Source organism: Bacillus sp. CCNWLW194 (assembly GCF_037120585.1).
Classification (GTDB): Bacteria; Bacillota; Bacilli; order Bacillales; family Bacillaceae_G; genus Bacillus_A; species Bacillus_A basilensis.
In genome coordinates this window covers 173,015-230,685 of sequence record NZ_JBBBBL010000007.1, presented here as the reverse complement: position 1 = coordinate 230,685, position 57,671 = coordinate 173,015, and the positions used below count along the sequence as shown (strand labels likewise).

The 57,671-nt window shown below is 35.1% G+C and carries 62 protein-coding genes, 1 riboswitch and 1 other annotated feature (2 of these 64 running past the window's edge); of the genes, 37 read left to right on the top strand and 25 right to left on the bottom strand.

Translation table 11 applies throughout. The features are described from left to right. The 6 genes from tkt to V7S50_RS17875 all read left to right on the top strand — a co-directional run. A protein-coding gene (gene tkt / locus V7S50_RS17900; protein WP_242254670.1) for a transketolase crosses the window boundary here: on the top strand, positions 1-1,153 show its 3' portion. It extends 842 nt beyond the left edge of the window; the window shows 1,153 of its 1,995 coding nt (coding positions 843-1,995); the start codon falls outside the window, past its left edge; it ends in the stop codon at positions 1,151-1,153. Positions 1,154-1,265: 112 nt separating this feature from the next. Continuing rightward, entirely contained in the window at positions 1,266-2,159 is an 894-nt protein-coding gene (gene gnd, locus V7S50_RS17895) for a phosphogluconate dehydrogenase (NAD(+)-dependent, decarboxylating) (RefSeq protein WP_001195919.1), read from the top strand. Positions 2,160-2,210: 51 nt separating this feature from the next. Further along, positions 2,211-2,879 carry a fructose-6-phosphate aldolase gene (fsa, locus tag V7S50_RS17890; RefSeq protein ID WP_242254667.1) on the top strand — a complete coding sequence of 223 codons (669 nt, stop codon included), beginning with the start codon at positions 2,211-2,213 and terminating at the stop codon, positions 2,877-2,879. Between the two features lie 404 nt (positions 2,880-3,283). After that, the gene (gene gntP, locus V7S50_RS17885) at positions 3,284-4,609 is read left to right on the top strand and encodes a gluconate permease GntP (protein ID WP_242254666.1); all 1,326 of its coding nucleotides are present in this window, start codon (positions 3,284-3,286) and stop codon (positions 4,607-4,609) included. 64 nt (positions 4,610-4,673) lie between these two features. Further along, positions 4,674-6,215 carry a gluconokinase gene (gene gntK, locus V7S50_RS17880; RefSeq protein ID WP_242254664.1) on the top strand — a complete coding sequence of 514 codons (1,542 nt, stop codon included), beginning with the start codon at positions 4,674-4,676 and terminating at the stop codon, positions 6,213-6,215. A 127-nt stretch (positions 6,216-6,342) separates the two neighbouring features. After that, the gene (locus tag V7S50_RS17875; protein ID WP_242254724.1) at positions 6,343-7,404 is read left to right on the top strand and encodes a lactonase family protein; all 1,062 of its coding nucleotides are present in this window, start codon (positions 6,343-6,345) and stop codon (positions 7,402-7,404) included. A gap of 182 nt (positions 7,405-7,586) precedes the next feature. Here the strand turns inward: V7S50_RS17875 and V7S50_RS17870 are convergent, their stop codons facing one another. Next, positions 7,587-7,763: a DUF1272 domain-containing protein gene (locus V7S50_RS17870; protein WP_001207874.1), complete on the bottom strand. Its 177-nt coding sequence runs from the start codon at positions 7,761-7,763 to the stop codon at positions 7,587-7,589. A gap of 195 nt (positions 7,764-7,958) precedes the next feature. Here V7S50_RS17870 and V7S50_RS17865 point away from each other — a divergent pair, with 195 nt between their 5' ends. Continuing rightward, positions 7,959-8,780, top strand: a complete 822-nt coding sequence (locus V7S50_RS17865; RefSeq protein WP_242254662.1) for a pentapeptide repeat-containing protein — start codon at positions 7,959-7,961, stop codon at positions 8,778-8,780. A gap of 56 nt (positions 8,781-8,836) precedes the next feature. Here V7S50_RS17865 and V7S50_RS17860 read toward each other — a convergent pair whose 3' ends face one another. Then, positions 8,837-9,721, bottom strand: coding sequence for a DMT family transporter (locus tag V7S50_RS17860; RefSeq protein WP_242254661.1), 885 nt, complete (start codon positions 9,719-9,721; stop codon positions 8,837-8,839). Between the two features lie 348 nt (positions 9,722-10,069). Between V7S50_RS17860 and V7S50_RS17855 the strand changes: the two genes are divergently transcribed. After that, positions 10,070-10,855 carry a glycosyltransferase family 2 protein gene (locus V7S50_RS17855; RefSeq protein ID WP_242254722.1) on the top strand — a complete coding sequence of 262 codons (786 nt, stop codon included), beginning with the start codon at positions 10,070-10,072 and terminating at the stop codon, positions 10,853-10,855. Here the strand turns inward: V7S50_RS17855 and V7S50_RS17850 are convergent. The 5 genes from V7S50_RS17850 to V7S50_RS17830 form a co-directional block, all read right to left on the bottom strand. Then, entirely contained in the window at positions 10,824-11,747 is a 924-nt protein-coding gene (locus V7S50_RS17850; RefSeq protein ID WP_242254659.1) for an NAD-dependent epimerase/dehydratase family protein, read from the bottom strand. The two genes, V7S50_RS17855 and V7S50_RS17850, sit on opposite strands and share 32 nt — an antisense overlap. After that, positions 11,744-12,967 (bottom strand): class I SAM-dependent methyltransferase, encoded by a 1,224-nt coding sequence (locus tag V7S50_RS17845; RefSeq protein WP_242254656.1) that lies wholly within the window; start codon positions 12,965-12,967, stop codon positions 11,744-11,746. Before V7S50_RS17845 ends, V7S50_RS17850 begins: the two co-directional genes overlap by 4 nt. 12 nt (positions 12,968-12,979) lie before the next feature. Continuing rightward, entirely contained in the window at positions 12,980-14,035 is a 1,056-nt protein-coding gene (gene rfbG / locus V7S50_RS17840; RefSeq protein ID WP_242254654.1) for a CDP-glucose 4,6-dehydratase, read from the bottom strand. 1 nt (position 14,036) lies between these two features. Beyond that, the gene (gene rfbF / locus V7S50_RS17835; protein ID WP_242254652.1) at positions 14,037-14,804 is read right to left on the bottom strand and encodes a glucose-1-phosphate cytidylyltransferase; all 768 of its coding nucleotides are present in this window, start codon (positions 14,802-14,804) and stop codon (positions 14,037-14,039) included. A gap of 113 nt (positions 14,805-14,917) precedes the next feature. Beyond that, positions 14,918-15,691, bottom strand: a complete 774-nt coding sequence (locus V7S50_RS17830) for a glycosyltransferase family 2 protein (protein ID WP_242254651.1) — start codon at positions 15,689-15,691, stop codon at positions 14,918-14,920. A gap of 262 nt (positions 15,692-15,953) precedes the next feature. Between V7S50_RS17830 and V7S50_RS17825 the strand changes: the two genes are divergently transcribed. The 4 genes from V7S50_RS17825 to V7S50_RS17810 all read left to right on the top strand — a co-directional run bounded on the left by V7S50_RS17825 (position 15,954) and on the right by V7S50_RS17810 (position 19,024). Continuing rightward, complete coding sequence (locus V7S50_RS17825; protein WP_000285638.1) at positions 15,954-16,361, top strand: MerR family transcriptional regulator; 408 nt, start codon at positions 15,954-15,956, stop codon at positions 16,359-16,361. A 121-nt stretch (positions 16,362-16,482) separates the two neighbouring features. After that, positions 16,483-17,811 carry a hemolysin family protein gene (locus tag V7S50_RS17820; RefSeq protein ID WP_000402258.1) on the top strand — a complete coding sequence of 443 codons (1,329 nt, stop codon included), beginning with the start codon at positions 16,483-16,485 and terminating at the stop codon, positions 17,809-17,811. A 52-nt stretch (positions 17,812-17,863) separates the two neighbouring features. Continuing rightward, positions 17,864-18,277: an ATP synthase subunit I gene (locus V7S50_RS17815; RefSeq protein ID WP_242254647.1), complete on the top strand. Its 414-nt coding sequence runs from the start codon at positions 17,864-17,866 to the stop codon at positions 18,275-18,277. 198 nt (positions 18,278-18,475) lie between these two features. After that, the gene (locus V7S50_RS17810; protein WP_000938438.1) at positions 18,476-19,024 is read left to right on the top strand and encodes a DUF2179 domain-containing protein; all 549 of its coding nucleotides are present in this window, start codon (positions 18,476-18,478) and stop codon (positions 19,022-19,024) included. Positions 19,025-19,145: 121 nt separating this feature from the next. On the opposite strand, the gene V7S50_RS17805 is transcribed toward V7S50_RS17810, so the two are convergent. Both V7S50_RS17805 and V7S50_RS17800 read right to left on the bottom strand, forming a co-directional pair. After that, positions 19,146-19,385, bottom strand: a complete 240-nt coding sequence (locus V7S50_RS17805) for a DUF3923 family protein (protein WP_063221880.1) — start codon at positions 19,383-19,385, stop codon at positions 19,146-19,148. An 80-nt stretch (positions 19,386-19,465) separates the two neighbouring features. Then, a complete protein-coding gene (locus tag V7S50_RS17800; protein ID WP_242254645.1) occupies positions 19,466-19,843 on the bottom strand; it encodes a hypothetical protein in 378 nt (125 codons plus the stop codon). A gap of 298 nt (positions 19,844-20,141) precedes the next feature. Here V7S50_RS17800 and V7S50_RS17795 point away from each other — a divergent pair, with 298 nt between their 5' ends. Then, a complete protein-coding gene (locus V7S50_RS17795; RefSeq protein WP_242254643.1) occupies positions 20,142-21,056 on the top strand; it encodes a tetratricopeptide repeat protein in 915 nt (304 codons plus the stop codon). 40 nt (positions 21,057-21,096) lie between these two features. Here the strand turns inward: V7S50_RS17795 and V7S50_RS17790 are convergent, their stop codons facing one another. After that, complete coding sequence (locus V7S50_RS17790; protein WP_242254641.1) at positions 21,097-22,290, bottom strand: MDR family MFS transporter; 1,194 nt, start codon at positions 22,288-22,290, stop codon at positions 21,097-21,099. A gap of 112 nt (positions 22,291-22,402) precedes the next feature. Between V7S50_RS17790 and V7S50_RS17785 the strand changes: the two genes are divergently transcribed. Then, a complete protein-coding gene (locus V7S50_RS17785) occupies positions 22,403-22,945 on the top strand; it encodes a CGNR zinc finger domain-containing protein (protein WP_242254639.1) in 543 nt (180 codons plus the stop codon). A 41-nt stretch (positions 22,946-22,986) separates the two neighbouring features. After that, entirely contained in the window at positions 22,987-23,742 is a 756-nt protein-coding gene (locus tag V7S50_RS17780) for a class I SAM-dependent methyltransferase (RefSeq protein ID WP_242254637.1), read from the top strand. Between the two features lie 55 nt (positions 23,743-23,797). Here the strand turns inward: V7S50_RS17780 and V7S50_RS17775 are convergent, their stop codons facing one another. Together V7S50_RS17775 and V7S50_RS17770 are read right to left on the bottom strand one after the other, a co-directional pair. Beyond that, a complete protein-coding gene (locus V7S50_RS17775) occupies positions 23,798-23,941 on the bottom strand; it encodes a hypothetical protein (RefSeq protein WP_000945244.1) in 144 nt (47 codons plus the stop codon). A gap of 97 nt (positions 23,942-24,038) precedes the next feature. After that, a riboswitch (cyclic di-AMP (ydaO/yuaA leader) is annotated at positions 24,039-24,180 on the bottom strand. Between the two features lie 43 nt (positions 24,181-24,223). After that, positions 24,224-24,679, bottom strand: coding sequence for a GNAT family N-acetyltransferase (locus V7S50_RS17770; RefSeq protein ID WP_063220898.1), 456 nt, complete (start codon positions 24,677-24,679; stop codon positions 24,224-24,226). Positions 24,680-24,910: 231 nt separating this feature from the next. On the opposite strand from V7S50_RS17770, the gene V7S50_RS17765 reads away from it, so the two are divergent. Both V7S50_RS17765 and V7S50_RS17760 read left to right on the top strand, forming a co-directional pair. After that, complete coding sequence (locus V7S50_RS17765; protein ID WP_242254635.1) at positions 24,911-25,159, top strand: GlsB/YeaQ/YmgE family stress response membrane protein; 249 nt, start codon at positions 24,911-24,913, stop codon at positions 25,157-25,159. Positions 25,160-25,220: 61 nt separating this feature from the next. After that, complete coding sequence (locus V7S50_RS17760; protein WP_063220900.1) at positions 25,221-26,342, top strand: AI-2E family transporter; 1,122 nt, start codon at positions 25,221-25,223, stop codon at positions 26,340-26,342. A 28-nt stretch (positions 26,343-26,370) separates the two neighbouring features. On the opposite strand, the gene V7S50_RS17755 is transcribed toward V7S50_RS17760, so the two are convergent. Next, positions 26,371-27,528 (bottom strand): 1-deoxy-D-xylulose-5-phosphate reductoisomerase, encoded by a 1,158-nt coding sequence (locus V7S50_RS17755; protein ID WP_063220901.1) that lies wholly within the window; start codon positions 27,526-27,528, stop codon positions 26,371-26,373. A 137-nt stretch (positions 27,529-27,665) separates the two neighbouring features. Continuing rightward, positions 27,666-27,873: a binding site (T-box leader), on the top strand. A 44-nt stretch (positions 27,874-27,917) separates the two neighbouring features. Here V7S50_RS17755 and V7S50_RS17750 point away from each other — a divergent pair. From V7S50_RS17750 to V7S50_RS17725, 6 genes are all read left to right on the top strand, one after another. After that, complete coding sequence (locus V7S50_RS17750; RefSeq protein ID WP_242254633.1) at positions 27,918-28,916, top strand: tryptophan--tRNA ligase; 999 nt, start codon at positions 27,918-27,920, stop codon at positions 28,914-28,916. Positions 28,917-29,138: 222 nt separating this feature from the next. Then, the gene (locus V7S50_RS17745; protein ID WP_242254631.1) at positions 29,139-29,702 is read left to right on the top strand and encodes a maltose acetyltransferase domain-containing protein; all 564 of its coding nucleotides are present in this window, start codon (positions 29,139-29,141) and stop codon (positions 29,700-29,702) included. Between the two features lie 68 nt (positions 29,703-29,770). Then, positions 29,771-30,964: an MFS transporter gene (locus tag V7S50_RS17740; protein WP_242254629.1), complete on the top strand. Its 1,194-nt coding sequence runs from the start codon at positions 29,771-29,773 to the stop codon at positions 30,962-30,964. A 122-nt stretch (positions 30,965-31,086) separates the two neighbouring features. Next, positions 31,087-32,127 carry an ROK family transcriptional regulator gene (locus V7S50_RS17735; protein WP_242254627.1) on the top strand — a complete coding sequence of 347 codons (1,041 nt, stop codon included), beginning with the start codon at positions 31,087-31,089 and terminating at the stop codon, positions 32,125-32,127. A gap of 61 nt (positions 32,128-32,188) precedes the next feature. Then, positions 32,189-32,569, top strand: a complete 381-nt coding sequence (locus V7S50_RS17730) for a VOC family protein (RefSeq protein ID WP_242254625.1) — start codon at positions 32,189-32,191, stop codon at positions 32,567-32,569. Between the two features lie 98 nt (positions 32,570-32,667). Next, a complete protein-coding gene (locus V7S50_RS17725) occupies positions 32,668-32,922 on the top strand; it encodes a YbeF family protein (RefSeq protein ID WP_242254623.1) in 255 nt (84 codons plus the stop codon). 109 nt (positions 32,923-33,031) lie between these two features. On the opposite strand, the gene V7S50_RS17720 is transcribed toward V7S50_RS17725, so the two are convergent. Together V7S50_RS17720 and V7S50_RS17715 are read right to left on the bottom strand one after the other, a co-directional pair. After that, positions 33,032-33,481 (bottom strand): NUDIX hydrolase, encoded by a 450-nt coding sequence (locus V7S50_RS17720; protein WP_242254621.1) that lies wholly within the window; start codon positions 33,479-33,481, stop codon positions 33,032-33,034. A gap of 15 nt (positions 33,482-33,496) precedes the next feature. Next, entirely contained in the window at positions 33,497-34,336 is an 840-nt protein-coding gene (locus V7S50_RS17715; RefSeq protein WP_242254619.1) for a DUF2785 domain-containing protein, read from the bottom strand. 123 nt (positions 34,337-34,459) lie between these two features. Here V7S50_RS17715 and V7S50_RS17710 point away from each other — a divergent pair, with 123 nt between their 5' ends. Then, a complete protein-coding gene (locus tag V7S50_RS17710; protein WP_242254617.1) occupies positions 34,460-35,182 on the top strand; it encodes a GNAT family N-acetyltransferase in 723 nt (240 codons plus the stop codon). 179 nt (positions 35,183-35,361) lie between these two features. After that, the gene (locus V7S50_RS17705) at positions 35,362-36,384 is read left to right on the top strand and encodes a tyrosine-protein phosphatase (protein WP_242254616.1); all 1,023 of its coding nucleotides are present in this window, start codon (positions 35,362-35,364) and stop codon (positions 36,382-36,384) included. Between the two features lie 95 nt (positions 36,385-36,479). On the opposite strand, the gene V7S50_RS17700 is transcribed toward V7S50_RS17705, so the two are convergent. Beyond that, entirely contained in the window at positions 36,480-36,905 is a 426-nt protein-coding gene (locus V7S50_RS17700; RefSeq protein WP_309260281.1) for a DUF1648 domain-containing protein, read from the bottom strand. A 328-nt stretch (positions 36,906-37,233) separates the two neighbouring features. Between V7S50_RS17700 and V7S50_RS17695 the strand changes: the two genes are divergently transcribed. Together V7S50_RS17695 and V7S50_RS17690 are read left to right on the top strand one after the other, a co-directional pair. Continuing rightward, positions 37,234-37,941: a YjjG family noncanonical pyrimidine nucleotidase gene (locus V7S50_RS17695; protein WP_242254614.1), complete on the top strand. Its 708-nt coding sequence runs from the start codon at positions 37,234-37,236 to the stop codon at positions 37,939-37,941. Positions 37,942-38,117: 176 nt separating this feature from the next. Further along, a complete protein-coding gene (locus V7S50_RS17690; RefSeq protein WP_242254612.1) occupies positions 38,118-39,080 on the top strand; it encodes a tubby C-terminal domain-like protein in 963 nt (320 codons plus the stop codon). A gap of 78 nt (positions 39,081-39,158) precedes the next feature. On the opposite strand, the gene V7S50_RS17685 is transcribed toward V7S50_RS17690, so the two are convergent. Continuing rightward, entirely contained in the window at positions 39,159-39,359 is a 201-nt protein-coding gene (locus V7S50_RS17685; RefSeq protein WP_242254610.1) for a helix-turn-helix transcriptional regulator, read from the bottom strand. Beyond that, complete coding sequence (locus V7S50_RS17680) at positions 39,347-39,706, bottom strand: DUF3796 domain-containing protein (RefSeq protein ID WP_063220913.1); 360 nt, start codon at positions 39,704-39,706, stop codon at positions 39,347-39,349. Before V7S50_RS17680 ends, V7S50_RS17685 begins: the two co-directional genes overlap by 13 nt. A 179-nt stretch (positions 39,707-39,885) precedes the next feature. On the opposite strand from V7S50_RS17680, the gene V7S50_RS17675 reads away from it, so the two are divergent. From V7S50_RS17675 to V7S50_RS17650, 6 genes are all read left to right on the top strand, one after another. Continuing rightward, positions 39,886-40,080, top strand: coding sequence for a hypothetical protein (locus tag V7S50_RS17675; protein WP_063220914.1), 195 nt, complete (start codon positions 39,886-39,888; stop codon positions 40,078-40,080). Between the two features lie 87 nt (positions 40,081-40,167). Further along, positions 40,168-40,893 carry an ABC transporter ATP-binding protein gene (locus V7S50_RS17670; protein WP_060631592.1) on the top strand — a complete coding sequence of 242 codons (726 nt, stop codon included), beginning with the start codon at positions 40,168-40,170 and terminating at the stop codon, positions 40,891-40,893. Next, positions 40,886-42,544, top strand: a complete 1,659-nt coding sequence (locus tag V7S50_RS17665; RefSeq protein ID WP_242254609.1) for a putative ABC transporter permease subunit — start codon at positions 40,886-40,888, stop codon at positions 42,542-42,544. The genes V7S50_RS17670 and V7S50_RS17665 overlap by 8 nt, the downstream gene beginning before the upstream one ends. 56 nt (positions 42,545-42,600) lie before the next feature. Then, entirely contained in the window at positions 42,601-43,359 is a 759-nt protein-coding gene (locus V7S50_RS17660; protein WP_242254607.1) for an SDR family oxidoreductase, read from the top strand. Positions 43,360-43,697: 338 nt separating this feature from the next. Beyond that, a complete protein-coding gene (locus tag V7S50_RS17655) occupies positions 43,698-44,408 on the top strand; it encodes a hypothetical protein (protein WP_242254605.1) in 711 nt (236 codons plus the stop codon). Between the two features lie 58 nt (positions 44,409-44,466). Beyond that, positions 44,467-45,558 (top strand): pyruvate kinase, encoded by a 1,092-nt coding sequence (locus tag V7S50_RS17650; RefSeq protein ID WP_242254596.1) that lies wholly within the window; start codon positions 44,467-44,469, stop codon positions 45,556-45,558. Between the two features lie 50 nt (positions 45,559-45,608). Here V7S50_RS17650 and V7S50_RS17645 read toward each other — a convergent pair whose 3' ends face one another. Both V7S50_RS17645 and V7S50_RS17640 read right to left on the bottom strand, forming a co-directional pair. Further along, entirely contained in the window at positions 45,609-45,890 is a 282-nt protein-coding gene (locus tag V7S50_RS17645) for a DUF1292 domain-containing protein (protein WP_242254595.1), read from the bottom strand. A 160-nt stretch (positions 45,891-46,050) separates the two neighbouring features. Beyond that, a complete protein-coding gene (locus V7S50_RS17640; RefSeq protein ID WP_242254593.1) occupies positions 46,051-46,731 on the bottom strand; it encodes an NAD(P)H-dependent oxidoreductase in 681 nt (226 codons plus the stop codon). A gap of 128 nt (positions 46,732-46,859) precedes the next feature. Here V7S50_RS17640 and V7S50_RS17635 point away from each other — a divergent pair, with 128 nt between their 5' ends. Continuing rightward, complete coding sequence (locus tag V7S50_RS17635) at positions 46,860-47,240, top strand: winged helix-turn-helix transcriptional regulator (RefSeq protein WP_000340656.1); 381 nt, start codon at positions 46,860-46,862, stop codon at positions 47,238-47,240. A gap of 59 nt (positions 47,241-47,299) precedes the next feature. On the opposite strand, the gene V7S50_RS17630 is transcribed toward V7S50_RS17635, so the two are convergent. The 4 genes from V7S50_RS17630 to V7S50_RS17615 form a co-directional block, all read right to left on the bottom strand. Next, entirely contained in the window at positions 47,300-47,899 is a 600-nt protein-coding gene (locus V7S50_RS17630) for a hypothetical protein (RefSeq protein WP_242254592.1), read from the bottom strand. A 258-nt stretch (positions 47,900-48,157) separates the two neighbouring features. Beyond that, positions 48,158-48,469 carry a hypothetical protein gene (locus V7S50_RS17625; RefSeq protein WP_242254590.1) on the bottom strand — a complete coding sequence of 104 codons (312 nt, stop codon included), beginning with the start codon at positions 48,467-48,469 and terminating at the stop codon, positions 48,158-48,160. A 161-nt stretch (positions 48,470-48,630) separates the two neighbouring features. Then, positions 48,631-49,908, bottom strand: a complete 1,278-nt coding sequence (locus V7S50_RS17620) for a histidine--tRNA ligase (RefSeq protein WP_242254589.1) — start codon at positions 49,906-49,908, stop codon at positions 48,631-48,633. Between the two features lie 281 nt (positions 49,909-50,189). Continuing rightward, the gene (locus V7S50_RS17615) at positions 50,190-51,983 is read right to left on the bottom strand and encodes a hybrid sensor histidine kinase/response regulator transcription factor (RefSeq protein ID WP_242254588.1); all 1,794 of its coding nucleotides are present in this window, start codon (positions 51,981-51,983) and stop codon (positions 50,190-50,192) included. Positions 51,984-52,251: 268 nt separating this feature from the next. Here V7S50_RS17615 and V7S50_RS17610 point away from each other — a divergent pair, with 268 nt between their 5' ends. From V7S50_RS17610 to V7S50_RS17600, 3 genes are all read left to right on the top strand, one after another. Then, positions 52,252-54,414: a serine hydrolase domain-containing protein gene (locus tag V7S50_RS17610; protein WP_309259128.1), complete on the top strand. Its 2,163-nt coding sequence runs from the start codon at positions 52,252-52,254 to the stop codon at positions 54,412-54,414. A gap of 203 nt (positions 54,415-54,617) precedes the next feature. Then, positions 54,618-55,094: a Cys-tRNA(Pro) deacylase gene (gene ybaK / locus V7S50_RS17605; RefSeq protein ID WP_242254584.1), complete on the top strand. Its 477-nt coding sequence runs from the start codon at positions 54,618-54,620 to the stop codon at positions 55,092-55,094. 470 nt (positions 55,095-55,564) lie between these two features. After that, entirely contained in the window at positions 55,565-56,392 is an 828-nt protein-coding gene (locus tag V7S50_RS17600; RefSeq protein ID WP_242254582.1) for an endonuclease I family protein, read from the top strand. Between the two features lie 134 nt (positions 56,393-56,526). On the opposite strand, the gene V7S50_RS17595 is transcribed toward V7S50_RS17600, so the two are convergent. Further along, positions 56,527-57,671, bottom strand: the 3' portion of a protein-coding gene (locus V7S50_RS17595) for a YfcC family protein (protein WP_242254580.1). The gene runs 286 nt beyond the window's last position; 1,145 of the gene's 1,431 nt are visible here — the last part of the coding sequence; its start codon lies beyond the right edge, outside the window; it ends in the stop codon at positions 56,527-56,529.

The window sequence follows — 57,671 nt, the reverse complement described above, 5'->3', positions numbered from 1 at the left end:
GCATTATGAGGAAGACTTCTTTGTACCGGAAGAAGTAACAGCTCATTTTAATGAACTGAAACAAAAGGGTACTGAAAAAGAGAACGAATGGAATGAGCAGTTCAACTTATACAGAGAGTTGAACCCTGCACTAGCAGATGAATTAGAAAAAGCGATTACAGGTGAGGTTTTAATCGAAGCGAAAGATATTTTATCCTTCGATACTGAAAAAACGATTTCAACTCGTGTTGCAAGTGGGGAAGCTATTAATCATTATGTGAAATCGATTCCTTCTATTTTCGGTGGAAGTGCGGATCTTTCTCATTCCACGATGACAGATATAAAAGGTGAAGCAGTGTATGCAGTAGAATCGTATGCTGGCCGAAATATATACTTCGGTGTACGTGAACATGCAATGGGCGCGGCAGCGAATGGACTGGCTCTTCATGGAGGAGTAAAACCGTTCGTAAGTACATTCTTTGTATTTAATGATTACCTTCGTCCGTCTATTCGACTGGCTGCATTGCAAAAGTTACCTGTTACTTACGTATTCACACATGATTCGATCGCTGTAGGAGAAGATGGTCCAACGCATGAACCAATTGAACAATTGGCAGCTCTTCGGGCAATTCCTGGTTTAACAGTTATCCGCCCATCAGATGCAAATGAAACAGCAAGTGCGTGGGCTTATGCTTTACAGCAAACGGATGGTCCAGTCGTTTTAGTACTCAGCCGTCAAAATTTACCGGTGTTTCATGAAACGAAAGCGAACATAGAGAATCTTTCTAAAGGCGCTTACGTATTAGCACAAACGAATGAAAATCCGGATGTGATTTTAATTGCGACAGGTTCTGAAGTATCCTTAGCTGCTAGTGCAAAAGCGAAACTAGAAGAAGACAATGTCTCTGTTCGTATCGTTGCAATGCCAAGCTGGGAGCTATTCGATCACCAATCGAAAGAATATAAAGAATCCGTTCTTCCGTCTTCTGTAACGAAACGAGTATCTCTTGAGATGGGTGTATCTCTCGGTTGGGAGCGTTATGTAGGACAAGAAGGAAAAATATTATCGATTGAAACATTTGGAGCTTCAGGAACTGGGGCTGAAGTCATGAATCTATTTGGATTTACGACAGAAAATGTTGTTCAAATTACAAAAAATGTATTGAATTCTTAAGCTATGACTGTGAATACCTTTCTGGACAGATCAACTTATCAGTGTTGAAAGGTATTCAAAATCGTAGTGATATGGATTTTTAATAAAAGATGATTTGAGGAGGAATTATATTATGCAAGTAGGATTAATTGGTTTAGGTAAAATGGGATTAAATTTAGGGAAAAATTTAATGGATCATAAACACGAGGTAGCAGCATTTGATTTAAATACGAGCGCAGTAGAAGAAATGAAAGAGTATGGGGCTACAGGTACATCTAGTTTAAGTGAACTTGTTCAGTCATTACAATCACCAAGAATTCTTTGGGTAATGGTACCACACGCTGTTGTTGATTCTGTTATTGATGAGGTTACACCATTGCTTTCAAAAGGAGATATTTTAATTGAAGCGGGTAATTCACATTATAAAGAGTCTATTCGCCGATATGAGCAATTAAAGAAAGATGGCATTCACTTTATGGATGCAGGAACTTCTGGTGGAATGGAAGGCGCTCGTAATGGTGCTTGTTACATGATCGGAGGAGATCAAGAAGCTTGGGACATCGTTGAACCTATCTTCCGCGATACTGCTGTAGAAAATGGATTCTTATATGCTGGAAAAGCTGGTAGTGGTCACTTCTTAAAAATGGTTCACAACGGAATTGAATACGGTATGATGGCTGCTATTGGTGAAGGATTTGAGATCCTAGAGAAAAGTGAATTTGACTACGATTATGAAAAAGTATCAAAAGTATGGAACAACGGTTCAGTAATCCGTTCATGGTTAATGGAATTAACAGAAAATGCATTTTCTAAAGATGCAAAACTGGATGAAATTAAGGGTGTTATGCATTCTTCTGGTGAAGGAAAATGGACAGTAGAAACAGCATTAGATCTTCAAACAGCAACTCCTGTTATCGCAATGTCGTTATTAATGCGCTATCGCTCATTAGACAATGATACATTTACGGGAAAAGTAGTAGCAGCTCTGCGCAATGAATTTGGCGGACATGCTGTAGAAAAGAAATAAACATCTTAAAAATTTAACTCATTGACGTTTAAAAAATGGAGGGAATTGATCATGAAGTTTTTTATTGATACTGCAAATCTTGAGGACATAAAAAAAGCATATAAACTTGGAGTTTTAGCTGGTGTTACAACGAACCCGTCTTTAGTAGCAAAAGAGGGCATTAAGTTTGAAGACCGTATCGCAGAAATTTGTCAGGCAGTACCTAAAGTTGAATCTGTTTCGGCAGAAGTAACGCCAGATGCTGTTACAGCTGAAGAGATGATCGACCAAGCAGAAGAACTGATTAAAATTAACGGTGGCGATGAAAAAGTTACAATTAAACTTCCGATGACACTAGCAGGATTAGAAGCTTGTCGCTACCTTACTGAAAAAGGTGTTAAAACGAACGTTACACTTATCTTCACGGTGAACCAAGCACTTTTAGCTGCTCGAGCAGGTGCAACGTACGTTTCTCCATTTTTAGGACGTTTAGATGATATTTCTGAAGATGGTGTGCTCTTAGTTGCGAAAATTGCTGAGCTATTCGATATTCATCAATTAGATACACAAATTATTGCAGCTTCTGTCAGACACCCAGATCATGTAACTCGTGTAGCGATGGCAGGTGCTCACATTGCAACAATCCCTTATAAAGTAATTGAACAACTTGCTATGCATCCATTAACAGATCAAGGTATTGAAAAGTTCGCTGCAGATTGGGCGAAAGCACCTAAATTATAATGTATAAAAGTGAGAGGCTTTCCGAAAATTGCTTTTCATGAGAGGAAAGATTTCTAGGTAACTTCATCGTTTAACTTGGATCCCGAGTTTGGAGTCTTACTATGTGAAAATAGCAAGAGAAGAAAGTGTCATTCACTTTTGAAGAAGGAAAAGTTGCTCACGTGAAGCGTTTATCACAATAATGTTATAATTATTAAAGAGAAATCCCCTTATTAGAGAGATGGGTTAAAGTGTATCTCTGATAAGGGAGATTCTTTTTATATAAATCATTATGATGTGAATCTGCTTTTTAAGTGTATATCAATATGTAGATGTATCTTTTACTCAAGAAAGAACTATATAGGTTCTCTTAATTATAAAGTAATATTGAAAGGGTTTACATAAAGGGTTAGGTGGAATTGAGTATGAATATGTATCTTTTAATTATTACATTATTATCGATTGTAATTGTTATTTTAGGGGTGTCGTGGTGGAGGTGGCATGCATTTATTAGTTTAACGATTGCAAGTTTGTTTTTAGCAATTATGTCTGGAATGCCAATGGATAAAATAGTGAGTGCTTATGAAACGGGAGTCGGAAGTGTTCTCGGGCATTTAGTAGGTATTTTAGTTTTAGGTACAATTTTAGGGAAAATGATGGCAGAATCAGGTGCAGGAATGCAAGTGGCAGAGTTCTTTATTAAATCCTTTGGAATAAAAAACTTACCATGGGCGATGTTAATTGCAGGTTTTATTATTGGAATTCCGGTGTTTTTTGAAGTAGGCATTTTAATATTATTGCCGTTAGTAATTTCTATTCATAAAACAACGAAACAAAATATTTTATTGATAGCATTACCAGCAATTGCTGGGCTATCTGTCGTACACGGCCTTGTTCCTCCGCATCCAGGGGCAATCGTTGCAATTGGTATTTATAAAGCGAACCTTGGAAAGGTACTTCTTTATTCACTCATTATTACATTTTTTGCAGCGATTATTGCAGGTCCTATATTCGCTAAATGGATTTACAAACGTGTAATTCCTGAAAATGAGCCAGAATTGATTCGTGTAAATACAAAATCAACGAAATTACCAGGAATAGGAGTCTCGTTTTTAGTTATATTGTTACCTGTAATGTTAATGGTGTTAGCTGCAGCAGCTCCTTATGTTCCCCTTTCTGATACTTTAATGAAGATTGTCACATTAATCGGTAGTCCTATAATTGCGCTTTTGATTGCATGTTTTGCAGCGTTCTATTTTCTTGGATTTCGTCAAGGTATCGATAAAAAGGCGATTAAGAAGGTAACAGAAGATAGCTTATTACCAATCGGTTCTATTGTTGCGATTATTGGTGCTGGCGGCGGATTTAAGCAAATTCTTATCGATAGTGGCGTAGGGAATGCTATTGCTCAAATGTCTGAGCATTTAGCTCTATCTCCAATTGTATTAGCATTTATGGTGGCTGGATTAATTCGAATTGCGACAGGATCAGCGACAGTCGCCTTAACAACAGCAGCGGGTATCGTTTCACCAATCGTTGAAAATACGACAGGTGTGAATTTAGAATTACTCGTCATTGCAACAGGTGCAGGAGCACTTATGTTTTCGCACGTAAACGATGCTGGTTTTTGGATGGTAAAAGAATACCTAGGGTTAACAGTGAAAGAAACATTTAAAACATGGACAGTATTAGAAACATTACTTTCATTTATCGCTTTTGGAGGCGTTTTATTACTCGATATGTTTGTTTAAAATAAGGATATTTTTATATGAATTTAGAAAGATAGCTGTAGCGATTTTTTGTTAGGAGGAAGAAATGGTGAGTTCAAAATATATGATTGGTGTAGATATTGGGACAACTAGTACAAAATCAGTTCTATTTTCTACTGATGGATCTGTTATTGCAAGTCATGGAATTGAATATCCTTTATATTCTCCCACGCCAGAAACAGCAGAACAAGACCCAGAAGAAATTTTTCATGCAGTAATAAATACGATTAAAGAAACTGTACGAGTAAGTAGTGTACAGCCGAATGATATTCTTTGTGTCTCTTTTAGTTCGGCAATGCATAGTATCATTGCTGTAGATGAAAAGGGGAATCTATTAACGAGATGTATTACATGGGCAGATAATAGAAGTGCAAGCTGGGCAGAAAAAATAAAGAATGATATGAATGGTCATGAAATTTATTTACGTACTGGGACACCAATCCATCCGATGTCACCACTTTCGAAATTAGTTTGGTTACAGAATGAGCAGGCAGAATTGTTCGCAAAAAGTTATAAATTTATTTCGATCAAAGAATATGTTTTTTATAAGTTATATAAGGAATATGTCATTGATTATTCAATAGCATCAGCAACAGGAATGTTCAATTTGAAATCTTTAAAATGGGATGAGGAAGCTCTTCGTGTTGCAGGGATTTCAGATGAAAAGCTTTCTAAACTTGTTCCAACGACGCACAGCTTAATAGGATTAGATGAAGAACTTGCAAAAGAGATGAATGTACTTGTTTCTACGCCTTTTGTAGTAGGAGCGAGTGATGGAGTACTATCAAACTTAGGTGTAAATGCAATAGATCCTGGGGTTGTGGCTGTTACAATTGGTACAAGCGGCGCGATACGTGCTGTAACAAATCGTCCTGTAACAGATCCAAAAGGTAGAATCTTTTGTTACGCTCTAACTGAAGACCATTGGGTAATCGGTGGACCAGTTAATAACGGCGGTATGATTTTTAGGTGGGCTCGTGATCAATTAGGCACTTCAGAGATTGAACTTGCGAAGCGTTTAGGAAAAGATCCATATGAAGTGCTTACTGAAATAGCAGCAAAAGTGAATCCGGGATCTGACGGTTTATTATTTCACCCGTATTTAGCGGGGGAAAGAGCTCCTTTATGGAATGCAAATGCGCGAGGATCTTTCTTTGGACTTGGATTGCACCATAAGAAAGAACATCTGATTCGTGCTGTTTTAGAAGGGGTAATGTATAACTTGTATACGGTTCTACTTGCTTTAAAAGAACTCATTGGTGAACCGAAAAAAATTCAAGCGACAGGTGGTTTTGCAAGATCGGAACTTTGGAGACAGATGATGGCGGATATCTTCCATCAAGACGTATATGTTCCCGAAAGTTTCGAAAGCTCTTGCTTAGGAGCTGCAATCCTCGGTTTATATAGTTTAGGTGAAGTAGATACGTTACATGTAGTTTCTGAAATGGTTGGGGCAAATTTTTATCATGAACCAAACATGGAAAGTGTGGAAAAATATAAAGATTTAACACCAATCTATATTCGTCTGTCACGTCAATTGGAAGAAGAATATGAAAGTATAGCAGCGTATCAAAAAAAGTGGGTTTAAAGGCTATTTAGCAGAGAAATATGGTAACGTATAAAGAGGTACTCCAATTTTTTTAGGATACTCTTTCAACATAAAATATTTTAAGAAGTATGATGAACGAAAAATATAGGGAGAGAGGGTTATGAAAATGAAGGAAAACAAAGAGTTTATTGGATATGTTGGAACATACACGAAAGAAAATAGTGAAGGAATATATAAGTTTACTTTAGATACGGAAGCCAAAAAAATTAGTAATGTAGCACTTGCGGCAAAGCTGGATAACCCTACATATGTAACGATTAACCGAAATAATGAATATCTCTATTCTGTTGTTAAGGAAGGCGACTCTGGCGGTGTAGCTGCTTATTCAATTGATAGTAAAACTGGGGAGCTAAAGGAAGAAAATAGACAAGTAGTAGAAGGGGCTTCTCCTTGTCATGTGAGTGTTGATAGTGGAAATCATACAGTAGTTACAGCAAATTACCATAAAGGAACGATTGAGTCTTTTGAAGTAAATGAAGAAGATGGAACTGTAAATCCTGCCGCATCTATTATGGCACATGAAGGTTCAGGTCCGAATAAAGAAAGACAAGAAAAACCACATGCACATTACGCGGGATATACTCCTGATGAAAAATATGTAGTGGGCGTTGATTTAGGGATAGATAAATTAATTACGTATGAAATAAAAGCTAGTACATTAACAGAAGTGAATAGCTTGTCTGTAAATCCAGGAAGTGGTCCGAGACATATTACTTTTCATCCAAATGGAAAGTATGCATATGTGATGACTGAGCTTAGTTCAGAGGTTATTGTGTTAACATATAATCCGTCAGAAGGGGCCTTTACAGAATTACAGTATATTTCTACCATTCCTGAAGCATTTGATGAAAATAATCAAGGAAGTGCGATTCATATTTCTTCTGACGGCCGCTTTGTATATGCAGGTAATCGTGGTCATAATAGTATTGCTGTTTTCAGTGTGGATCAAAACTCAGGTGAGCTTACATTTGTTGAACATACATCTACAGAAGGAAATTGGCCAAGAGACTTTGTATTAGATCCTACTGAAAAGTTCCTTGTTGCTACAAATGAAAAGTCACATAATCTTGTACTATTTTCAAGAAATGAAACGACAGGGAAGTTAACACTATTACAATCTGATGTTGTTGTCCCAGAACCTGTTTGTGTTAAATTTTTAAATGTTTAAGTTGTGTTGAAGCTGAATGGGTATAGAAATGTCGTTATTTGTCGGTAAGTCGATATCCTTTGGCGAAACGTCGATATATTGAAAAAATCGTTGATATATTTTAAGTTGTGTTCGATATATTTGAAAAATCGTTGATATAATTTCAGCTGTCTAAAAAAAGCAAAGCGATATCGCTTTGCTTTTTACTGTTTCTTTTTCGGTCTGCGTACTAACTCGCCGCCGCAGTTTGGACAAACGTTATGTCTTTCTTCTGTACACGGTGCGCAAAATGTACATTCATACACGCAAATGTAAGCTTCAGAATCTTGCTCGAGCGATTGGTCGCAAATTTGACAGTTTGTTTTCATTTGTAGTGCCATAGTAATTCTCCTTTTCGTTTAAATTTTTATAATTTAATTATAATTCATTAGGTAGAAACTGTCTTTTTCAATTGAAAGGAAATCGGATGATAAAGTTGTGATTTGAAATGAAAGATGCTCGTTTATTTTTAAATTGATTATTTCATGCAGTTAGAATATTATGAAATAGTCAAAAGACAACAGGGGGTATACATTTTGACTAATCATAACGATCATTTAAAAGCAAACTGTGAAAAATGCTTCGGTCTATGTTGCGTGGCGTTGCCGTTCGCAGCATCGGTAGATTTTGCGGTGAATAAAGATGGTGGTAAACCATGTTCTAATTTACAGTCAGATTATAAATGTAGCATACATAAAGATCTTAGAGGAAAAGGTTATAAAGGTTGTACAGTATTTGAATGTTTTGGCGCTGGACAGAAAATTTCTCAAGTTACATTTAACGGGATTGATTGGCGGAAAGATACTAAGCATGCGAGAAAAATGTATGATGCTTTTCCAGTTATGCATCAGCTTCATGAAATGCTTTGGTATTTGAATGAGGCTATTCTATTAAAGGCGACGCAGCCGATTTATAAAGATCTGAAGGAAGCAATTGAAGAGACTGAGCGTCTATCAAATTTAAGTTCAGATGAGTTAATGAAAATAAATGTTCCATTACACCGTGCAGAAGTAAATGTTTTACTTTTAGAAACGAGCGAACTAGTATGGAAAGAAATGAATGCTGCGCGTAAGAAGCGAATCATTCACCGCGGAGCAGATCTTATGGGAGCAAACCTGAAAAAGAAAAATTTACAAGGCGCGAATTTAAGGGGTGCTTATTTAATTGCGGCGAACTTAAATGGTGCAGATTTACGCGGGGCGGATCTCATCGGAGCAGATTTAAGAGATGCTGATATTCGCGGAGCAGACTTTACAAATAGTATTTTTCTTACGCAAGTTCAAGTTAATGCGGCGAAAGGGGACAAACATACGAAATTGCCGAAATTGTTGTCCCGTCCATCGCATTGGAGTGCGTAAAGAGTATGGAGTGAAATTATACGAACAGGCAGAGATTAAGAATCTCTGCCTGTTTTTCATTTCTTTTCAAAAGTAGTAATTAAAACGCTACATATAATAAGAATACCACCAATAAAAAAGTTACTATTTAATGTCTCATTTAAGAGTAGCCAACCAAGCAATGATCCAACGATAGGTTGGAAGAAGAAAAATAAGGAACCGATGCTAGCATCCATTAATTCTAATCCTTTATTCCAAAGGAAAAAGGCACCTGCTGTTGAGACGATTCCTAAATAAAGTACGCCTAATACTACATACATGTTCAAATCTTCAATCAGGTTTGTTTGAAATTCCCATATCATAAAAGGTGTAATAAAAAAGAGTGAAAAGAATATAGCGTATGTTGTAATAACTAAAGATGAAAATTTGGCTGCAGCAATCTTCACATAAATAGATAGTAAAGCCCACGTAATAGCGGCCCCAACTAATATGATTGTTCCGAAAAAATAGGAGCCAATTTCAATATCCCATCCGATTACGATAATGACACCGATTGTCGCTATTATAGTAGATAGCAGTCTACGAGCGGTTAGTTTTTCTTTTAAAATAATCGCTGCAAATATAACCATAAATGCAGGTGTAGCTGATGTTACTAAAGAGCCAGTATGAGCGTCGGATAATTTTGTTCCGATAAATTGACAAGTGATTGAAATAAAGTATCCGATAAATCCAATCCAAGCGAATAGGAGCCAATCTTTTTTGCGAATGGTTACTTTTTTCTTTTGCTTTTTCTCAGCAATTATCAAAAATGCATATAAAACCACAAAAGCAATGATAAAGCGTAGCCAAACGAGTGTCAGTGGTGGGATAAAGTCGAGTACATATTTACTAACAACATACATACCACCCCATATACTTGCTGCTAGTGATAAGCATATAGCGCCTAAAATTGTTTGTTTCATTTGAAGTACCTCCGTCTATTTTTAGGGTAATATTAGTTCCCTAAGACGAGGCATAGTGTATGTGTTAAATGAATGCCCGTCTTATTTTATAGACGGCCTACAGGTTGATCGTTTTCGAATGAAGTGTTGTAGTACATGCGTGCATTCCTCCTTCAGATTTTATAATGATATTATAACGTAATTTTCAGTTTATTGGGATGTTTATTGTATGGAGTTGATTCTTTAGAAAATAGAAATGGAGGTTGTGTAAGAACACATAGTATATGGTAGAAACACATATTTTTAAAATAAAAGAAACAAATTACATAACTGATAAGTATATTAGGAGTAGGATGAAAAAGTAGATTAATAGAGAAAGAGGAGGAGATTTACATTACTACAACCGTTATCTCTCATTTTTATAATGAAGAGTATTTATTACCATGGTGGCTTAAGCATCATACGAAACTGTTTGATCATGGCATTTTAATTAATAAAGGATCTACAGATCGTTCAGTTGAAATTTGTAAAAAATTCGCACCGCATTGGGAAGTGCGAGATTCTGTAAATCCAGAGTTTGATGCATTTGCGACAGATCATGAAGTGATGAGGGTGGAACAAGAAGTAAAAGGATGGAAAATGATTTTAAATACGACTGAGTTTCTTTGCGTACAAGATAAAAATCAGTTTTGGAAATCACTGAATGAATTGGGAGGGAGGATGTATTGGCTGGAAGGGCTTATTATGGTCGATGATCTTAACTATAATTATCCGGACCTTAACTTTGGAATACCTTTAATGAAACAACGATTTCACGGTTATTTACCAGAAGATTGGCCGTTATGGAGAAGAGGTAGATTTATTCATAATCATGAACACGGAAGTTATACGGTTGGAAGACATTTATCTGCACATGAATCTATGATTTATCCGCCACTTGCATGTATTGCATGGTTTGGTTTCAGTCCATGGAACGATGCGATGAGAAAGAGAAAATTACAAATTGGTCCGACTCTTTCTGAAGCTAGTAAGCATGGGGGAATGGGAACGCACCATATTATTACGCCTGAAAAATTAGAAGAATGGTATAAGGATTTAGCAAGAGGGGCGAGGGATTTACGTTTTAGTGTTGCGTATCGTTATGCTTTTTTATAAATGATTCCCACCATAAAATTGTTTCTTCGATTCCAGTATTTAGATCGTATATTGGTTTCCAGTTTGCTTCAGTTTTTAAACGGTCTATATTAACTCCGACAAATAAAGGTTCATCTTTAGAGAAAGGGATAGCACCTAATTTTATTAAATGTTCTTTTCCTATCTTCTTAGCGATGATAGAAGCTAATTCTTTAATTTGTACAGATTGACCAGAAGCGATATTGATTGTGCCTGTAACGTCGCGTTCTAGTACTGTTACGAGAGCATCAGCGACGTCACCCACATGGAGGAAATCTCTTGATTGTTTTCCATGTGTACATAGTGCTTCCTCATTTTTTAATAAGGAAGTGATAATGTTAGAAACGAGTCGATTCCCTTGTTCTTGAGGGCCATACATATGAAAAATGCGGCCCCAACACATGCTGAGGCCTGTTTGTCGTGCGTATGATTGTAGCCAGGAGTGTAGTACGTTTTTACATAATGAATACGGGGTTTTATAGGAAAGAAGCGGTGAATCTTCAAATAATACGCCGTTAAACCATTCATACTCTGCGCCAGTACCTGCGACGACGACACGCTTTCCACCGCATGCTGTGAAGTGTTGAATCAATGAGATGCTGGATGTCAGCCAATAGTAATTATGAATGGATACATAGCATGCTGGCGGCACTGCTTCCCAAGCTAAATGAATGAGATGACTAGGTTTCATGGCGTAAATGAGTTTTTTTACTTCTTCATCGCAAAGTAAGTTTACTTTATGCCAATGGCAAGAAAGATGGGAAGGCATATTTGTATTGTAAGTGGCGTGCACTTCATAGCCCTTTTGAATAAGAGAATGTACAACATATTTACCAATCCATCCACTACCGCCTGTTACAAGGATTTTTTTCATGGCTCAATTACCTCAACTTCTGGTATTGTTACTAAAAATTTGCCGCCCCATTCACGAATGAAAGAGCATTCCTTCATAATTTCGTCTTTCAAATTCCAAGGAAGTATGAGAATGTAATCAGGTTTTGTACGTTTAATTTCTTCAGGAGATTTTATTGGAATGCGGGTTCCTGGTAGAAGGAGATTTTGTTTGTGAGGGTTTTTATCTACTGTATAAGCTAGAAACTCTTTTCCTATCCCGCAATAATTTAAAAGGGTGTTTCCTTTAGCTGGAGCACCGTAACCGATAATTTGTTTGTTTAAAGCTTTCGCTTCGATAAAAAACTGTAAAATACTTATTTTCAATTGTTCTATGCGTTTAGAAAAAAGAAGATAGCAATCTAATGTATCTAGCCCGTGATTGACTTCTTTTTGGAGTAGTTTTGTAACATTGGAATGGATAGTGGATTGGTCACTTAGATGGTTTACAAAAATACGTAATGAACCACCGTGCGTTGAAAGTTCTTCTACATCAACAATTTGTAAATGATGGTGAGCTAAAACTTTTTGAAGGCTTATAAGTGAGAAATAGGAGAAGTGCTCGTGGTAGATCGTATCAAACTGTTTGAAGGATATGAGGTTTAATAAGTGCGGGAATTCAATTGTTATCGTGCCATCTTGTTTTAATAACGTTTTTAAACCTGCCACAAAATTATGCAAGTTCGGGACGTGTGCCAATACGTTATTTGCGATAATTAAATCTGCTTGCGGTAATTTTTTGGCTAAGTCATTGCTGAAAAAATTCACTTCAGTAGGAATTCCTTTTTGGATAGCAATTTCTGCTACGTTTTTTGCTGGTTCAATTCCTAACGTCTCAATATTTTCTTTTTGAAAGTATTGTAATAAGTACCCGTCGTTACTCGCAATTTCAATTACTTTCGAATGGTTTGCTAAGTTAAAACGCTTAATCGCCATTTCTACATATTGCTTAGCGTGTAATAACCAGCTTGATGAGTAAGAGCTAAAGTATAAATAGTCATGAAAAATATTGTGCGGAGATTCAAATTCATCTAATTGCACAAGTAAACAAGAGTGACAAACAAACGTGTGCAATGGATAAAATGGTTCCATTTTATATGAGTGTTCTGGAGCTACAAATGAGTTAGCGAGAGGAGAAACACCTAAATCTAAAAAAGTATTTGTTAGAAATGAGTGGCAAAAACGGCATTTTTTCTGTTCCATTTTATAGCCCCCTTATAAATTTTTGAATGCATCAATTTGTTGCCGCGTGAAAGATTCCATATTTTCACCGGATGCATATTTTTTGTACCAATCAACAGTCCAAGCGATAGAATGATTTGTTGATAACTTAGGAGTCCAACCGAGTTTATTTACTGCTTTTGTACTATCGAGTGTTAAAACAGGTGATTCATAAGGGGGATTTGTATGAGGAGAAAGGATTGTTAGTGGTTTATTCCATAATTTTATTATAGATTGAATGACATCATGAACGGTTTTGTTAGGTTCATTCATCGGGCCGAAATTCCACGCTTCTGCATATTCAGCGTCTGTCCAAAGATTTTCAGCTAAAAGGATATAGCCATGTAAAGGATCTAATACGTGTTGCCACGGACGAATAGCGTTTTTGTTTCTAATATTTAATGTGCCGTCTTGTAAATATGCACGGATGGTATCTGGAAATAATCGATCTTCTGCCCAATCACCACCACCGATGACGTTACCTGCTCTGACTGAGGCAAGTTTAAGTATGTTAGTGCAGAAGAATGATTTTTGGTATGATGCTGCAACTAATTCAGCGCAAGCTTTACTAGCACTATAAGGATCGAAACCTCCTAGCCGGTCACTTTCCGTGAATGCCCGGTTGCCGCTTCCATCATTTTCGTAACATTTATCACTTGTAACATTAATGATGCTGCGTATACTTTCTATATGTTTTGCCGCTTCTAATACGTGAACAGTACCTAAAACATTCGTTTTAAATGTTTCGATAGGATTCTTATATGAAGTAGTGACGATTGGCTGGGCTGCTAAATGAAATAGTATGTCAGGGTTGTGTTGTTTCATGGCGTGGAATAAAGAATCGTAATCTGTAATATCGCCATGAATTGTTATGCACTCTTTTGCTACGTTACATTGTTCAAAAAGGTTAGGGATGGAAGGGGGATGAGAAGAAAAGCCAACTATTTCTGCACCTAAAGAAGTTAAAAAAAGGGTGAGCCATGAGCCTTTAAAGCCAGTATGTCCCGTAATAAATACTTTTTTCTTATTCCAAAAAGATGATGAAGACATATTACCAAACCTTCCACGGAGCGTTATTACTTTCCCATAGCTCGACTAATTTATTTTTATCGCGCAATGTATCCATCGGATGCCAAAAGCCAGTATGTTGATATGCGGCTAGTTCATCTTTGTTTACTAACTGAACTAAAGTGTCTGTTTCAAAAACAGACTTATCTCCACTAATGCAATTAAAAACATCAGGATTTAAAACGAAAAATCCACCGTTAACCCATCCGCCATCCCCGAGTGGCTTCTCTTGAAAGGATGTTACAGACTGTTTATCTAAGACGAGAGAACCGAATCTACCAGGAGGTTGTACGGCTGTAACAGTAGCCGTTTTGCCGTGCTTTTTATGAAATGCAATGAGTTCTTTTATATTTACATTACTTAATCCATCGCCATAAGTGAGGCAGAAAGGTTCGTCCCCGACGTAATTTTGTATTTTCTTAACTCGTCCACCCGTTTCGGTATTTACACCAGTATCGATTAGTGTAACTTTCCACGGTTCTACACGATGAGAATGGCTAGTAATTGTATTATCGCTTAAATGTATCGTGAAATCGGACATGTGTAAGTTGTAATTTAGAAAGAACTCTTTAATCGCATATCCTTTATAGCCTAAGCAAATAATAAACTCAGTAATCCCGTAATGGCTATACAAACTCATAATGTGCCATAAAATAGGTTTTGTTCCAATTTCAATCATAGGTTTCGGTTTTAAATGTGTTTCTTCCCCAATCCTTGTCCCGTATCCACCAGCAAGAATAACAGCTTTCATTTTTTCCTCCTAAAATAAAAAATATAATATATACAGTATTCATATTGTATGCAAATGGTTTTGTTTTTGACTAAGTGCGTAAAAATGTGTGGAGCATGATAGGATGAGACATATTAAGGTTTGAATTTAGGGAATAATTGTTGATACTCAGGATGATTACGTAGATCCTGTGTTGAATTAGTTAACATTAAAAATCGAGCTTCGAGTTCTTCAGAGGACCGACCATATTGTATTTGAAGTCCCAATCGAACGCCCTTTTTTGAGAGGGTGGGTGTAATTTGTAATTTTCTTGCCTTTGTATGTTCGTTCCAAGGGCTAAAATAAAATTTTAAAATGAATGAAGGGGAGTTATAAACGATAGGTTGGTGCCGGGTAAAATGTCTGCCTGGTAAATATGCGCCATCAATATGGTTGTGTATAAATCTCCAGGCACAACCGATTTCTGGTTTATAAGGAAAGAGCCCGTGATATCGTTGTTCTACTAAAGGAATGGAATATCTTAGTTTTGAATAATTGTAATCATGCTTATCAATCATGACAATCATTCTAATCGCATACATATTTTGCCCTAACGTATGAAGTGATGAGAAAAATTCTTCTACATTATTACAGCAAAGAAATTCTGTAGTATTTAATACCATCTTCCAACCTGAAACTTCTCTTTCAATTTCCATTACTTCAATGTCAGTATTAGTGGGATCGAATTCAAGGAATCTTGAATCTCGTACTTCCCAGTGGGGAGCAAATAATTTGCAAAGTTCAACAGAACGATCTGTAGAACCTCTATTAATTAAAATACCGTGATCGAATATTTTTGTGTGATGCATAAGCCACCATGGAAGTAGGTATTCTTCATTATAAAAATGAGAAATGAGTGTCTTTCTCATGTTAATCATCTCCTATACAAGCAATCATTATTAGTAGGATATGTTTTTTAATAAGAAAGGTTAAAAGGTGCAGACAATGTAGTGATTAAGTAATAGTTTAGTAATTTTATTGTATAAGTGTAGATTACTTGTATTGAATAATAATAGGGTGAATCTTGTAATTTTGTATAAATTATGAACAATAAACCGTCACGTTTGACTGTACAGTTTATGTATTGTATGATGGTAGTAATATAATCAAGGGGGGAAGATCGTTGGGAAGGTGTATCGAATCGGACAGTTGGCTCTCATGGCTCACGTGTCGAAACGAACGATTGATTATTATACGAATCTAGGTATCTTAAAAGCGGAGCGATCTCAATCTAATTATCGCTATTACGACGAAACAGCATTTGAGACATTACAATTTATTGAGAAGTGCAAAGAAATGCATATGCCGCTTTGTGAGATTAAAGAGAAAATCGAGGAGAAGAAGAAGCTGCTCGGTATCAATGAACACGTTTCGAAACAAGTGAATGAAGTGACAGACCATATTCATCGATTAGAAGCAGAGTTAACGGAGTTAAAGCCGCTTTTAGATGGATTGACTGATTCACAACGTGAAAAAATATCGAAATCTTTATCTGGTCAAACGACAGCTTTAATACAGACACTTGTTCTATTATTATAGAAAAAAGTGTAATCCGACCTCTTTAATTTTTGTATCGGGCTATGTTTTCTAAGAAACAAATAAGAAAACATTATAGTATACAGGAGGTGGACACCTTAGTTTTTTTAACTAAGGGGATTCATTGGAAATATTTAATTTAGTCATGGTTGCGATTTTAATCGCATTTACTGGATTTTTCGTAGCAGCAGAGTTTGCGATTGTAAAGATACGTTCAAGCCGTATCGATCAGCTTGTTGCGGAAGGAAAACGCGGTGCTTTAGCAGCGAAAAAGGTAACAACAAATTTAGATGAATATTTATCTGCTTGTCAATTAGGTATTACAGTTACAGCTATGGGATTAGGTTGGTTAGGTGAACCGACAATCGAAAAGTTATTACACCCGTTATTTGAGAAATGGAACTTAAACCCTTCTATTTCATCAGTATTAACATTTGGTCTTGCTTTTATGATTATGACGTATTTACACGTTGTAGTAGGGGAATTAGCTCCGAAAACAATGGCAATTCAAAAGGCTGAAAGGGTAACGTTATTATTGGCAGGTCCATTAATGATGTTCTATAAAGTAATGTATCCATTTATTTGGGTATTGAACGGTTCAGCTCGTGTGATAACTGGTTTATTCGGTTTAAAGCCAGCTTCAGAACATGAAGTAGCTCATACAGAAGAAGAATTACGCCTTATCCTTTCAGATAGCTATGAAAGTGGCGAAATTAATCAAGCTGAATACAAGTATGTAAATAACATTTTTGAATTTGATAATCGTATTGCAAAAGAGATTATGGTACCGCGAACAGAAATCGTCGGTTTCTACTTGGAAGATTCAGTAGAAGAACACATGAAAGTAATCCAAAATGAGCGATACACACGTTATCCGATTTTTGGAGAAGATAAAGATGATATTATCGGTATGGTCAACGTAAAAGATTTCTTTATTCGATATATGACCGAGGATCAAAAAGATTTATCATCTATTCGCTCGTATATGCGTCCGATTATTGAAGTGATGGAAACGACTCCAATTCACGATTTATTACTTCAAATGCAGAAGAAGCGAATTCCGATGGCTGTTTTATATGATGAGTACGGAGGAACAGCCGGAATTGTAACGCTTGAAGATATCTTGGAGGAAATCGTCGGCGAAATTCGTGATGAATATGATGAAGATGAAGCACCACCAATTCAGCATGTGAACGAACAACATATCATTGTTGATGGAAAAGTGCTTATCTCAGAAGTGAAAGATTTATTTGGATTACACATCGAAGAAGATGATGTGGATACAATCGGTGGATGGATTATGATGCAAAATCATGAAATCGAAGAAGGACAACATGTTGAGGCGGAAGGTTATGAATTTAAAGTGTTAGAAAAAGACGCTTACCAAATTAAACGTGTTGAAATTCGTAAGATGGAACAAGAGCAAGAAGAAGAGAAAGCAGCAACTGTGTAAGTTGCTGCTTTTCTTCTAAAGTATAAAAAATGCGAGATTAGGAGCGGATATTTTGATTCAAGAAGCCTTACGTGTATATCGATTACAATTGTATGTAATCTTTAGTGGTTTACTACTTATGTGGACGATTACTCCGTTTGGGAAACAAGTAACAGGGTTTGGGATCGGATTAGCTGTAAGTGCATATTGCCTTTGGTTATTAGCTCGCAGAGTGGAGAAACTTGGGAAAAGTATTGTAATGAAGGAAAAGGCTCCGGGATTAGGAGTTCTAAACCGATTTGCAGCTGCCATTTTAGGAGCTATCATCATGTATGAAATTGAGCATGAAATGGAAATGTGGGCATTTGGTACAGGCATTTTAGGTGGTCACTTTTTAATGATTACGAATTTAGCTTATGCAAATATACAGTTAATGAAAGAAGAAGAGAAGCAAAGAGAAAATGCTTCGAAAAACATAGAGCTATGATGAAAGGGACCTAATGGGGTTCCTTTTTTAGTTTAGCGATATGATACAAGTAATCAAATTAACGACAAATATAATACGCTTCTTTTTTACGTTTTTCAATAGTATGAAAAATAATAAAAAAAAATTTGAAAACCCATCGATTTCTAAAGCTTAAGTATGTTATCATGACAAAAGACTTTTTGAAAGAGGTGGATACCAATGTTACAAGCGTTACTTATTTTTGTGCTTCAAATTATTTACGTTCCCATTTTGACAATCCGTACGATTTTGCTTGTAAAGAATCAAACAAGATCCGCTGCTGGTGTTGGATTGTTAGAAGGAGCTATTTACATTGTCAGTTTAGGTATTGTGTTTCAAGATTTATCAAATTGGATGAACATCGTTGCCTATGTCATTGGCTTTAGTGCGGGACTATTATTAGGCGGTTATATAGAGAATAAATTAGCAATTGGTTATATTACGTATCAAGTTAGTTTACTAGACCGTTGTAATGAATTAGTAGATGAATTACGTCACTCTGGATTTGGCGTTACAGTATTTGAAGGCGAAGGCATTAATTCGATACGTTATCGCTTAGATATCGTTGCAAAGCGTTCTAGAGAAAAAGAACTGTTAGAAATTATTAATGAAATTGCACCGAAAGCCTTTATGTCTTCTTATGAAATTCGTTCATTTAAAGGCGGATATTTAACGAAGGCGATGAAGAAAAGAGCGTTAATGAAAAAGAAAGATGAACATGCATCGTAAAGAAAAGGGAATAGTGCAGTTTTAAAAGAACGGCATAATCCCATATGTAAAAGAGAGGAATCTATTTTGATGTAGATTCCTCTCTTTTTTATGAAAAGTATTTATGTTTTAAGTTAAAAAACTAAATCGTATAATTATTTTTTTTACTCATCCTCAAATTAATAATTAGCCATACGACTTGAATAAATATCGGTATGATAAACGCGATTAATAAAACGATAAGTGATATGGATTTAATTTCGGGTGTTTGAATAACACCAGCACCATCAACATCTCGTAGCCAAATAATAGCGGCCCATACTCCAAAAAGGATAATCCAAAATATGTTACCAATCCACCAAGAAATCCATCGTTTTTTCATATTAGCACCCCTTATATTTACCCTTTGTTAAAAGTATATTTTCGTTCGTTCATTATATTTATAATGAAACAACTTTAAAATTAGTTTTTAACTGTATATCTAACTTGTTTAAACGTTACCATTTCTCCATCCTTATCATCATCTTTCGTTTGCAAAAGTTGAACTTTTGGTTTGTAATCTGTCCTATGAGCATGCTCAATATCTTTAATGTTAAGTTTGTAAGGTTCACCATTCTTTATTTTTTGTTCCAATACTTGTTTATTGGCAACATAAATAAAAGTTATTTTATTTTCATCAATACCTTCAGTCTTAATTTCTAATTCATTATCTTTTGTTGTAATCGTTGGTGTTAATAATTCCATACTGCCGCTTCCGGTTTCTAAAGAATTTTCTGCTATAGTTGAACATCCTGATAATGTGATTCCAGTGAATAGAAGAGTAATTAACTTCTTTTTCATAACATCCCCCGATTTCAAGTGATTTTTGATTTTGGCATTGTTAGACTGCTAGTGAGGTACGTAAACGTTTAGTTAGCACTCTAGTTAATTGTACCATAATATGTAAATTAAAACAGGGTGTATATCCAATTTAAGGAAGATTAAAAAGTTTACTTATTGTTGCAAAATCGTTTGTTTTAGCTTCTATTTCAATCGAAATATAGACAGGAGAAAGAAAATTTTTTATGGAAATTACAATTTTTACATTTTACAATAATGATATGGAATAGATGAATTTATTCACTTCGGAGGTAGTTACTTGAACATTAACGAGAAGGCAATTGAAATGTTTGAACAAAATAATTATGAGGAAGCGATGGAACTGTTTCACCGAGCAGTACATGAATCTAGAGACGTACAATCTCTCAATAATCTTGCTTGGATGTACTCTTACGAGGAAGAGAATGATGAGAAAGCTCTTGAATTAATAAGAGAAGTTGTTAAGTTGAATCCTTCTTCATACTTTCCTTATAACATCTTAGGGGACATTTACATGAAACAAAAAAAGTGGGAAGAAGCGAAAAAAGTATTACAAAAATCTATTTCGATTCAACCATCCGATGAAGCATATCACAATGTAGCTGTAGCTTATTATAATCTTGGAGAGCTGGAAGAAGCTTCGGAATTTTTCTTGCGAGTTGCAGGGGATTCGGATTATATTATGTATAGCTATGTAAAATGTTTAATTGATTTAGGGCGAGCGACAGAAGCGAAAGAGAAGTTAGATGCTTTTAACAGGAAATCTGATAATTTTGTAGGAGAAATTCATGTAGCAGATTTATATGTCGAGTTGAATTGCTATAAAGAAGCAATTGAATGGTTCGAAAGGGGGTACAAAGAAGTTTGGAAAAGCCCCAATTGGATTGGTAGATTTGTTTATGCTTTATATAAAGCTAATAATTTCACACGTATAAATGAAGTGATACAGGAATCTATCGAAGCGAAAACAGCAGAAATAGAAGATGTTCAGAATGAAGAAGTAGAAGAGAACTGGACAGAAAACGATAAGAAAGAGTTAATTAAGGAATATACAGAAGAGAATAATTGTTATAAAACAATGATAGAACGTATCAAATCTGGATATGTTCCAGGGTTAGAATTTGAAACTGATTATATAGGGGCTTGCTATTTATTTGGTTGTAAAAGACATAATCATCTTGAATATGAAAAATAAAAAGATTCGACTGTCAAACATGATGGTCGAATCTTTTTCGTTATAGGTCGCTTGTATTACATAGGTATATATCCTCTTTAGAGGACCCTTTTTTAATATTTAAAATATGTAGTGAAATAAAACCAATAAGTCCTATTCCACCGAAAATAAGCCATGGTGTATACATTCCGTTTAGGTTGGATGTAAAAGATGTACCGGTATAATTACCGATGATAAAACCAAATGCGAGTGATAGTTGATAAAATCCGAAGAAAGTGGCTGTATATGATTCATTACTGTAATTTGCAATAGCGATATCAGCGTTAGGTAATACGAGTGTTTCACCGATTGTAAATAAAATTACACAAATAAATAGCCAATATGGGTGTTGAAATAAAGGAATGAGTAAAAAGGAAATACTCATTAATAAAACGCCGTATTTAATAATGGAAAGTGTGTTGTATTTGTGAAAAAGTTTTCGGAATAATACCATAAATATGACGCCTGTTATTGCATTTATCGTAATAACTAGTGTAGCAAGCTGATTGCTATTACTAATGTTTTTCATATGAAGTGGAAGTGCGACAGTAAGCTGAGTAAACATAATATAGAAGAAGATCATGATAAATGAAAACAGAATGAAAGACTTGTTTTGTAAGATAGCCTGTATTCCTAATGTAATAGACGTGTGTTCAGTAGTGACCTGGAAGTGATTTTTAAGTAAGTAAAAGATAAAAGCGAATAACAGCATAAGAGATCCTGTTAGAGAGAAAGCATAGATTGGATCAAGTAAAAGTAAGAACCCTCCTGCAATTGGTCCAATTATTGCACCGCAATTAAAACTAAGGTTTAAATATGTAAATAAATTTTTTCTCATATGAGCTGGTTGTGAGCCGAATATGGCGCGAGCAGCAGGTTCGTAAAATGCAGTTCCGAAGCCAATAAGTGCAGAGGAAATAGAAATTGTATAGAAATCAGAACATATTCCTAAAGCGATAAATCCGATTCCTCTTAAAAATAATCCGGCTATCATCATAATGATATAGCCTATTTTGTCAGCAATTAATCCTGAGAATAAAGGAATAACTCGTGATGTGATTGTCATAACCGTCAACACTGTTCCTACTTGAACAGCTGAAAAATGGAGAAAGGTTAATAGATAAATAGCTAAAAATGCGTATACTGCAAAATACCCAAAAGACATAAAAAATGAAGAAATAAGCATGAAACGTATCGGTATTGAGAAACTTTTCATAGAACTCCTCCTAATTTTGTAACCGGTAAAATTAATTGATGGTTAACGATTTTATATTATAATTATACATAAAGTCAGAAAAAAGTAAATTTTAAGAAGAAGGTGAATGGAATTGAATCAGAACGCACCACATGAATTAGAATATATTCGGGAATTTTTAAATACATGGAAAATACCAAACGATACGAGAGAGCCAATTGATTTGATACAAACAGAAGGGGATATAAAGAAATTTATGAAAAAATATTTTCATGAAGAGTTCCCTTTTCATACGATAGAGGAATTAAAAAGTTTTCGAGAAGATATTCGGATGACGATTGAAGGTGAAGGATCGTTGCAAAAATGGGTAGAGAAATACCCATTTCATGTACATATAAAGGAACATATGAAAGGTATTACATATGAACCAGTATACGAAGAGAATGTGTATACAAAAATATTAAGCATTGTGTTTATCTCGATTCAAGAAAATTGGTGGGGAAGGTTAAAAGCATGTCCAGATTGTCGCTGGGTATTTTATGACCATTCGCGTAATGGAAGTAAAAGGTGGTGCGGTATGTATGCTGGAGAAGAAGGAGGAAGAGCATGCGGTACAATTGCAAAAGTAAAAAACTACCGAGCGAAGAGAAAAGGGAGATCGGGTTATGATGTGTAATTAATATTAGGGGAAGAAAATAGGATGGGGGAATGAAGGGTATGGAAAGTACACAAATGTTAGCTTTAAATAAAAAGTGTTGGGATACAGTTGCACCTTATTTTTTTCAAGTGGATTGTTTACCGAAATATGGTCCGTATACAGCGTCTGAAGATGAGATTCATTTGTTCGATTCAATCAGAAATAAAAAGGTTCTTGATATAGGGTGTGGAAGTGGTCATTCATTGCAATATATGGCAGAACATGGGGCAGAGGAAGTATGGGGTCTTGATCTTTCAAGTGAACAAATTAAAACAGCGAATGAAACGTTAAAGTGTTGGAATCCAAAGTTAGTATGCGGAGCAATGGAAGAGGAAGGAGATATTCCGAAAGGGTATTTTGATATTGTATATTCCATTTATGCATTAGGTTGGACTTCGGATTTAAGAAAAACGTTGGAATTGATTTATTCGTATGTAAAGCCAGGAGGAAGTTTTATTTTTAGCTGGGAGCATCCCGTATATTCAAACTTAATGTATGGAACTGAGGAGATTGCTTTAAGTTCGTCTTATCATGAGGAAACTCCTATTACGTTTGAAACATTTAAAGGGGAAAATGTACAAGCGACGTTATATAAAAGAAAAATGAGTACATACATAAATGAGTTAAATAGAGTTGGTTTTACAATTGAGAGGATGGAAGAGCCTGAACCAGCTAGCTCATTTGCTGAAGAATTAGCGGAGCCTTCTACGAAGTATTATTCTTTATATAAAGCTAGGATGGTGCCGACTACTTTTATTGTGAAGGCAAGGAAATGAAAAATACAGCGTACGCTTTTTTCGACGTACGCTGTATTTTGTTAAAGGTTAGTACTTATCTTTTCGGCTGAAAAATATGCTGAAAGAAGTATTTATGATGTAAGTTATCTACAATTTTATTTGCTTGATATGTGCGGTGTTGCTCTAGTCGAAGTCTTTGCTCCATCATTTTTATTGCGTGATCAGATAAACGTAACATAATACATATCTCCTTTTCTATAAATATAGGTGACTATTTGGTATCGTTCCCATATTTATAACTAAGGAGGCAAAATGTGTAGCATAGGCAAAAAGCACCTTCCTCTCCCATTACGCTTACGAGGTTAGCTGTCGGACTCGGGAAGTGAGAGTTCCCTACTTAAAAAAGATTCGCCCCAAGTAGCATAGCTACAAAAGTGGTTCCCCCGCTCCAAAATTTGGACTCAGCAAAAGGTATTATAAAGTAAAAGATAACATAAATAAATCAATGAGTCAAACTATTTCATGTTTTCTGTCTTTTTAATTGTGTAAGAATCATACGATCGGTAATTTTTATATCGGTTACTTCAAGGAAGCCGTGTTTTTTATATAATGCAATAGCAGGGGTATTTGCTTTACCTGTTTGTACAATATATGTCGTGGAAGAAGGAAACATGTTAAAAATATAAATTAGGAGTTTCGTTGCGATTCCTTTTTGAAAAAAATCGGGCGATACAACTAATCTGTGGATATCAATGAGCTGTTCTTCTTGCATAAAAGAAATAAAGCCGACAAGTTTGTTTTCAGAAAAATATCCATAGAATGTTTCACCGCAATTTTGAATATCGTTTACAGTATCATATAAACGGGGGATTGCAGTACTGTTTAAATAGTTTGCTTCAATTTTATAAGCCGGAATTTGAACTTGTAAAATGGATGCTGCTACTTCACAAGAAGTGGCATTTAACTTAAGAATCATAGATAATGAAGTCTCCTTTGAATATGATATATTAATATAATTGATTTTTGGGTAAGTTTGACAATGATTTTCTTTTTTGCATATAATATATGTATCTCCTTACATATATTACTCTTCCGTTTCTTTCTATAGTAGAATATGGTTAGTGTAAATGAATTTGTAATCTTAAATAAGAGTTTTGCTACTCTTGTATTTGAGCATACAGACTATAATAGAAATGGAGGACTAAAGATGGGATGGATTATCACATTAATAGTTGGTGCTATTATAGGTGCAATTGCTAGTTCTATAACGGGTAAAAATTTTCCGGGTGGTATGTTTGGAAATATTATCGCAGGTTTATTAGGTGCTTCGTTAGGCAGTAGATTATTTGGATCTTTTGGGCCATCATTTGGTGGGATTCATGTTGTGCCAGCATTATTAGGAGCAATCGTGTTAATTTTTATTGTATCATTTGTAGTGACAGCTGCAAGGAAATAAATATAGATTATGACGAAAAGCCCTGAATAAGGGCTTTTCATCATTCGAAGAGGTGGTTTAGTTGGAGAAAATAAATATAAGAAAAAGGGACAAGCTGAAACAGTTTTTTAGAGAACACAATTATTTAGCAGTGCTACTTGGATTTGCATTATTGTTCATTAATATTTTATTGCTAACAAAAATTTCTTTTGTGTTTACTCCGTTTATCGTCTTTTTAAAAACAATTTTCTTCCCGGTATTATTAGCGGGCGTACTATTTTATATTTTGCATCCATTCGTTTCACTCCTTGAAAAGAAAGGTGTTTCAAGAATCGTATCGATAGCCTCGATATACTTAATCGTAATTGGATTATTTGTGTTTTTAGTTTTAACGGTTATTCCTATTATTAAAGATCAAATTGATGCATTAATAGATAACTTACCGTATTTCGGTCATGAAATCGAACGAGCAGCACGTAGATTTGGAGAAAGTAATTTACTGAGCAAAATTCAGGAGAATTTAAATATTGATGTAGCGAGTATGGTAAAAGACTACACAGTTGATTTTACGAAGTCATTATCATCAGTAACAGGAAATGTAACTGGATTTTTAAGCACTGTTACAGAAGTGGTTTTAACGTTTGTAATGGTTCCGTTTATATTGTTCTATCTTTTAAAAGATGGTGAGCAATTGCCGAATCATTTCTTAAAGTTCATTTCAGAGCAAAGACAACCGGCAGCAATGAGAATACTAGATGATATGCATTATGCGATTAGTTCGTATATTAGAGGACAAATTATCGTTAGTTTGTTTATCGGTATTATGTTATTAATTGGTTACCTTATTATCGGTATTAAATATGCCGTACTGCTTGCTATTTTAGCGATGATTGTAAATATCGTTCCGTATGTAGGACCAATCATTGCAATTACACCAGCGTTAATTATCGCATTTATTGATTCGCCAGGAATGGTTTTAAAGGTAATTATCGTTATGATGGTTGTACAATTAGCAGAAGGTAAATTTATTTCTCCGCAAGTCATGGGGAAAAAGCTAGATATTCATCCGATTACAATCATTTTTATTATTTTAACTGCCGGAAATTTATTTGGAATTATGGGGATTATTTTAGCGATCCCGGGATATGCGATATTAAAAGTGTTAGTTACGCATGGTTATAGATTTGTTAAGTTGAATACGTGAAAAAAGAGCTAAAACAGTATTATCTGTTTTAGCTCTTTTTTATTAACAATTGATGTGCATATTGGCGTGCCCATTGATCCGCTTCTAATATAGCATCTAGAGAAGGGTCGTTTACGTTATGATGAGCTTCAACTGTATTGTAAATTGTTTTTTCGATATCGAAAAATGCAATTTCATTTTTAAGAAATAGTGCATTTGCAATTTCGTTCGCTGCATTTAATACGGCTGGAGTTGTACCGCCAATTTTGCCACATTCAAATGCGTATTGTAGACAGGGGAACTTCTCTAAATTTGGTTTTTCAAAATGCAAACTACCAATTTCTAATAAATTTAATTTTTCATAAGAAGAAGGTAGCCGATTAGGGTAGTGAAACGCATATTGAATTGGCATCCTCATATCAGGAGCACCGAGCTGTGCCATAACTGATCCATCAATAAACTCTACTAAAGAATGAATAATACTTTCTTTATGAATCATTACATCAATTTTTTCATAAGGAATATCAAATAGCCATCTTGCTTCCATTACTTCGAATCCTTTATTCATTAATGTGGCAGAATCAATCGTTAGTTTTGCCCCCATTAACCAGTTTGGATGTTTTAAAGCATCTTTTGCTTGTAAAGTTTTCATTTCTTCACGTGTTTTATCACGGAATGCACCGCCAGAAGCTGTAACAATTAATTTGTCTATTTCTTTATTATTTTCTCCGTTTAAACATTGGAAAATAGCTGAATGCTCACTATCGACTGGAATTAAACGACATCCGTTTTGTTTCGCCAGTTCAGTTACGATATGTCCAGCTGCAACTAATGTTTCTTTATTAGCGATGGCAATATCTTTCTTCGCCTTTAATGCTTCAATCGTTGGAAGTAGTCCGGAAACACCGACAACAGAACTTAATACAAGATTTGAATCAGGATGAGTAGCTACCGCAATTAAGCCGTCCGTTCCATATGTGATTTTTGTGTTGGTTGAAATACGCGTACGAAGCATGTCTGCTAATTCTTTTGTCGCGACGCTTACAATACGAGGTTGAAACGTTTTGATTTGTTGCTCAAGAAGATCGATATTATAATTTGCGGTTAAACCGATGATTTTAAAATGTTCAGGATGAGTTGAAACGACATCTAATGCAGATGTGCCGATGGATCCTGTTGAACCTAAAATGGATATATATTTTACCATAAAAAAACCTCCAAAGTTGTTTCGAGTATTTCTGCAAACCTATATATTATTAGACAGTTGAAGTGGAAATTCCTGCTATATAAAATAGAAAATTCGGGTTTGTTTGGAAGTGAAATGTGATAAACTGTAAAAAATAAGCAAAAGCAATGAAAGAGAAGAGTACATATTCGAAACTTTTCAGAGAGCTGATGTGTGGTGGAAATCAGTAAGGGATGAATATGGAATGGGCTCTGGAGCTTCTAACTGAAATGAGTAGGTAAAGACGGTTGCTTCACGTTAAGAAGTTGAAGTGAGCTATAATGATAGCTAATTAAGGTGGTACCGAGGGAGTCTCTCGTCCTTTTTTAAGGATGAGGGGCTCCTTTTATTTTGAGAAAGGAGGAGTTAGGATGAGTGAAAAAATAATGTTAACAGGGATTAAGCCGACAGGTTATCCGCATTTAGGAAATTATATTGGTGCGATTAAACCTGCGTTGCAAATGTCAAAGAAGAATGAAGGAAAAGCATTGTATTTTATAGCGGATTATCATGCGTTAAATGCTGTGCATGATCCGGGTCAGTTTAGTAGTTATACGAAAGAGGTAGCTGCTACTTGGTTATCGCTTGGACTTGGAGAAGATGTTATTTTTTACCGACAAACAGAAGTGCCGGAGATTCTAGAATTAGCTTGGATATTAGCGTGCCTAACTCCGAAAGGGCTTATGAACCGTGCTCATGCGTATAAAGCGAAAGTAGAGCAAAATAAAGAAGCGGGTTTAGAGGTCGATGCAGGCGTGAATATGGGTTTATATACGTATCCGATCTTAATGGCAGCTGACATATTACTATTTCAAGCTACTCATGTGCCAGTCGGGAAAGACCAAATTCAGCATATTGAAATTGCGCGTGATATTGCCACGTATTTTAACCATACATTCGGCATGACATTTACACTTCCAGAGTATGTCATACAAGAAGAAGGAGCAATATTACCAGGACTTGATGGAAGAAAGATGAGTAAAAGTTATGGAAATGTGATCCCATTATTTGCAGCGCAAGAAAAACTACGAAAATTAATATTTAAAATCAAAACAGATTCTTCACGTCCAAATGAACGGAAAGAATTAGAAACGTTATTTACGATATATAAAGAATTTGCAACAGAAGATGAAATTCAGTCATTACGTGAAAAATATGAGACTGGAATTGGATGGGGCGATGTGAAAAAAGAGTTATTCCGCGTTGTAGATCATGAGTTAGCAGCACCTCGGGAGAAATATGCAATGTATATGCAGGAGCCAAATTTATTATATGAAGCGCTAGAAAAAGGTGCTGAACGAGCAAGAGAAATCGCGAAGGTAAATTTAGCGGAAATAAAAAAACGGATTGGATTTGAGAGGGGACGTTAAGTGTTCCCTTGTTTTTTCTATATGAATTTTAATTATTTTATTCGTTATATCCACTTGTAAAATGAGGAATTCGCATCTTCTTTCGAAATTTATTAATTGCACATTTTAAAAAGTATGTTAATATAGGGATACTTATTAAACATGTTTAATAAGTGTAATTAATTCCGCTTATTAAAGTCGTTTAATAAGTGGAATCCATTCGATAACGAAGGAGATGATTGTATGAGAACAGAGAAAGAAAAGATGTTGGTAGGAGAAATGTATATTGCGGATGATGAAGAATTAGTGGCTGATAGGGTGGAGGCAAAACGTTTAACACGCCTTTATAACGATGCGATGGAGACAGGGGATGAACAACGTTTTACATTATTAAATCAGCTTTTAGGTTCTTCAGCTGATGGGAAAGCCCAAATTAATCCTGATTTTCGTTGTGATTACGGCTACAATATCCATGTTGGAAAGAGCTTTTTCGCAAATTTCAATTGTGTGATTTTAGACGTTTGTGAAGTGCGAATCGGTGATAATTGTATGTTTGCACCTGGTGTTCACATTTACACTGCTACGCATCCGTTACATCCGGTAGAGAGGAATTCTGGCAAAGAATATGGAAAGCCTGTAAGGATTGGTAACAACGTTTGGGTTGGCGGGGGAGCTATTATTAACCCTGGTATTTCAATTGGAGACAACGCTGTAATTGCATCAGGAGCAGTTGTGACAAAAGATGTACCCAATAATGTAGTAGTTGGTGGTAATCCAGCTAAAGTTATTAAAACGATAGACTTATAGAAATTGTTTTTAAGGGTACATGAATAAACTGGTGTCGTATCATATAGACAATGTGAAAGGTGTTTCATATGGAGAAAAATAGTGCCGATAATCATACAAAGACATTACTTGCCTCTCGAAACGCTCTGTTTCTCTTATTTGCTTTGCCTGGTGTGGCATTTGCTACATGGATTTCAAGAACAGCAGCTACTCGAGATATTTTAGCAGTGTCAAATGCAGAAATGGGCTGGATTTTGTTCGGATTATCTGTCGGTTCAATAATTGGTTTACTGAGTGCAAGTCATTTTATTGACGGTAAGGGAGCTAGAGACGTTATTATAGGTAGTATGTTTTTTATGATCGTTGGATTACTTTGTTTAGGTATTAATATTTATTTTGCTTCTAGTATGGGGGCTTTTGGTAGCTTACTAGTATTTGGAGTAGGATATGGATTAGTAGAAGTTGCATTGAATGTAGAGGGTTCTTCTATTGAGCAAAAATTAGGAACAACTCTTCTTCCGAAATTCCATGGCTTTTTTAGTGTAGGAACTTTAGTAGGTGCGCTCAGTGGCTCTGTCGCCGCCACGCTTCACATTCCAATTTTGTATCAGTTTCTTGCGATTTCGGTCGTGTTTGTATTACTTGTATGTATGGTATATCGTTTTCTTCCGCATGGAACAGGAAAGAAAGAGAAATCACGGAACAAAAAACGAGCGAAACTTACGTCCTTACGTATGGAAAAAAAGGTGCTTTTACTTGGTCTTTTCGTGCTTGGAATGGCATTTGCAGAAGGAAGTGCGAATGATTGGCTACCTATCGTGATAGTAGATGGACATCAGCAAAGTGTTGTGACAGGTTCTATTATGTACACCATTTTTGTATTGGCAATGACGTTAGCACGTATGTGTAGTAGTTATTTCCTTGATCGATTTGGTCGTGTCGCTGTTGTACGTGCTACTATTATGATGGCTATTATAGGAATGACAATTGTCATATTTGGGAGTAACTCATATTTTCTAGCACTTGGTGTAGTACTGTGGGGGATTGGTGCCGCGCTAGGTTTCCCAATTGGTCTTTCTGCTGCTGGAGATGGCGGCGAAAATGCGACTTCTAATGTTGCGACAGTTTCTATAATCGGTTTTACAGCGTTTTTAGTCGGACCACCATTTTTAGGGATACTTGGAGAAGCATTCGGAATACGTAATGCTTTGCTAGCTGTTTTATTATTTGTTATCTTGTCTGGAATTGTATCGTCTGTTACGAGAGAGAATACATCGAGTTAAATACGGAGTGCCGCTAGTAGAAATATATCATCTCTATTGCTTTAGAAAATGATGTATGATATATTGTCAACGCAACTTATTAAAAGTGTTTAATAAGTATGTTGATTAAGGTGGTGAGCGATTTGAGTGAACAATTTGTTACTCAAAAATCGATTAAAGAGACAATCCTTCGCGGCATTCGTACAGTTCTTCTGGAGCGAGGTAGTGCAACGAAAGTTGAACTTAGTAATACATTAGAAATCAGTTTTCCAACGATAAGTAAATTTATAGAAAAAATGAAACAAGATGGTGAAGTCACTTTAGCTGGTTTAGATGATTCAAGTGGTGGAAGAAGAGCGAAACGATATGAATATAATCCAGAATATATGTTAGGTTTAGCGATATTTTTAGAAAAAAATGAGACAAACTATACAATTTTTAACTGTTTAGGGGAAGTAAAAGAACAAGGAAGTACTTCAAGTATGTTAATTGATACGGGAGTAAATCTATTATCTAAACATATTGAAGGTCTTATCGCTACATTCCCGAAAATAAGCTCTATATCAATTGGTGTGCCTGGTTCGGTCGATAATGGTCGTATTTTTTATATTCCTGGATATGAAAAGTTCCAAAATTTTAATTTGAAAAGCCACTTGGAGGAACTGTTTTCTATACCAGTAGTAATAGAAAACGATATGAATGCTGCAGTACTCGGCTATCATAAAAATACTGGAAACAATGAAAATTCCTCACTTGTATATTTGTATTCAGGTCAAAATGGCCCAGGTGCGGGGATTATGGTAAATGGAGATGTTGTACGCGGAAGTACGTTTTTCTCAGGAGAGATATCTTTTGTTCCGCAATATGATAATAAAAATTTCTTGCAAGCTTTGAGAAGTGGAGACGAAGTTGAAAGTTCTAATAATCCAGAGGAATATAATATAGATGCTATTACTCGTTTAATAGCTACATATATAGCTATTATTAACCCTCATGGATTCATCTTCTGTGATGATGAAGTGAACCAATTTGTAATAGATCAAATTGTAAAAAGTTGTCCGAAGTACATTCCGGCAGAACATATTCCGAAAATAACAGCGAGTAATTGGAAAGAAGATTATTTATACGGATTAAAAAGTCTTGGACTTGATCTTATAATTACGAGAACAAATAAAGAAAATTAAATGTGCTGGCAATGAAGCATCCAATTGTCAGTTGAATAACATAAAAGAAAAGGTGTTGATTATGAAAATTGAACATGTAGCAATTTGGGTGAATGATTTAGAAGGAATGCGTGATTTCTATAAACAGTACTTTAATGGTGAAGAAAATAGCTTATATCACAATCCGAAAAAGCAGTTTGAATCTTATTTTATAACTTTTGAAGGCGGTGCGCGTCTAGAACTTATGAAGCAGGTAGGGATAGACGAGAAAGTACAAACACAAACAATAGGATATGCGCATATTGCTTTTTCTGTAGGTAGTAAAGAAAAAGTGAACGAATTAACTAATACATTAAGAGAAGCAGAATACCCCCTGTTAAACGGCCCGCGTACTACAGGGGATGGTTACTATGAAAGTGTAGTAAGTGATCCTGAAGGAAATCAGATTGAGATAACGATCTAACATTTTATTTACTAATAACGAATAAAACTATAAAACTTTGTTGTTCCCCAAAACGATTATAAGAAATCTATTATTTCTTCAGAAAGGGGGACATACCATTGAGTGAGCCAATTTTGATTTTCTGTATATATCCATTGCTTATTTGTATTTTTTCAATAGCTGTGACATATAAAGTAGGTACATTTTACGTGATGCCAATGGTAACATTTCTTATTTTTCTTATGTTAAATGTTACAGTGTATAATCCAGCATTTTTCTTTTGGGTTGGCATGTATACTATTTTTTCATTCATTATTTCTTATATAACTATACTTTTTATAAAGGGATATAAAGTTGTAGAAAGAGAACGTTAATATCATTTTGGGGAAATAGGGATTTACGGTGAACGATAACAACCTCATTTCGCGTTATCATGACGGGAAATGAGGTTGTTTTATTTCTATATAAAATATGTAACATTTGTTAATTGGAGTGCTGAAACTCCTTAATAATACGCTTAATAACTGGATGAAGAGTAATAGGCAATTTATCAAGCGGGAAGAAGCGCAATTCTTTTGACTCAGCTTGATCACATTTAAGTTCACCATGAAATTCACGGCAAATATAAACAACGAGTACACCGTGTACTTGATCGCCGTTTGGATAGATTTGAAAGTAATCTGGTCCTGAGTATGTGCGGAATAGTTCTGGATTTTTAATAATAAGTCCAGTTTCTTCATATACTTCTCGCTGTAACGCGTCTTCTAACGTTTCGTTATATTCTAAGGCGCCGCCAATAATTCCCCAGCGGTTAAAGTCTGTGCGGAGCTGCAGTAATATTTCATTTTTTTCATTTAATATAATGGCGTGTGAACCTATTAAAATAAGTGGATGATTTCCTACTAAATTTCTCATGTCTCCGATATAACCCATATTTTCTCCTTACATTTAATAATAATTGGGCAGTTCCTTTAACATTCTTTCTGTTTTACGTGCTGCATAAGCTAAGTTATGATCATCTTTCATTCTAAAAAATAATGTGCGTAAAAAGGTTTTAATGTTGGCGCATAAAATACAATATTCATTTAACGAAAGGCGTTTTCTAATTTGAGGAAGCCTTTTTATTTTTTTATAAATAATAGAAATTAACTCATCTTGCGGGAAGTCATGATACAGCATTGCTAGTAATGGCGTAACAATTCGTTCATCTTCGTTATTATGAAAAAGGTCAGATGGAATGAAGATTTTATTTAATAAGCAATGAATTAATTCTTCATACCATTCAAAGGTCGTATAAGAATTATGAACAATTTCAGTAAAGGCATCAGATACGTGGGCAAGACAATGAGCCCATCCTTTATTTTCAATATAGCCTCGAAAATCTGTTTCTAAGTTTGTGTATGTAATGAGTTTGTTTTTTATTTCTTCGATATCCTCCTCTGTAAAAAAGTAGTGCGAATTAGCGAATTGGAGTATTAACGCAATTAACGAAACAGTGTAAGAACGTGTGAAAACCCCATCTGTATGTGGGGAGTAAATGTCACAATATAAATACTCATCACTTAAACAAGTTTGCAACAGTAATTTTAGTTGATCATCCATAAGGAATTCATGATGAATGAAATGTGCAAAACATTTATATATAAGTTGGTAACGAACGTAACTATCAGTCGTTCCGATAAACTGAAGCATATGGAGCGTTAACTCATTTATATCTATATGTTGCAGTTGCGTATAGTCATTTTGTTGTATAAGCTCTAACTGTTGTTGCAGCGCTGTAATATCCAATGGAGAACCTCCTCCGCACTTTAAAGATGCGATGTTTTCTAGTATTCTATATATTCAAGGACAATCCTGCTCATGCAAGGAGAACAAGTAGAAATTCGAGTAAGACATAGATGAGGGAAGTATATGATGACTATAGAACAGTTAGAAAAACATTTTAAAATTAGAAGAAATGCTTCTTCTATCATGATAAAAGAAAATAATGTAGAGATTTTCACAGAAGAGCAATTAAAGGAAATGGTGCAATATTGCGTTGCTGAGGCTGAAAAAGAGGGGATAGAAAACTTGCATTTTGAGATTTCTTCAAAAAGCCCAAATTATGATATGTATAAAAAATGCTTCGAAACGTATTCTTTTGAATATGTTACTGAAAACATGATCGTATTTAAGGATATATACGAAGTAGAAGATGTAGAAAGTGATATTGATTTTAAACTGATTGAAGAAGTAGGAGAAGATACTTTTTATTCTCTTTGGAGTGAAATGACGGAAGAACAAGTCACTTACGATCAATTTGTAAATATGATGCTACAGGAAATTGGTGAGCAATGGAAAGAACATTGTTTAACAGCGAGTATCGATGAAGAGCCGATAGGAATTGTAATCCCGCATATTGAAAAGGGGACGTTAGAAGAAGGAAAACTAATGTATTTCGCAGTCACTCCAAATATGCGAAATAAAGGGTATGAAGCAGCATTCTTTACAGGTGCAATGTTTGTCTTAAAGGAAATAGGTGCCTCTTATTATATTGGTGAGGCAAATGTACAAAATGAGTGGATGAAGGATGTTTTTGATAAGAATGGATGTAAGTTGCTTAGTTCAACTGAGCGGTATGTAAGAAAGTTTTAAAGGATGAATAAGGTACTCTCTTGAACTCATTTCGAGGAAATCCGTGTACAAATTTTGAACAAGTAAAAGAACTTTTTGCTTGTTTGTAAGATAAAAAGAAAAATCGAAACGACAAAGTATGCTTTCCTATAATACAATAGAGAAGGGTTAGACTATACGAAGAAAGCGTTGGTGAAAGAATGGAGCAGCAAAGACATTGGCTACAAGCAGCTGTAGAAAGAAATGAAAATAATACGTTACATATAAAGTGGGAAAATAATATAGAAGAAGTTCGCATTTATTGGAGTACTTCACCAGATCATATTGAAGAAAATGGAGAATTACTTGCAACAGTAAATGGAGAATCATCATATACAATTGAAAATTTAAGTGAAACTGAGCGTCCATATTTTAGACTAGTAGGTAGTAATGGACAAGCAGTGACAGTAGCTGAGCGTAGATTACCATTACAAGGTGCGTTTAACTTCCGTGATATGGGAGGGTATGAAACGACAGAAGGCCGTAAAGTGAAATGGGGCAAATTATACCGTTCAGAAGAGCTAGCAGGATTAACAGAGTGGGATATTGAGTATTTACAAAAGTCTGGCTTAAAGTTAATTTGCGACTATCGTACAGACTTTGAAGTGAAACATAAGCCGAACCCGGAGATTACAGGTGCTCGTCAAGTCTGTTTACCAGTTATGCAAGAATTAGCGAAAGACTTGAACATAAATGAGTTTTTCCAAGTTGGTGACCTTTCTATGTTAGGGAAACCAGGCGAATACCTTGTGAAAATGAATCAAGATTTCGTAAGTGGTAATGAAGCATTCGTGAGCTTCTTAAAACTGGCGCAAAACCCGGAAAACTTACCGTTAGTAAATCACTGTACAGCTGGAAAAGACCGTACTGGATTTGGGTCAGCATTATTATTACTTTTACTAGGTGTACCAGAGAAAACAGTAATGGAAGATTATTTACTAAGTAACGGTTTCCGTGAAAAGTTAAATGAGAAAATGATGGCCTTTTTAGGTGCAAAACTACAAAACGATGAGAGCAGAGCAATATTAGGTGCAATGTTTGAAGCACGCGCTGAATATTTGCAAGCTGCGATTGATGAAGTTAAAAAGCAATACGGTTCAGTTGAAGCGTATGCTGAAAAAGCTTTAGGCTTTACGAAAGAGTCGTTAGAGGAAATGAAAGAGTTATTGTTAGAGGATAAATAATGGGGAGGGAGGCTGATGTGGATTAGCCTCCTTTTCTTATTGTTGATATCATGTTATTCCATAAAATCATGGATAACCGAATATCGTTGTCCGCATTATGAAATTTTTCGTTGCCTTATTATGCCTATAATAATGGGAATAGCTGTCCAAATTAATAATATCGGTAAAAATAATTTTCCAAAACCGCCGCTCCAATCTAAAGCTATTGAAATTGTTTCGAATTGGATGAAAGCAAATATAAGTAAACAGACATTTTTTAATTGATTAAGCATTTTTCTGCTATTTAAATAAAACTGCTTCGCATTCGATTCGTTAAATCTTTTTGGGTAGTTATGAACTTCTGGAAACTTTTCTAAAGTTTGCATGAGAAGGAGTATGAATGCCCCAATTCCTGGTAGAAGTAAAAGTTCCCACTTTGATCCCCAGCGATCTACAGCTCCATATGCGTTATAATGTGCGGGCACTTCCTCAGGTAATCTTCCCCAAATGATAATCAAAAAAATGATTGATCCAAAGAACAATGAATATCCAATAATATCTCCAACCCATTTGCTTTTAGTTTTTGGGATTTTTATTTTAGGTCTTTCCCATGAATTTACTATATTTTTCAGCCTCCTTCTAAAGTAACTGTAGTAATACAATTCCTGTATTGCCTGTTTAAAGTTTGAACCCATTATCCAAATTATCTCAAATTTATAGTATTTTCACAATTAATTATTTTTGAATAACATGACTCGTGCGTCTTAAACAAATATAAGATTGCTGGTCGTAAAAACAAAACGTTCGACTTGAGGGACAATTAATGAGAAACTAAAAGTTGTAAATAACGTATTAGTTGAGGAGAGCATAATGAAATATAAAGTTATATTATTTGACGTAGATGATACATTATTAGATTTTCCTGAAACGGAAAGAAACGCATTACATAACGCTTTTGTACAGTTTGGTATGCCAACAGGGTATAATGATTATCTTGCAAGTTATAAAAAGATTAGTAATGGCCTATGGAGAGATTTAGAAAATAAAATGATTACGCTAAGTGAATTAGCGGTAGATCGATTTAGACAATTATTTGCACTTTATAATATAGAAGTAGATGCGCAGCAATTTAGTGACGTATATCTTGAAAACTTAGGGAAAGAAGTACATCTTATTGAAGGTGCAGTGCAATTATGTGAGAATCTACAAGATTGCAAGCTAGGTATTATTACGAATGGGTATACAAAAGTGCAACAATCTAGAATCGGAAATTCACCTTTAAGCAACTTCTTTGAGCATATTATTATTTCAGAAGAAGTCGGCCACCAAAAACCAGCACGTGAGATTTTTGATTATGCGTTTGAAAAGTTTGGGATTACGGATAAATCAAGCGTACTAATGGTTGGAGATTCGCTAACTTCTGATATGAAAGGCGGAGAAGATTACGGTATTGATACGTGTTGGTATAATCCGAGTTTGAAAGAGAACATGACGAGTGTTAAGCCGACTTATGAAGTGGAGAGTCTGCTTCGTATTATGGAGATTGTGGAAGCAGCACGAGAAAAGGTGACCGTATAGTAGTGTTGTCGAGATTTGTTGATAAGTCGATATTCTTTGTCGAATCGTCGATATATCGAAAAAATCGTTGATATAATTTGAGTTACGATAGATATATTTGAAAAATCGTTGATATATTTTAAATTGCTCCGGTCAATATAGGAAAGAGCTGTGTAACAACTAGAGGTGAATAAAGGATGTTAACATTTTTATTTGAGTTAGACAAAAGTCTCCCGAAGAAGGATGAGCCACAGTATGATGCTTATTCAAAGGGCTTTATCGAAGGAGATGTAACGATTTGTGTGGGTGACAGAGTACTTTTACAGAAATCATGCATGAAGGTCGCAGAACTCGGCATTTATTTAGGACAGTGGATGGAACAAGTTCAACATGGACAGAACGTACAAATGAATTATGAAACGACTGACCGTGATGAGGTAATTCTTGGTTTCTTTTATGAAGAAGACGATCAGTGGAAGATTTATTCCAGTTGGCAACAATTTGAACTTCAGGAGAGTATCTCTACTACAACATTAGTAGAGAGCGTTCAACGCTATTTATATGAGCTAAATAAGGAACTGCGTGCGATAGAATATCCTGTGACGTTTGATCAGTACTTAAGAGGAGAGCGGATAATGCAGCTTTCTTATAAACGACTGTGTGATAGTAAAGCGGATACGACATCGATAGAGGTTTATAATGAAAGCAAACAAGTAGGCGCAGTACGGGGCTATTATAAAAATACGTTGATGAGAGTGCTAGATTTCATTCCAAAAGTTGGTAGTAATATTATTTATGAAATAAAGGATAGTAAGGACAATATTCGCGTCATTGCAAAGGATGTAAGTAGGCAGCGTCAAAGAAGGATTTTAGTAACGTACAAAGACAATAATGATGCAGAGCATGAAATACTTGTATGTGACGGAAAGTTATTGGATGCAAATTTCTTATTTACCTTTACATATAAGAGAGAAGAATATGTTGTTCACAAAACTTCTTTTGGAATGGGAAAGTTATTACGAAAAGGCTATGTAATTGCAGATTGGAATATTCGTCTTGAGGAAGATATGTATGATATCGAGATGAATGTGTATGATGAGGATTATATAGAAGATCAATACTTACTGTTAAGCGTATTTCATGCGGTTTTGTATGGGTGATAAATGAAAAATACCGGTATTCTTCACGGGAAGAGTGCCGGTATTTTTTATGTGGTTCTGGTGATTTTGTGTCCTCAATTAATCCTCAAAAATAAAAATCTCATCAATCGTACTATGAAGTGCCTTCGCTATATTGTGAGCGAGTTGTAAGGAAGGGTTATATTTTCCTTTTTCAAGGTGGCTAATTGTTTCACGACGTACACCAACGCTCTTTGCTAAATCTTCTTGGGTCATGTTCAATTTGGCGCGGTATTCTTTTATTCTCGTTACGAACGCCATGGCGCATCTTCCATTTCATCAACAGGTTTATCGTAAAAGAACATAGAGAAGCCGAACGTAAGAATGAGTGTGCCGAAAATAAGAGCGATATCAATCTCTTGTAGCGTCAGGTTTGGAATTAACATTTCAATAAACATAATAATAGCGGTAGTTAGTAATGTAACGATAAAGGCATTACGGCACGATTTATTGACGATTTGTTCAAATAGTTCATCGTGTTGAACCGTTCTATACGTTGTGAAAAAGGAGAAGAAACAGAACAGAGTAAACAATCCTTTTTCATAAAAAAATCCGAGGAAACCGAAGAAACCGAGAAATCCTAAATATTTTATCCAAGTTGTTTTCACGATAGATTCTCCTTTCGATGTTAGAAATAAATCACGTTATGTTATAAATATATCATATGTGGAAATGTATAGTAATAATAGTTTTCCAATTCTTTTCATAATAATAGTAAAAAGAGGAAATATGCTGCGAAATAAAGAGGATAATATTGTAAAATGGTTGTAAGGAGGGGGAGGAAGAGATGCTAACTTGGATCATGATTGTTGTGTTACTTGTAGTGATTACTGTAGTTGCGACGGTATTAATTGGAAGAAATGGTGATGCAAATTATAGTAAAGCGACAAAGGGAAATATTAAACGCCTTACAATGATTTATATTCTACTAGCTGTCGTTTTAATCGTTGGGTTAGGCTTGTATATTTATTTTAAAGGTTAAAAAACTGAAAAATACAAAAATCTAAAAATAGAAGTATGCTATAATATCAATATAGTTATTTGGTAATTAAGGAAAGGATTGGATGGAATGATTGAAATTACGAATGTGTCAAAAAGTTATAATGGGTCTACCTATGCAGTAAAAGATTTAAGTTTATCTGTGCCTAGCGGAGAAATCTTTGGATTTTTAGGACCGAATGGTGCCGGTAAATCAACGACAATTAAGATGATTACTGGTATTCATGGGGTGGACAAAGGAACGATTACGATTAACGGTAAAGATATTATGAAAAATCCGATGGAAGCGAAAAGGACGTTTGGTTATGTTCCAGATAGCCCAGATATGTTTTTACGATTAAAGGGAATTGAATATTTAAACTTTATGGCAGATATGTATGAAGTGCCGAAAGAAGTACGCCAAGAACGAATCGAGTCTTTAGCAAAGAAATTTGATCTTTATAATGCGTTATCTGATCAAATTCAAAGTTATTCACACGGTATGAGACAAAAGATTGTTATTATTGGTGTGCTCGTGCATGAGCCAGATGTATGGATTTTAGATGAACCGTTAACAGGGCTTGATCCGAAATCTGCATATATTTTAAAAGAAATGATGAGAGAGCATGCGGATAAAGGAAAGATTGTATTTTTCTCAACGCACGTATTAGAAGTAGCAGAAAAAATATGTGACCGCGTTGCGATTATTAATAAGGGGAATTTGCAGTTTAAAGGAAATTTAAATGAAATGAGAGATCATTTTAAATCCAATGAATCACTTGAAAAAATGTTCTTGGAGATGACGGGCAATGAGTAAAATTTGGACGTTAACGAAAGTATTATTGAAATTAAATTATGCAGATTTCATAACAGATAAGAAGAAGCGCTGGGCGTATGTATTTTCATTTGCAGCTATTTTATTTGTTGGCTTTTTAATGTTTGGTTCTATAACGCACGCAATGTATGAGGGAACGAAACAATTAGGGCAAGACCCAGGAATGATTATCGCAATGGGACTTGCGATTGCGAGTATATGGGTGTTTTTAATGAGTATTACGAACATTTTAACTGTATTTTATTACAGCAATGACATTGAAATGTTACTACCATTACCATTAAAACCAGCGCAAATTATTTCGGCAAAATTTTTAACAGTATTAATTACACAATACGTAATGAGTTCATTCATTTTATTACCAATCTTTATTACGTACGGGTTAAAAAGTGGCGCATTTATTACATATTACATATACATGATTTTGATTTACTTACTCTTCCCGATTGTGCCGTTAGTATTAGCTTCGTTACTTATGACAGTAATCATGAGATATACAAATATAGCGAAAAATAAAGATCGAGGCAATATATTTATCGGAATCGTAAGTATACTATTTATTGTAGGAATTAACGTATTTATGCAGTGGAAAAATAAAAGTGCGTTTTCTGAAGATGCAATTGCGAGTTATCTTGCGAATAATCAATCCTCTCTTTTAGTACAAATGACGAATTATTTTCCAACTACATATTTTGGAGCAGTGGCGTTAGTAGAAAATGCAAATTGGAAGGGACCTTTATACGTAATAATCTTTGCACTTATTTCATTTGTATTTTTTGTGTTGTTTTATTACATTGCAGAGCGTACATATTTAAAAGGGGTTATTGGACTTTCAACGAGTACAGCAAAAAAAGAGGTCATTTCAGCAGAAGGCTTACAGAAATCTACGGTACAAAGTTCACATTTAAAAGCGTATGTGAAAAAAGAATTTAAAACGTTATTCCGTACACCACAATTTTTCTTAAATTGCATTGTACAAACTTTTGTTATGCCGATTATGTTGTTCTTTGTTTTATTCGTGCAAGATGGGAATTTAAAATGGATCACGGGATATATTGATAACCCAAAATCAGCAGGGCTTGCAATTGGTGTAGGCCTTTGTGCATCTCTATTTTTAATGGGAAGTAACGTTATTGCAACAACGTCATTTTCACGTGATGGAAGTTCATGGTTTGTGAATCGTTATTTACCAGTAAAAGCTTCAGATATCTTTTTAGCGAAAGCGATAACTGCTTGGTTAATTAATGTGATTATTTTAGCAGTATTCGGTATTACGATGGCAGTTGTAGCGGGGATTTCTCCAGTATTTATGGTTCTTTGGTTCTTATTAAGTGCGAACGGTTTATTGCTAATTAATTTAATTGGCACACGCTGGGATGCACAAACTGCAGATATTCATTGGGATACAGAGCAGAAATTATTTAAGAGCCGTTATACAACTTTGTGGAATTTTTTAGCTAATATTTTAATAGCTTTAATTATTGTAGCGGGAGTAAGTCTATTATACTTCTTCCTTCAAGTAGGACTGTGGGTTATGTTTATCGTTTTATTTGTAATGTTTACGATTGTAAATTATATCTTTATTAAAATTTTAAAATTAGGTGCAGAACGTATATTGTCAAATATTGAATAAAAAGATAGATCCTCTGTATTCGTGCAGAGGATTTATCCATAGATGGAGGAGAAAAGGTGAAGAAAATAGCAATTGTAACAGGGGCAACTCGTCTGAATGGAATTGGTGCAGCTGTATGCAAGGTGCTTGCTCAAAAAGGGATAGACATTTTTTTCACGTACTGGTCTCAGTATGATAAAGCGATGCCGTGGGGAATGAATGACAAAGAGCCCTTTTTGTTGAAAGAGGAGATTGAAAGTTACGGTGTTCGATGTGAAATGGCAGAAATCAACTTATCGCAGTCGTATTCGCCAAATCGTTTGTTTTATATGGTATCAGAACGGTTAGGTGATCCATCTATTTTAATTAATAATGCAGCGTATGCTACTCATACGAGAATTGAAGAATTAAATGTAGAACAGTTAGATAAACATTATACGGTAAATGTTCGGGCTACTATGTTATTAAGTTCATTATTTATAGAACACTATGCACTGAAGACGAGTGGAAGTATTATTAATCTTACTTCAGGACAGTCACTAGGGCCAATGCCTGATGAACTAGCATACGCAGCAACGAAAGGAGCAATTGAAGCATTTACAAAATCATTAGCACCAGTTGCGATGGAGAAGGGGATTACAGTGAATGCTGTTGATCCAGGACCGACGAATACAGGATGGATTACAGAGGAGCTGAAGCATCATTTAGTATGGAAGTTCCCGCAAGGTAAAGTAGGAGAACCAGTGGATGCTGCGCGCTTAATATCTTTTTTAGTAAGTGAAGAGGCAAAATGGATTACTGGGCAAGTCATTCATTCGAATGGTGGTTACTCATAAATATATTATGTTAACAAATGTTAAGAAACAAAAAATGAAAGAAAATTTTATTTTTTTTGTATAAATAAAATGTCAAGAAAGATAAAAATTTGATAGGGGAGTATATCGTCATATGAAGATAGTAATTCTTCATGTGACAATATACTCTTTTTCTTTTACTACAGAGAAGAAAAATGAAGTAGAAGAAACTCGAATATTCAAATTGGTTTATCAGTTTTTGTACGTATTATTATGAAGATTACTGTCGGAAAGATGGTAATTCGTATGAAAAGGGATTTTTTAAGAGGAAATCGAATCGTAAAGGGGAGGATAAATAAAGTAAACATAGGGGGATTTATATGAAAATGAAAAAGGTCGCTATCGCGTCGATAACAATTGGTACAATGCTTACTATGGCAGCTTGTAGTCCTTCAGCAGATAAAGAGACAGAAAAGAAGGAGCAAGTAACAGCGCAAAATGAAGGAGAATCAAAAACGACAAGTGCAGATGAAGCGTCAAAAACAACAAAAGATACTGACAAAGAAACAAATACTTCTTCAAACGAAAAAACAGATAAAGATGCAAAAAGTACGAAAGAATCATCAGGAACAGAAAGTAACGGTAAAACGTCAACTCAAAACGAGAATGTAAAAACAAAAGAAAAAGAGACGACAGGAAAAACAAATGATCAAACGACTAGCGGGAAAACAACAGATCAAAGTACAAGTACAAATTCAGACGGAAAAACAACGAAAGATCCGAAGAAAAGTGTAGCTGTGAAAACGAGTGTTAAAGAAGTTGCTGCATTAGTTGATAGCTTAGATAAGCAGTTAGCTGCTAATCCGAAATTAGAAACAGTAAATAAACTTGGAAAACAAATTAATGCAAAGTGGGATGTAATCGAGAAAGAGTTAGAAACATCACACCCAGCTGAATATAAAACAATTGGACAAAGTATGTATCCATTAATTGTAGGAGCGGAGAAAGAAAAGATAGATATTACTAAAATGAAGTCATTAACGACGAAAACGAAAAAAGATTTAAATCAGTTATTAACGAAACTTTCGTAGTTTCAAAAGCCTACTTGTGGGAGTAGGCTTTTTTATGTTGAGAGTGTAATTAAAGTTTATGGGAATCCTAACGAAAAAGGATGGTGGAAATATGACAATTGATCGAGTTTGTACAATTGGGCCAGCAAGTAATAATAAAGAAATGTTAGCGCAGTTAATAAGCAATGGTATGAAAATAGTTCGGTTGAATTTATCACATGGTACGCATGAAAGTCATAAAGATATCATTCGTTTAGTTAAATCGTTAGACGATTCTATTAAAATTTTAGGCGATGTACAAGGTCCTAAAATAAGGTTAGGTGAAGTAAAAGGAGAACAAATTACACTTCAGGCGGAAAATTCTTTTATGTTACATACGCAACCAGTTACAGGGAGTAATAGGGAAGCAAGTGTTGATTATGAAGGAATCACGAATGATGTGAAAGTTGGCAGTAGAATTTTAATGAATGATGGAGAAGTTGAGTTAATCGTTGAAAAGGTAAGTACGGATAAAATAGAAACAAAGGTGAAAACAGGTGGTAATATCTCATCTCATAAAGGGGTGAACTTACCAGGGGCAATCGTTAGTTTACCAGCTATTACAGAGAAAGATAAAAAAGATATTCAGTTTCTTTTAGAAGAGGGTGTTGATTTTATTGCATGTTCTTTTGTGAGAAAACCTAGCCATATAAAAGAAATAAGGGATTTTATAAAAGAGCATAAAGCAACTGCTCCTAATTTAATTGCAAAAATAGAAACGATGGAAGCAATCGAGAATTTTCAAGATATATGTAAAGAAGCAGACGGAATTATGATTGCAAGGGGAGATTTAGGAGTAGAGTTGCCGTTCCAATTTATTCCGCTCTTGCAGAAAATGATGATTCAGGAATGTAATCGAACGAATACATATGTAATTACTGCGACACAAATGCTGCAATCTATGGTAGATCATTCTATTCCAACAAGGGCTGAGGTGACGGATGTGTTTCAAGCTGTACTAGACGGGACAAATGCTGTTATGCTTTCTGCTGAAAGTGCGTCAGGAGAGCATCCGATTGAAAGTGTAAGAACATTACGTCTCGTTGCTGAATTTGCTGAGCATGTGAAAAAAGACGGTCCTTTTGCGATGAAAGATGTACTGGAATTGCTGCATGAATCTCTGGATGAGTAATGAATAAAAAGAGGGCGGATATGCATCCGCCCTCGTGTTTTTCATTCATATTATTCTTGCTCTTGCTCATCTAAAATTTTATCAAAAGCAGCAGATACTTTATCAAATTCTTCATCGTTTTCAATGTATGAAAACTCATTATCTTCTTCTACTTTTAAAAAGAAAATATCAATGTCATCCTCAGATTCTGTTTGAATGTCTTCTACAAAGGCAACCGCAATATATTCAGCGCCTTCGACATCCATCGCTCCAAGTACTTCTACTTCCTGATCCTCATCATTCTCATCGCTAAGAGTAAACACTTCGCCAACTTCAATATCAGACATATTCATTCTCCTCCTGTTCGACTCTAATAAATAGAGTATTTAAACTGCATACATACTAATATATCTTTCCATGAAAAATCAATTTCATACATAAGAAAAATCAAATTCTACTTCTTTCGTATGAGTATCCAGCAATGAGGAGCATTATTTATTGCGTGCTATATTATTAAATCCATTCAACAATTGTATCCATAGTCTGTCTTGTTTTATCACGCTTTGGATCTTCTTTACGGTAACCAAAGGCAACCATAACAGACACTTCAAGATTATCGTCTTTTATAATGCCTTCTTGACGAAGTAAAGAATCTACTTTCTCTTTATCGAATCCTTCTATTGGACAAGAATCAATGCCAATTTGAGCTGCACTCGTCATCATATTACCTAAAGCAATATAGGTTTGCTTTGATGCCCAATCAAATACAGCACGATCGGATTGTAACAAGTTGAAATCTGATTCCTGAAACTTTTTGAAGAATTCATATCTAATTTTTTGCGTGTCTTCAGGTAATCCAACAATATCGTTCATCATATATTTAATATACTCTGCATCATAATGCATATCTTTAATGTTTCTTGAAAGAACAATGACAAAGTGACTTGCTGTTGCGAGTTGCCCACCAGCACCCCATGAATACGGTTGTAGTTTCTCTCTTACTTCTTTATTTTGTACGACAATAAATTTCCAAGGTTCATATCCAAAAGAAGAAGGAGATAATCTGCCTGTTTCTAAAATAAATTTAAAATCCTCTTCTGAAATTTTGTGCATAGGATCGAACTCTTTACATGCATGTCTGAAATGAAAAGCCTCCATAATTTTCTCTTTTGTAATTTCTTTTGTATTTGTCATAAAAGTACCTCTTTTCATTAATGTATTTTGTAAGTAAATTATATTTTTAAAGTAACATAGAAACAAGTACGCACATTTATGTGGTATAGTATCAAAAAAGATACTATTGGTAAGGGAAGGGATTTATTATGGATTGTTCAAACGAAAATAATATAAATTACCCATTTTTAAATAAATATTCTTGTCCAGTGGAAGCGATGGTCGAGGTCATTGGAGGAAAATGGAAAGGGGTAATTTTGTATCATTTATTAGATGGTACGAAGCGGTTTAATGAATTAAAAAGATTAAAACCTAATATCACACAAAGAATGTTAACGCTTCAGCTTAGAGAACTTGAAGCAGATGGCATCATACATCGTGAAGTATACCGTGAAGTGCCGCCAAAAGTAGAATATTCATTAACTGAGCTCGGTGAATCACTACGTCCAATGATTCTATTAATGATGGAGTGGGCCACTCATAATATGGAGAAAGTTTTGGAGAGTAGGAATACGAAAAATAATAGTTAAGAGTTGTAGAAATAAAAGGTGTTTTCCATATGTGAAGACACCTTTTATTTCCATGTTTTTTACTTTTTAATATCAACTGCTGAAATTGCGAAGTCATTCAAGTTTACAGTTTTACCATACCAATCAGCGTGTTTAAAAACAACACCTTTTCCATATCCTTCAGTTGAAGTACGTTCCCATAGCGTTGTCGAATAGCTAGCAGTAGGGGATGCTGTACTTACGGAAGAAATTCTATTTTGCCAACTAGGAGGCAAATTTTTAAAACCGCTGCTATGAGAAAAATACTCGCCACCTTTATTTGCATGTTCATAGAAGTCTGTACTATTAGGTCCGCTCCCGCCAACCCCAAGGGGAGTGATTGTATTATTCAATCTTTGTTTATCTTTTTCAATAAAAGATTCTAAACTTTCTTTGCTCGAAAATCCATAAGATAACCAGTTTCCATTTTGATTTTGTTTCGGTAGAACTAAAGTTATTTTTATGTCTTCTTTAGATGGAGCACCCAATTTGTTAAACGAATCTACAGTCTTTTCATCTACAGTTACATATTCAAAAGAGGTAATCGAATAATCCTTTTCGGTACTGGCTGATACTGATGCCAATCCCCCAGTTAATGATGAAATGGCTACCAATGCACCTACTATCAATTTTTTAAGCATGAATTCATCTCCTTTAAACTTAGTTTTTTACATAACTAAAATGTATGATAATTAAGTTGTATTGTAAATATTTAGAATTTTATAAAAATAAAACAGAATATTCTTTTATTAGTCTTGAGTAGGGAAAGTAATTTAAAAAGGATTTACTTAAAAAGTAAATCCTTTTTGGGTGTTAACAATAAGCTTGGTGTGTGAGATGATTTTGCAATTTGCTAACCTAATTCAAAACTCTACTGATTAAAGTTTTATTTTATCCAGCTATGAATCATACACTTCTTTTGCATTCATAGAAGCCGCATCTAATAAAAGGAAAAAGGCTGTTATCATATGTAGAACGATAACTATATAAGGGAAAAAGGCAACTAGCGTAACGATAATACCTATATAATGAGGGGACGTATTCATGCCTGCTTTTTTAGCTAATAAAATAGTAAGGATATGTAAAGCAATCAATAGTAGTAAAGGTATCCGATATAGGTTAACAAGACTTGGAAATACATAATAACAAGGAAGTAATAAAAGATGATAGATCCCTGTAGTCCACTTTAGTGCTTGTATGTAGGTTTTCAAAGTTAATCCTCCTAAAATCATTCATAGCTATATATTACCAAAAATAATAGATAATTGGATATTGTATTTTTGTAGTTTTTAATAGATTATAATAATTTTATGTAAACTAATTGTTGGTTATCTATAAAATAGAAAAACCACCCAAACGAGGGTGGTTCGTACTATAAATAACTACTTAAAAAAGAAAGGGGAACCTTCACCTCACTACCTTCCTTCATATTCCGTAGCACAACAGTTTCTGTACGAAGTTCCTCTTCACCAATAATAAGCACATAAGGGATATTTTCTTTATTGGCATAATTAAGAGCACGTTTTAATTTGCGTCCTGCTAGTTCAAGTTCAACTTTTAAGGAAGAGGTAGAACGTAATTGCTGGGCAATTTGTAAGCATTGTAATTCGGTCCCGAGTGGGATGATAAATATATCCGCTGTAGATGATATAGTTTCTTTCTGTGAGAGTGCTGTATAAATAACGTCTAAACCGAATGAAATACCGACTGTTGGATAGTTCATATTATCACCACGGAATGCTCCGATAATGTTATCGTATCGACCCCCGCTACCGATGCTAGATGTAATCGAGCCATCTTTTAAAAAAATTTCATATACAGTACCTGTATACATTGTAAGGCCGCGCGCTAAAAATGGATTGAATATAGCATTTTCATTTATTCCAAGGGCGATTAAATATTGCTGTAATTGTTGTAATTCATTTACTCCGTCGGTAACGAGTTGGTTATTGAAAGCTTCTTTAAAGTCAGCAATTGTAAGCTTTAGACAAGATAATACGGTATTACATATCGTATCAGCCATTTCTTCAGAAATACCGCGCTCTAATACATCTTTTCGTACACCGTCAATCCCAATCTTTTCGATTTTGTCTAATGATAAAATTACGTCACTCGTTAACTCAGTAGGGATGTTACTATACTGGAGAATACCGTTTAATAATTTTCGGTTGTTATATTGGATTGTTACTTCTAAGTTTAACGTTCGGAACAGTTCGAACGCCATACTCATAAGTTCCGCTTCTGCCATGACCGACCCAACACCGACAATATCGACATCGCATTGAATAAACTCACGAAATCTCCCCTGTTTAATAGGGCCATCTCGAAATACTTTCCCGATTTCATAACGTTTAAAAGGGAGGCGAATATTCGGATTCATCGCCACAACTTTTGCGAATGGGATGGTTAAATCATATCGTAACGCAAGCTCACGTTTTCCTTGATCTTGAAGCGTATATATTTCTTTTAAAATTTCATCACCGCCGCCGTACTTGTAAGACATAAGTTCATACATATTTAACGTTGGTGTTTCTAACGGTTTACATCCGTATCGTTCAAATGTGTCTTCACAAGCTCTTTTAATTTTATTTCGCAGCATTTGTTCCTCTGGTAAATAATCTTTCGTTCCTTTTACATTTTTCATTTCCATTGTAATCACTCCTTTTTAAATTAAAAAAAGCTATGCGGGTATAAAAATACCCACATAGCTTTATGAACGCTTCGTGGGTCAACAGGAAAAGCCCTGTACCCACGAAGAAAAATTTTTCTTCGGATACACGGCGTTACGTATGATGATGAAGTTGGAAAGAAGTATTAAAATTTTGCATTAGAAATCTCTCCTTAACAATAAGTTTTTCCAAATTATATCAGGTGATTTTTGAATTATCAATATTTTTAGTTTTGAAGCGGAATGTATTCATTTCACATTGCCTACAAGATGTTTTCTGTTCGTGCCTTTTTTATCGCTTCTTCACGATTGTTAACACCTAGCTTTGAATAGAGGTTTGAGCAGTAATTACGGATTGTTCCTTCAGATAAAAATAGCTTAGTAGCAATGGATTTATAGCGTAATCCGTTTGATAGATGTTCTAAAATTTCCATTTCCCGTTTTGTAAGTCCATATGGAGAAGTTTGTTTAGTTAATTTGATTTTCGCTAATTGCTCACGTTGAAGTTTCATTTCTTCAAAAATACGAGTAGCAACCGATTGGTCAATCCAAGTTCCACCGTTATAAATAAGTTTCAAGGCTTCCTTCATTTCTTGTAGATGAATAGACTTCAACATGTAACCTTCAGCTCCATGTTCGAGTGCAGTTGCTGCTTGTAAGGAATCTTCAAATGTTGTCATAAGAACAATCTTTATATTAGGCCAACGTCGCTTCATTTCTAGTAAAGCCTCAATACCATTCATTTCTGGCATCTGAATGTCCATTAGTACAATGTCAGGTTGTAATTGTTCACATAATTTTAATGCCTCAGATCCATCATACGCCTTACCAGCAACAATAAAATCAGTTTGGTGTTCTAAAATTTGCTCTAAACTATTTGTAATAAGAGCCTGATCATCAACGACCAATAAGCGAATTATGTCATGTATGAATTTTGTTTGCAATGGAATATTACAAACAATGAATGTTCCTTGTTCAACATTAGAATGAAGCGATAATGTCCCCTGAACTTGTTCAAGTCGCTCTTTCATTCCATTGAGTCCAAAGCCAAATTGAATTTCTTTCATTCCAATACCGTTATCTTCAATGTGCAATCGAAGTTGTTGTTCGTCGAAATGTAGTTGAACAGATATGTTGCTAGCTTTACCGTGCCGAACAGCATTTGTTAACGACTCTTGAAGACAACGATATAGGCAAAAATTCACTTTTTGCATTACAAGAGTCTCGTTTCCAATCACACGAAATGTAACGGTTGTACCTGTAGATTTCATAAATTCTTCTGTTAATTGTTGTAGTGATTCACTTAATGAATTACTAAGTGGATTATGAGATAGTTCGTGTAGATGCTTTCGAATGTCATTTAGACAGTGCTGAGCAATGCTGATAAGCGAATCAATTCGTTCAAACTGTGAATCAGGTACTGATGATTTTAGTGATGTGACACCAGCGATGAGAGAAGTAAGTGTATGACCAATTGTGTCATGTAGTTCATGTGACAGTCGATTACGCTCTTCTATTAAAGTAAGCTCTTCAATCCTTTTAATATGTTGTTCTAATAGTAGTTTTTGCTCTTCAATGATTCGAGATTGCTTATGATACTGAATTAATATATTAAAAGAAATGCCAATGGCAAAACCGAGACTACAACTAACGATTAGTTCATATGGCGGTCGGTTGGCAATCCAAGCATTCAATAGTGGAAAAACAAATCCACAAAAAATACCGCTCCATATATAATTTTTTTGATTACTACATAGTCCAATAATGATTACGAGTAAAATGAAAGACCAAAGTAAATTTGGAGCTACGGATGCTAAGTAAAGATAAAAACAACCTGCAGTGAGAATATCGAATGCAGGGTACCATTGTGTTTTCTTATATCGAATAATTAATGGTACAAGGTAAACGACAAAAGTGAGAGAAAGTACAATCATACTTGATGTATGGATGGATGTTGGAAACATAAAATTAGCGCTGATGATAACAGTTAGCCAAAATGTTCGTATGAGCACAAATATCCAGTCATACCAAATCCATTTTTTTGTGAATGAGAACATAAATTAAGCACCTACTTGTATTTTAAGATTAATTATCAATGATTCAGATTCATCATGTAACATATCTCTGAAATCGTCAATAGAAAGACAGTCAACAAAGTATGTCATATGAAGCAGTTGACAGTTTGTCACATGTTTTATATGACATAGTTGCATAAAGCGTAATAAGTAAATTAAAGCGTTTTGTCACTATGTTATTTAACGATATTGAAGTTAAGGTGAGGGAGTGAGGCAACAGAAAAATATAAAATAATAGGAGCGATGCATAATGAAGTCATTTATCTTAAAAAAAGGAACAGCCCTTACTTTAACAGGGGCAATATTGGTTGGAGCGTTAGCGATACCTTCTTACGAAAACGTAAATGCGGTAAACAAAAGGACATCAATTGAACAAGTTATCGATAAAGCTGCCGATGCAAAGAATGTTCCGGGAGTTATTGTTACTGTGAAAAATGGAGAGGCAAGTTGGGCGTATGCTTCTGGTGAAGGTAATATTGAGAGAAATCATAAAGTAGATGCTGATTCTGCTTTTAGAATTGGGAGCACAACGAAGACCTTTGTAGCTACAGTAGTATTGCAGCTTGCGGGTGAAAAGAAGTTAAGTCTTGATGATACGGTAGAGAAATGGTTGCCGGGACTTATAAAAGGGAAAGGCTATGATGGCAGCAAAATTACGATTCGCCAACTATTAAATCATACAAGCGGAATTGCTGATTACTTGACTCTAGATCTTAAAGAGAATTTAATAGAGAATCCAAGCGAGAATTATACAGCGGAACAATTAATTTCTCGTGCCCTACAATTAGAACCAGTAAAAGGCTGGTCATACTCGAATACAAACATGGTTATTATAGGATTAATTATTCAGAAGGTAACCGGAGAATCGTATGCTGAGCAAATAAAGAAACGAATTATGGAACCTCTTAGTTTAAAAGAAACAGTTCTTCCTGGAAGCTCAATGGACATTCCGAAAAAAAATGCACGTGGCTATTTAAATACGGGAGATAAATTAGTAGATATTACTTTGTTTAATCCATCGTTTGCTAATGCTAGTGGTGAAATGATTTCGACAGGAGAAGATATGACAACGTTTTTCCGTGCCTTATTAGGTGGGAAATTACTGACACCGGAAATGCAGAAGGAGATGGTGACTAACACAGTAGATACCCCATTAGGAAAGTACGGGCTTGGTATTCACGCAACAAAATTACCAGATGGTACTGAAGTATGGGGACATGGTGGTGGTATTCCTGGTTTTACTAACTTTGCTGGTGGAACGAAAGATGGTCAACATGTTATTTCGATAAATATTAATGTATTAGGGGCAGAGAAACAGATTAATAATATTTTAGCTTCAGAATTTGCGGCAAAATCAAAAAAGGAACCTACTGATAAGGAAAAGAAAAGTAAACATCGAGAAGAAGTGCAAAGTGTAATGGATCAAGTAGTAACGAATAAAAAAATTCCAAGTGTTATAGCTGGTGGATTAAAGGATGGAAAGCGTTGGTCGTACGCTACCGGAACAGCTAGTTACGAGATGCCACGCCCTGTAGAACCGAATTTTTCGTTCCGTATAGGAAGCATAACGAAGACATTCACTGCTTCTGTTGTACTGCAATTGGCTGAAGAAAAACAATTAAACCTTGAGGATACAGTTGAGAAATGGTTGCCGGGAGTTGTGCAGGGTAACGGATATGATGGGAGTAAAATCACAATTCGTCAGTTATTAAACCATACAAGTGGGATTGCAGCATATACAGATTTAGATATGAGAGATATTACATTGCCTCAAAACCCATTTCGTTATTATAGTACCGATGAGCTTATAAGTTTAGCACTTGCAAAGCCGCCTGTATTTGCACCAGGGGAGGGCTGGGACTATTCGAACACAAATACTGTTATAGCCGGGGAAATTATTCGGAAGGTAACAGGAGATACGTATGCGGAGCAAATTAGAAAAAGATTCATTGAACCCCTCGGGTTAAAAGAGACATTCGTAATGGAAGCAAGTTCGCACATACCGGGTAAGCATGCTAATGGATATAATATGGATAGATCAGGTCGTTTATATGATTTGACAGAAATTAATCAGTCATGGGCAAATGCAGCTGGAGATATGGTTTCAACAGTGAAAGATTTGACTACATTCTTCAGTGCACTGTTAGGTGGGCAGCTCTTAAATCAAGAGCTAATGAATCAGATGTTTACAACAGTAGATTCACCTATAGGTAAGGTTGGACTGGGAGTTTATGAAGAGAAAACACCAGAAGGGCAATCGTATTGGGGGCATGCTGGTGGGACTTTTGGATTTGAAACGAGGGTCGGTGGACCTATTGGAGGAGAACATATTTTAGTAACAGCTATTAATGCAGTAGGTCCAGAGGTCATTACAGGTAGGGATAAAATATTTAATAAAGAGTTTGGACGTTAAATAGAAAACCGAAATGGAGCCTTTCATTTGAAGGCTCCATTTCGGTTTTCTTTATGTGAGTTTGAATTTAATGAGAAATAAAATCCTAGTAGGATGATGCTTACATATATCTACAAAAATGTGAAGTTATGCAGGAGAAACAGAAAAGGGTGTATAATAAAAGAAAACTTAATGTTATGAAATAACTTTTTAAGGAGAAGCTCATGAAAAAAGATAAAACAAATGCGATGCGAATATTAGATAAAGAAAAAATTGAATATTCGATGATGTCATATGATCCAGACGATGGGAAAATTGATGGCGTATCAGTAGCCGAGAAAATTGGACGAGAAGTGAGAGAAGTATATAAAACGTTAATTGCTCAAGGGAATAGTAAAAATCATCATGTTTTTATCATCCCGGTAGATGAAGAACTGAATTTAAAAGCAGCGGCAAAAGCAGTCGGTGAAAAGAAAATTGAAATGATTGCTGTAAAAGATATTACGAAAGTGTCAGGGTATATTCGCGGTGGTTGTTCACCAGTCGGAATGAAGAAATTATTTTCTACATGTATTGATGAAAATGCTCAATCGCTTGAAACGATGATAGTAAGCGGCGGGAAAATTGGTATACAAATTGAGCTTAAAGTGGATGACTTAGCGAAAGTGACGAGAGCGCAGTTTGGTGAGATAACGAAATAAATAGTGAGATTTGAAGGGATATAGGATCTTTTTACAAATGGGAATGAAAAAAAGGGATGTGTGAAACACATTCCTTTTTTATTTGTAGAGAAAAGAATTCGTATTAGCATCCGATTTTTAATTTCTATATTAAATTCTATATATTTGTGCACAGTTTTCTTTAAATGCATTTGAACAAATTATCAAATATGTATTATTGCATAAATAAATTAAAATTTATAAGTTAATATTAAACTACTTTTAAATTGTAAAGAATATTTTAATAATCTTTATAAGAGAAGGGTATTCCTTGTTAAAAGTGAAATTGTTTGGAATGTGAATAAACAAAAAGTTTAGAAGTGATACAGACTCAATAGAGTCCTGTATTAAATAAAAAGAAAAGGGGTATGGGCTTCTAAAAGTTTTCGGGGGGTTAGAAAGCATTTTTTAGTGAATAGCTTCAAATTATATTTTAAAGGGGAAATGGGTATATGAAGTTTCGAAATACAAAGATTGCTATGGTTACACTATCTTCATTTTTTATTTTAGGTTCTGCATCTCTATCATTCACAGATATCATACACGGTGAAGTAGCTTCTGCATCACCACAAGAGATTACTGTAAAAAGCTATGACGATACATATTATAATAATGCAATAGGAAAGACGGGTTTAGAATTAAAGAAGGAACTTCATAATATTATTGATGATCATACAAAGTTATCATACAGTGCGGTTTGGGAAGCACTAAGGGATACTGATGAAGATCCAAATAATAAAAACAATGTGATACTCTTATATACTGGGCGTTCGCAAGGGAAACTTACGAATGGTTCAGGAGTTGATAACTGGAATCGAGAGCATGTTTGGGCAAAATCTCACGGTGATTTTGGAACGACTGCAGGACCTGGAACAGATTTGCATCATTTAAGAGCGACGGATGTATCTGTAAATAGCTCACGTGGAAATCTGGATTTTGATAATGGTGGTGTGAATCATTCGGAAGCGACAGAATGTAAATACGATAGTGATTCTTGGGAACCTCGTGATAGTGTAAAAGGAGATATCGCTAGAATGCTATTTTACATGGCTGTTCGTTACGAAGGTGACAACAGCGAAATAAACTTAGAATTAAATGAAAAGGTGAATAACAATAAAGATCCATACATGGGCAAACTATCCGTTTTACTAAAATGGAATGAACAAGACCCGGTAGATGATTTAGAACGAAAGCGTAATGAAGTGATTTTTACGAAATATCAACATAATCGTAATCCTTTTATTGATCATCCGGAATGGGTAAATAAAATTTGGAACTAGATTTTTAAAGGCATTCTATTTGGATAGAAGGGATTGATCATTATGATCAATCCCTTTTTATATCTATACTGGAATAAATGATTTTTATAGGATTGGAGAGGAGAATAGGATAGATATTTTATCAAGTTAAGTATTTAATAAGGTCCCCACTCAATATTCACGCCAACAATAAGAAAAATAAGTCCAATGATAAACCAAATGAACGCAAGAGGAGCCATAAATCGAATCCATTTTCCGTAAGAAATGCCGCTCGCAGCGAGAACACCCATTAAAACACCGGAAGTTGGATTTAAGCAGTTCACTACACCTTCGCCGAGCATAACAGCTTGTACTGTAACTTGGCGTGTAATGTGCATGAAATCAGCTAATGGAGCTAATATTGGAATGAAAATAACAGATTCACCTGTTCCGGATGAAATAAGGAAATGTAATGCGGCACTACTTACATACATACCGATAACGCCAAATGCTGGGCTTTGTCCTTCGAGAGACTGTGCGAGTTGGTTAACGATTGTATCAAGTAATTTACCTTGTTCTAAAATGACTGAAATACAACGAGCCATTCCGACGATCAAAGCACCGTATATGAGATTTTGGCAGCCTGCTAGAAAAGTAGAAGCGATATCGTTTGCTTTCATGCCACCTATTATTCCCGCTGTAATTGCTATGAAAATAAAAGTAGCGGTCATTTCTGCGTCTGTCCAATGTAAACGAAATGCGCCGATTAAAAATGCAATTAACGATAAAGCTGAAACGAGTAAAATTAGTTTATGACGTATTGTCCAAGGAACTTCTGTTTTCTCTGTTTCTTTCCCGCTTGAAAGAGCATTACTTGGAAACCAGTTATCGCCGAGAATGCTTCCTTTATTCGATTTTTTCAAGCGTTTTATATACCAATTAATATATAGAATGGTAGCAAGTAAAAAAGATATATAGATTGCTGTGCGTAAACCAATTCCCGAAAACATCGGAAGTTCTGCGATTTTTTGTGAAATACCTAAAGGTGAAGGGGATAAAATAGTAGCATTAAAACCAGCATAAGTGCCTAAATAAATAATTGCTACACCAACGATAGCGTCCCATTTTAATGTGCGTGCAACGATGATGCCAATCGGGATAAAGCCGATAACTGAGTTAACGATAATGCCAGTCGTTCCGAGAATAGAAAAGAGGGCTGCGACTATACAAATGAAAAGTAATTGCTGATTCCGAAATTTGTTAATAACATGATAGATTAGACCGTCAAGGGCACCTGTTTTTTCAAGAATTGCAATGGCAC

Excerpts from the sequence above, each read along its gene's own strand:
- V7S50_RS17665 (WP_242254609.1), top strand. The coding sequence starts at position 40,886 with ATGAGTAAAATTTGGACGTTAACGAAAGTATTATTGAAATTAAATTAT.
- V7S50_RS17690 (WP_242254612.1), top strand. The coding sequence starts at position 38,118 with ATGTTAACATTTTTATTTGAGTTAGACAAAAGTCTCCCGAAGAAGGAT.
- V7S50_RS17790 (WP_242254641.1), bottom strand. The coding sequence starts at position 22,290 with ATGAAAAGTTTCTCAATACCGATACGTTTCATGCTTATTTCTTCATTT.
- V7S50_RS17610 (WP_309259128.1), top strand. The coding sequence starts at position 52,252 with ATGAAGTCATTTATCTTAAAAAAAGGAACAGCCCTTACTTTAACAGGG.
- V7S50_RS17705 (WP_242254616.1), top strand. The coding sequence starts at position 35,362 with ATGGAGCAGCAAAGACATTGGCTACAAGCAGCTGTAGAAAGAAATGAA.
- V7S50_RS17645 (WP_242254595.1), bottom strand. The coding sequence starts at position 45,890 with ATGAATATGTCTGATATTGAAGTTGGCGAAGTGTTTACTCTTAGCGAT.
- V7S50_RS17675 (WP_063220914.1), top strand. The coding sequence starts at position 39,886 with ATGCTAACTTGGATCATGATTGTTGTGTTACTTGTAGTGATTACTGTA.
- V7S50_RS17875 (WP_242254724.1), top strand. The coding sequence starts at position 6,343 with ATGAAGGAAAACAAAGAGTTTATTGGATATGTTGGAACATACACGAAA.
- V7S50_RS17750 (WP_242254633.1), top strand. The coding sequence starts at position 27,918 with ATGAGTGAAAAAATAATGTTAACAGGGATTAAGCCGACAGGTTATCCG.
- V7S50_RS17600 (WP_242254582.1), top strand. The coding sequence starts at position 55,565 with ATGAAGTTTCGAAATACAAAGATTGCTATGGTTACACTATCTTCATTT.
- V7S50_RS17630 (WP_242254592.1), bottom strand. The coding sequence starts at position 47,899 with ATGCTTAAAAAATTGATAGTAGGTGCATTGGTAGCCATTTCATCATTA.
- V7S50_RS17615 (WP_242254588.1), bottom strand. The coding sequence starts at position 51,983 with ATGTTCTCATTCACAAAAAAATGGATTTGGTATGACTGGATATTTGTG.
- V7S50_RS17740 (WP_242254629.1), top strand. The coding sequence starts at position 29,771 with ATGGAGAAAAATAGTGCCGATAATCATACAAAGACATTACTTGCCTCT.
- V7S50_RS17860 (WP_242254661.1), bottom strand. The coding sequence starts at position 9,721 with ATGAAACAAACAATTTTAGGCGCTATATGCTTATCACTAGCAGCAAGT.
- V7S50_RS17845 (WP_242254656.1), bottom strand. The coding sequence starts at position 12,967 with ATGGAACAGAAAAAATGCCGTTTTTGCCACTCATTTCTAACAAATACT.
- gnd (WP_001195919.1), top strand. The coding sequence starts at position 1,266 with ATGCAAGTAGGATTAATTGGTTTAGGTAAAATGGGATTAAATTTAGGG.
- ybaK (WP_242254584.1), top strand. The coding sequence starts at position 54,618 with ATGAAAAAAGATAAAACAAATGCGATGCGAATATTAGATAAAGAAAAA.
- fsa (WP_242254667.1), top strand. The coding sequence starts at position 2,211 with ATGAAGTTTTTTATTGATACTGCAAATCTTGAGGACATAAAAAAAGCA.
- V7S50_RS17650 (WP_242254596.1), top strand. The coding sequence starts at position 44,467 with ATGGGAATCCTAACGAAAAAGGATGGTGGAAATATGACAATTGATCGA.
- V7S50_RS17640 (WP_242254593.1), bottom strand. The coding sequence starts at position 46,731 with ATGACAAATACAAAAGAAATTACAAAAGAGAAAATTATGGAGGCTTTT.
- V7S50_RS17720 (WP_242254621.1), bottom strand. The coding sequence starts at position 33,481 with ATGGGTTATATCGGAGACATGAGAAATTTAGTAGGAAATCATCCACTT.
- rfbG (WP_242254654.1), bottom strand. The coding sequence starts at position 14,035 with ATGTCTTCATCATCTTTTTGGAATAAGAAAAAAGTATTTATTACGGGA.
- V7S50_RS17710 (WP_242254617.1), top strand. The coding sequence starts at position 34,460 with ATGATGACTATAGAACAGTTAGAAAAACATTTTAAAATTAGAAGAAAT.
- rfbF (WP_242254652.1), bottom strand. The coding sequence starts at position 14,804 with ATGAAAGCTGTTATTCTTGCTGGTGGATACGGGACAAGGATTGGGGAA.
- V7S50_RS17620 (WP_242254589.1), bottom strand. The coding sequence starts at position 49,908 with ATGGAAATGAAAAATGTAAAAGGAACGAAAGATTATTTACCAGAGGAA.
- V7S50_RS17810 (WP_000938438.1), top strand. The coding sequence starts at position 18,476 with ATGTTACAAGCGTTACTTATTTTTGTGCTTCAAATTATTTACGTTCCC.
- V7S50_RS17805 (WP_063221880.1), bottom strand. The coding sequence starts at position 19,385 with ATGAAAAAACGATGGATTTCTTGGTGGATTGGTAACATATTTTGGATT.
- V7S50_RS17745 (WP_242254631.1), top strand. The coding sequence starts at position 29,139 with ATGAGAACAGAGAAAGAAAAGATGTTGGTAGGAGAAATGTATATTGCG.
- V7S50_RS17870 (WP_001207874.1), bottom strand. The coding sequence starts at position 7,763 with ATGGCACTACAAATGAAAACAAACTGTCAAATTTGCGACCAATCGCTC.
- V7S50_RS17800 (WP_242254645.1), bottom strand. The coding sequence starts at position 19,843 with ATGAAAAAGAAGTTAATTACTCTTCTATTCACTGGAATCACATTATCA.
- V7S50_RS17765 (WP_242254635.1), top strand. The coding sequence starts at position 24,911 with ATGGGATGGATTATCACATTAATAGTTGGTGCTATTATAGGTGCAATT.
- V7S50_RS17830 (WP_242254651.1), bottom strand. The coding sequence starts at position 15,691 with ATGAGAAAGACACTCATTTCTCATTTTTATAATGAAGAATACCTACTT.
- gntP (WP_242254666.1), top strand. The coding sequence starts at position 3,284 with ATGAATATGTATCTTTTAATTATTACATTATTATCGATTGTAATTGTT.
- V7S50_RS17770 (WP_063220898.1), bottom strand. The coding sequence starts at position 24,679 with ATGATTCTTAAGTTAAATGCCACTTCTTGTGAAGTAGCAGCATCCATT.
- V7S50_RS17780 (WP_242254637.1), top strand. The coding sequence starts at position 22,987 with ATGGAAAGTACACAAATGTTAGCTTTAAATAAAAAGTGTTGGGATACA.
- V7S50_RS17655 (WP_242254605.1), top strand. The coding sequence starts at position 43,698 with ATGAAAATGAAAAAGGTCGCTATCGCGTCGATAACAATTGGTACAATG.
- V7S50_RS17670 (WP_060631592.1), top strand. The coding sequence starts at position 40,168 with ATGATTGAAATTACGAATGTGTCAAAAAGTTATAATGGGTCTACCTAT.
- V7S50_RS17635 (WP_000340656.1), top strand. The coding sequence starts at position 46,860 with ATGGATTGTTCAAACGAAAATAATATAAATTACCCATTTTTAAATAAA.
- V7S50_RS17695 (WP_242254614.1), top strand. The coding sequence starts at position 37,234 with ATGAAATATAAAGTTATATTATTTGACGTAGATGATACATTATTAGAT.
- V7S50_RS17730 (WP_242254625.1), top strand. The coding sequence starts at position 32,189 with ATGAAAATTGAACATGTAGCAATTTGGGTGAATGATTTAGAAGGAATG.
- V7S50_RS17775 (WP_000945244.1), bottom strand. The coding sequence starts at position 23,941 with ATGTTACGTTTATCTGATCACGCAATAAAAATGATGGAGCAAAGACTT.
- V7S50_RS17850 (WP_242254659.1), bottom strand. The coding sequence starts at position 11,747 with ATGAAAAAAATCCTTGTAACAGGCGGTAGTGGATGGATTGGTAAATAT.
- V7S50_RS17755 (WP_063220901.1), bottom strand. The coding sequence starts at position 27,528 with ATGGTAAAATATATATCCATTTTAGGTTCAACAGGATCCATCGGCACA.
- gntK (WP_242254664.1), top strand. The coding sequence starts at position 4,674 with ATGGTGAGTTCAAAATATATGATTGGTGTAGATATTGGGACAACTAGT.
- V7S50_RS17685 (WP_242254610.1), bottom strand. The coding sequence starts at position 39,359 with ATGGCGTTCGTAACGAGAATAAAAGAATACCGCGCCAAATTGAACATG.